This is a genomic window from Stenotrophomonas sepilia, from assembly GCF_003244875.1.
GTDB classification, from domain to species: Bacteria; Pseudomonadota; Gammaproteobacteria; order Xanthomonadales; family Xanthomonadaceae; genus Stenotrophomonas; species Stenotrophomonas sepilia.
This window is the reverse complement of sequence record NZ_LXXZ01000088.1, coordinates 1-48,358: the sequence shown is the minus strand read 5'-3', so window position 1 is coordinate 48,358 and position 48,358 is coordinate 1. Positions and strand designations below refer to the sequence as shown.

Sequence of the window (48,358 nt, the reverse complement as noted above, 5' to 3'; positions counted from 1 at the left end):
GCCGCATCCATGCCGCGTCCCCCCCCGCCCCCCCACCCCGCCCCACCTCTGACAGTTTCCGTGTGCGTCCAACCACGGAAGAAAGAAAGAAAAGCAAAAGCGGGTCGCTTGCTGCGCTCGCTCTGTGTCGACCAAGGTCGACACCTACCAGTAGATCCACGCCATGCGTGGATGATTCATTCGATATCTGACAGATGTGCCGACCAACGATCGGCACCCACCAACAGCCGCGCGAACCTGTCGAAGGTGGGGCACTGTGGGTTTGCGGGGTGTGAGCCGCATGGATGCGGCGACCAAGCCTACAGGGATGTACTTGCGGCGTCCCCGCAAACCCACAGTGCCCCGCCATCCCACGGATAACCCGTTGTTGCTGTTGCTGTTGCTCCAGCTGTTGCCTCTGCGGGTGCAGGGCCGCAAGCCCTGCAGAAAAACACCCTACCCCGCCATCACCGCTTCGATCTCATCGGCGCTGCGCGCCAGGCCTTCGGTCAGCACGCGATGGCCATCATCGGTGATCAGCACATCGTCTTCAGTGCGGATGCCGATACCGCGCCAACGCGGTTCCACCGTCGTGTCGTCCACGCCGATGTACAGCCCCGGCTCGATGGTGAACGCCATGCCAGGCTCCAGCAGACGTGAATCACCGGCGAGGCGGTAATCGCCCACATCGTGCACGTCCAATCCGATCCAGTGGCCGGTCTTGTGCCGGTAGAAGCGCTGGTACAGGCCTTCGGACAGATTCTTTTCCAGCGTGCCCTTCAGCAGGCCCAGGCGCAGCAGGCCCTCGGTCAAGGTCTGCACTGCGGCCAGATGGCCGGCCTCGTAGGGCACGCCCGGCTTGGCCTGGGCCAGCGCCGCCGCCTGCGCTTCACCGACCAGGTCGTGCAGCGCGCGCTGCTCGGCACTGAAGCGGCCGTTCACCGGGAAGGTGCGGGTGATGTCGCTGGCGTAGCCGCGGTACTCGGCACCGGCATCGATCAGCACCAACTCGCCATCGCGCGACCGCGCGTTGTTGTCGCGGTAATGCAGGATGCAGCCGTTGCGGCCGGCACCGACGATGCTGCAATACGCAGGCACCGCATCGCTGGCGCGGAACACGCGTTCCAGCTCGGCCTGCAGTTCATACTCGTGGATGCCGGCCCTGGCGGCCTTCATCGCCGCCAGATGCGCACGCACGCTGATCTGTGCGGCGTGGTGCATCAGTGCCACTTCGGCGCCGGATTTGAACAGGCGCTGCTCGTGCAGCAGGTGGCCCAGCTCCAGGAACTCATGGGGCGGCTGCGCACCGTGGCGTACCTGCGAACGCACGCGGTTGACCCAGCCGATCAGCTTCAGATCGAAGTCGGCGTCGCGGCCGAAGTGGTAGTAGACGCGCGAGCGCCCTTCCAACAGGCCCGGCAGGATGTCGTCCAGATCATCGATCGGGTAGGCATCGTCCATGCCGTACTGCGCTACCGCGCCTTCCTGGCCGGCGCGGCTGCCGTCCCATGCCTCGCGCTCGGCATCGCGCTCGCGGCAGAACAGGATGGCCTCGCCGTGGCGGCGGCCCGGAATCAGCACCAGCACCGCTTCCGGTTCCGGGAAGCCGGTCAGGTACTGGAAATCCGAATCCTGGCGGAACGGATAATGGGTATCGAGGCTGCGCACCTTCTCGGCTGCGGCCGGCAGCACCAGGATCGCGTCCTCGCCAGCCATGTCCATCAGCTGGCGGCGGCGACGCTTGTATTCGCCGGCCGCGATGCCGGTACGCTGCTTGATATCCATCAGTTCAGGCGCTGCCGATGGCGCGCGGCCAGCACCACGTCGCCGTGCAGCAGCAGCACCGCCACGCGGATGAACTCCTCGATCTCCGACAGGGCTTCGTCGTCGTCATCGCCGCCGGCCTCGAAATCCTCACTGGACGCACGCGCCAGGCTGGCCATGTCGGTCAGCGCTTCTTCGCCCTCTTCGGACAGGGCCGGGCGGCGGCCGCCACTGCCCAGGCCGAAGCCGCCCAGGAACGAGCGGGTCCAGCTGAACATGGCATCGGCCTGCGCGGACACGTCGTCGCTGTCGGCGAGCAGCAGTTCGAAGGCGAAGTCACGGTCTTCCAGCTGCTTGATGGTGGCCTGCAGCAGCTGCCCCAGCACGCTGTCGGCGGCCACCGGCGGCAGGGTGTCGTCGGCCAGCACGCGCGCCGGCCAATCGTTGCCGGGGGCGCCGCCGGCGGCCAGCCAGCCGCACAGCGCGCCGTGCAGCTCGGCAGCGGTAGCGCCCAGGCCCAGCGCCTGGCTGGCGCGGGTAACGTCGTCGACGGAGGGAAGTTCGGTCATCGTGCGGCTCGTTCGGAATAAGGAAACCCGGGGTGCGCACGCGCGCGCCCGTGAGACCCCGTAGTGTAGCAACCCTGCGGCATCCTCTCGTGGCCGTCCGGCCTTGCTGCGACAGCGCTTGACCGCCCTCACCCGGCTTGCCTATCGTGCCCGCATGGAACCCGCCGATCCCCTTGCCCAGCTGCAGGACTTTGCCGCCCGCGTGGACGCGTTGCTTGAACGCAACCAGCGTCTGGCCGAGGAGAACCGCAGCCTGCGCCACCAGCAGGAACAGCTGGTGGCCGAGCGCTCGACGCTGTTGGCCAAGAACGAGCAGGCACGCTCGCGGGTGGAAGCGATGATCAGCCGGCTCAAATCCCTGGAGCAGCACACATGAGCGCCGAACCGGTCAGTGTCCGCATCCTCGATCGTGAATACACCGTGGGCGTCGGCGGCGATGAGCGCGACAGCCTGATGGCCGCCGCACGCCTGCTCGATGCGCGCATGCGCGAGATCCGCGGCAGCAACCGCATGGCCGCCGTCGACCGCGTCGCCGTGCTGGCCGCGCTGAACCTGGCCCACGAACTGCAGCTGCTGCGCGACGAGAACGCCCGCCAGGCCGTGGCGCTGCAGCAGACGCTGGCCGACCTGAACCGGCGCCTGGACCGCGCGATCGACGGCGGCGCCTGAAGACCGTGCACAACGCGTCTTCTCATATCTGAATTGGCACGGACTGTTGCCGACGAACGGCCTATCCAGATCCTGCGTGCTGGCTATAATGGCCACGCGTTCTCTGCGGTACTCGACGGCATGTGCAAACATTCGCCTTGTCCCTTAAGAACGACACCGGGAGCGCGACAGCGCCGGGAGTGCAGGTCCGCCTTGTAGCGGGAAGCCCGATGGTTCTCCAGCGTTCCCACTTGAGCCCCCGGGTTCAAGGTCGTTTCGCATGCATCGACATTGCGGAGAATGCAATATTCCAGCAAGGGCGGCGTCTTCGGGCGTCGCCCTTGTTCTTTCCGGCACAATGACGGCTGATCCTTGCCGCTCGCTGCCATGACCGACCCGCGCCAGGCCCTGCGCCACGACCTGCGGCAACGCCGTCGTGACCTTAACGCTGGTGAGCGCATCGCCGCCGCCGAATCGCTTGCCGATGCCCTGCTCGCCCTGCCGTTCGCCCCGCGCGAAGGCGCCGTGGCCGGCTACTGGGCGCTGGATGGCGAAATCGCCCTGCACCGCTGGCAGCTGCAGCTGCCCGAAGGACTCACCTACTGCCTGCCGGTGCTGGCCGGCGACGTGCTGCGCTTCGCACCATGGCGGCCCGGGCAGCCGCTGACCAGCAACCGCTATGGCATCCCCGAGCCGGACGTGGCCGTGGAAGACACCCTGGAACCGGAACGGATGGCGCTGGTCGTGACTCCATTGGTGGGTTTCGACGCACAGTGCCGTCGGCTGGGCATGGGGGGCGGCTGGTATGATCGCAGCTTCGCCTTCCGCCACGACCGGCCGGCGCCGCCCTGGCTGGTCGGTGCTGCGTTCGCGGTGCAGCAGGTCGAGTCCTTGCCGGTGGCGTCGTGGGACGTGCCGGTGGATGCGATCTGCACCGAAGACGGCACCCTGTTCCCCTCCGCTGCCCCCGTGAACGCATGACCGCCCGCAAGCGCTACTGGCTGATGAAGTCCGAACCGGACGCCTTCTCCATCGATGACCTGGCCAAGGTCAAGGTCGAACCCTGGAACGGGGTGCGCAACTACCAGGCGCGCAATTTCATGCGCGATGGCATGCAGGTGGGCGACGGCATCCTGTTCTACCACTCCAACACCAAGGTGCCCGGCATCGTCGGCCTGGCCACCGTCGCCAGCCCAGCCTACCCGGACGACACCCAGTTCGACCCGAAATCCGACTACCACGACCCCAAGAGCACGCGCGAAAACCCGCGCTGGATGCTGGTGGACGTGGCCTTCGACCGCAAGCTCAAGCAGGTGATCGCGCTGGACGAGATCAAGCTGCACGCTGACGAGCTCGGCGAGGGCTTCCCGCTGGTTGCCAAGGGCAATCGCCTGTCGGTGTTCCCGGTGACCGCCGCGCAGTGGAAGCTGCTGCTGTCGCTGGAAAAGAAATCCTGATTCCCCGCCTGAGAGTTCTTCCCATGTCCGAAGCCAAGCGCCTGGCCGCCGAGAAAGCCATCGAGTACGTCGAAGACGGCATGATCGTCGGTGTCGGCACCGGTTCCACCGTGGCCTATTTCATCGATGCCCTGGCCCGCATCCAGCACCGCATCAAGGGAGCCGTGTCCAGCTCCGAGCAGAGCACCGCACGCCTGAAGCAGCACGGCATCGAGGTGATCGAGCTGAACCACAGTGGCAACCTGTCGCTGTACGTCGATGGCGCCGACGAGTGCGACCCGAACAAGTGCCTGATCAAGGGCGGCGGCGCCGCACTGACCCGCGAGAAGATCATTGCCGAGGCCAGCGAGCGCTTCATCTGCATCGTCGACCCGAGCAAGCAGGTACCGGTGCTGGGCAGGTTCCCGCTGCCGGTGGAAGTGATCCCGATGGCGCGCAGCCTGGTCGCCCGCCAGATCCGCGACATGACCGGCGGCCAGCCGACCTGGCGCGAGGGCGTGGTCACCGACAACGGCAACCAGATCCTGGACATCCACAACTTGCAGATCACCGATCCGGAAAAGCTGGAGCGCGAGCTCAACCAGTTGCCGGGCGTGGTCTGCGTCGGCCTGTTCGCGCGCCGTCGCGCCGATGTGGTGATCGTCGGCGGCGAGCCGCCGGTCGTGCTCTGACCCTTCCGAAGGAGCCTGACGATGTCGCTGTTGCGTTCGCTGCTGATGCTTCCGCTGCTGGCCCTGGCCGGCTGCGCCACCGACGCGGCCCGCCATTGGGTCGAGCTGGACGGCGCCCGCTACCAGGTCGAGCTGGCCACCAACGATGAAACCCGCGCGCGCGGGCTGATGTTCCGCGACCAGATGGCGGCCGACCACGGCATGCTGTTCATCCACGACCGCGAGGAAATGCAGGCGTACTGGATGAAGAACACCAGGATCGCGCTGGACATCCTTTACTTCGACAGCCAGCGCAGGCTGGTCAGCCAGCAGCGCGACGTACCGCCGTGCTCGGCCGGCGACATGTGCCCGCCCTATCCCAGCGGCGGTCCGGCGCGTTATGTACTGGAACTCAACGCCGGCCAGGCCGAGAAGCTGCAGCTCAAGGACGGCACGGAGCTGAAATTCGGTCCGGGCATCGAAAAGTAAACGATGCGGCCGGCCAGCGGCCGGCACGCGCGGTAGTGCCGGCCGCTGGCCGGCAACCCTGCAGGGGTCAGATCCCATTCGCTCGCGAAAGGCATCTGACCCCTGAATTTTTCACGCGATACCGCTTGAAACCGCCTGCGAATGACGCCAGTCTGTGGCCATGCAGGACCGGATCACACTCCCCGACTGGGATGCCCTGGCCGACCTCGAAGACGAGGCGCTGCCACTGTTGCCGACCGCGCTGCTGATCGCGCGCGATGAATACCCCGATCTGCAGCCGTCCACCTACGACGCGCTGATCCAGAGCCATGTCGAGCACCTCCGCTCGGAAGTGGAGAGCATCGACAACAGCCCGCTGAAGATGGCGGCGATCAACCGCCACCTGTTCGACGAGCTGGGCTACAGCGGCGACCACGACGAGTACTACGACCCGCGCAACAGCTACCTCAACCAGGTATTCGAGCGCCGCCTGGGCAATCCGATCTCGCTGGCGCTGGTCCAGATGGAAGTCGCGCGCCGGCTGGGTATTCCGCTCGATGGCGTGTCCTTCCCCGGCCACTTCCTGGTGCGCCTGCCGGTGGACGACGGCGTGCTGGTGATGGACCCGTTCAACGGTGGCCGACCGCTGGACGTGGACGAACTGCGCGAGCGGGCCAAGTCACACCTGGGCGGGCAGATGCCCGACGACCAGGTGCTGGCGCAGATCCTCGACCCGGCGCCCGCGCGCGCGATCCTGATGCGCATGCTGCGCAACCTGTACGGCGTGTATGCCGAAGCCGGCGAGTGGGACCGCGCCGCGCGCAGTGCCGACCGCCTGCTGAAGCTGGCCCCGGAGCAGGACGATGCGCTGCGCGACCGCGGCCTGGCCTACCTGCAGCTGGAGTACCTGGCCGGTGCCCGGCACGATCTGGGCCAGTACCTGAAGCGCAACCCGGAAGCCAGCGATGCGCAGTGGCTGCGCGAGAAGCTGATCGACCTCGGCGGGCCGATGCCGCGGCTGCATTGAGGGAGTCGGTGTGTGGACCGGCAGTCCACACCTACCCTCATCAATCGACCTCGACCATCTCGAAATCAGCCTTGGTCACCCCGCAATCCGGGCAGGTCCAGGTCTCGGGAATGTCCTCCCAGCGCGTCCCTGGCGCGATGCCTTCCTCCGGCAAGCCTTCCGCTTCGCTGTACAGGAAGCCGCAGACCACGCACATCCAGGTGCGCAAGGTGGTGGGGGTGGCATCGCTCATCGGATAATCAGGACTGGATTCACGGGCCGCCATTGTCCCATCGCGGTCCACTCACCGGTAGCCATCGATGACTTCTGCTTCCCCGGCGCCCCGCGGCGTCTACCTGATCACCCCGGACGAGCCCGATACCGCACGCCTGCTGGCCCGCACCGCGCCGCTGCTGGCCACGGGCGCCACTTGGCTGCAGTACCGCAACAAGACCGCAAGCGACGCGCTGCGGCGGGAACAGGCCACCGCGCTGCAGGCACTGTGCGCAGACCACGGCGTGCCGCTGATCGTCAACGACGACCCGGCGCTGGCCAAGGCCGTGGGCGCGGCGGGCGTGCACCTGGGCGGTACCGACGGCGACATCCCCAGCGCGCGCGCCCTGCTCGGCCCCGAGGCCATCATCGGCGCCTCCTGCTATGACCAGCTGGCCAATGCCGAGAGGGCCGTCGCCGCCGGCGCCAGCTACGTGGCCTTCGGCGCGTTTTTCCCGACCACCACCAAGATCACCACCAGCCGCGCCCATACCGACCTGCTGCGGCAAAGCGCCGCACTGGGCGTGCCGCGGGTGGCGATTGGTGGCCTGACGCCGGACAATGTCGGTCCCATCATCGACGCCGGCGCCGATCTGGTCGCCGTGGTCAGCAGCGTGTTCGCCGCCGAAGACCCGGTCGCGACCCAGCGCGCCTTCCTCGCCCAGTTCGCGTAACGCCCAGGATATTCCCCCATGAACCACGACCAGTCCCACGCCCTGTTCTCCCGCGCCCAGCAGCTGTTGCCGGGCGGCGTCAATTCGCCGGTGCGCGCGTTCAAGTCGGTCGGCGGCGAACCGTTCTTCGTCGAGCGCGCCGACGGCGCCTACCTGTACGACGTCGACGGCAACCGCTACATCGACTACGTCGGCTCCTGGGGCCCGATGATCGTCGGCCACAACCACCCGGCGGTACGCCAGGCGGTGAAGAAGGCGATCGACAACGGCCTGTCGTTCGGCGCGCCATGCGCGGCTGAAGTCACCATGGCCGAGACCATCACCCGCCTGGTGCCGTCGTGCGAGATGGTGCGCATGGTCAACTCCGGCACCGAGGCCACCCTGTCGGCGATCCGCCTGGCGCGTGGCGCCACCGGCCGCAACCGCATCGTCAAGTTCGAAGGCTGCTACCACGGCCACGGCGACTCGTTCCTGGTCAAGGCCGGCAGCGGCATGCTGACCCTGGGCGTGCCGACCTCGCCGGGCGTCCCGGCCGGGCTGAGCGAACTGACCCTGACCCTGCCCTACAACGACTTCGAAGCGGCCACTGCGCTGTTCGAGCAGCAGGGCGATGACATCGCCGGCCTGATCATCGAACCGGTGGTCGGCAACGCCAACTGCATCCCGCCGCGCGAGGGCTACCTGCAGCACCTGCGCGAACTGTGCACGAACCACGGCGCGCTGCTGATCTTCGACGAAGTGATGACCGGCTTCCGCGTTGCCCTCGGCGGTGCGCAGGCGCACTACGGCATCACCCCGGACCTGACCACCTTCGGCAAGATCATCGGCGGCGGCATGCCGGTGGGCGCCTACGGCGGGCGCCGCGAGCTGATGCAGCAGATCGCCCCGGCCGGCCCGATCTACCAGGCCGGCACGCTGAGCGGCAACCCGGTGGCGATGGCCGCTGGCCTGGCGATGCTGGAACTGATCCAGCAGCCGGGCTTCCACGCCGACCTGGCCGAGCGCACTGCACGCCTGTGCGCCGGCCTGGAAGCGGCCGCCGCCGAAGCCGGCGTGGCTGTGACCACCAACCGCGTGGGTGCGATGTTCGGGCTGTTCTTCACCAGTGAGAAGGTGGAGACCTATGCGCAGGCCACCGCCTGTGACATCCCAGCGTTCAACCGCTTCTTCCACGCGATGCTGGAGCAGGGCGTGTTCCTGGCGCCGTCGGCGTACGAGGCCGGTTTCCTGTCCAGCGCGCACGATGATGCCGTGATCGAGGCCACCCTCGCCGCTGCACGCGTGGCATTCAAGGCCGCCAAGGGCTGATCGCAAAAAAAGGGGACGGAGGGGATTAAGTCGTTTGTGCATAAACGACTTAATCCCCTCCGTCCCCTTTTTTCAACCGAAGACGAACTTGCCCTTCATCATCGCGAAGTGGCCGGGGAACGAGCAGAAGAAGGTGTAGTCACCGCCCTTCTGCAGACCCTGGGTAGAGAAACGCACGCGCGTGATCTCGCCACCGCCGATCACCTTGGTGTGCGCCAGCACGCGCTTGTCGGCCTTCGGCAGGTAGCTGTCGGCCAGGGTCATGCGCATGCCCGCCATCGCCACCGGCTGGTAATCGGCCGTGCGGGTCAGCACCCAGTTGTGGCCCATCGCGGTAGCGGCGAGCTTGCCGGTATGGCGCAGGGTCAGGTCCACGGCAGTGCAGTCGGCGGCAAGCTTGATCTCGCGAGTGCTGAAGCTCATCTGGTCGGTGCTGTCGATGCTCACCGCACACACCCGCGCCATCGCCGACGGCGCCAGCATCAGCGCGCCCAGTCCCACTGCCACCCACCAAGCCTTCATCGTTGCCTCTCCTGCGGATTCAAGCACCATTCTAGGCAGGCCCCTGCGGCCGCGTCTGCGACCGTCTGTCGCATGCCTACTCCAGGGTTTCCCGCGCACTCACTGCAATGGCATGCTCGACCGATGCGGATCGACCTGTTGCTACTGGATGTGGATGGCGTGCTGGTGCAGTACCAGCGCGCGCAGCGCGTGCTGCATCTGGCCCAGGCACTGCAGGTTCCGACGCAGGCCGTACAGGCCGCGCTGTATGACAGCGGACTGGAAGCGGCGCATGACAACGGCACGCTGGATGGCCCGGCCTATCTGGCGCAGCTGGGGGAGTGCCTGGGCAGGACCATCGATGTACCCAGCTGGATCGCCGCACGCCAAGCGGCCAGCCATCCGCAGCACGCGGTGCTGCAGCGGCTGCAGGTTCTGCAGCTGCCGCTGGCGGTACTGACCAACAATGGCGCGCTGATGGTGCAGGCGCTGCCCACCCTGCTGCCGGAACTGTTCCCTGCGCTGCAGGGACGCGTGTTCTGCAGCGCCGATTTCGGCCTGCGCAAACCCGCACCGGAGGTCTTCCTGCGCACGCTTGAGGCCCTCGGCGTGGCGCCTTCGCGCACGCTGTTCGTCGATGACCTGTTCGCCAATGTGCGCGGTGCACGCGCCGCCGGCCTGCACGCGGAAACCGTGCGCGATGGCCGTGGCTTGGGCAAGGTGTTGAAGCGTTACCAGATTGCGTGAACCACTGTGGAGCCGAGCGTAGGCTCGGCTCTACAGATGCCTCTGCCGGCTTCAGCGCGCGGCGATGAACGCCGCAATCGCTGCGCGCAGGCGCTTGAGGCCTTCGGCCACTTCTTCGTCGGTGATGTTCAACGACGGCACGAAGCGCAGCACGTCCGGGCCGGCCTGCAGGGTCAGCAGGCCGTGCTCGGCGGCATGGTCGAGGATCGCCCCGGCCTGGCCGGCGAAGTCCTTGCCCAGCACCGCGCCCAGCATCAGGCCGCGGCCGCGCACTTGGCTGAACACACCGAACTCGTCGTTGATGCGGGCAAAGCCATCGCGCAGTGCCTTCGACTGGCGGCTGACATTGGCGGCGATCTCTGCCGAGGCCAGCTTGCGCAGCGCCACGCGGGCCACCGCAGCAGCCAGCGGGTTGCCGCCGAAGGTGGTGCCGTGCGCGCCGAACTGCATGGTCTCGGCCACCTTCGGGCCGGCCAGCATCGCGCCGATCGGGAAGCCGCCACCGAGTGCCTTGGCCAGGGTGACCATGTCCGGCACCACATCATCCTGCCAGTGCGCGAACAGCGTGCCGGTACGGCCCATGCCGGCCTGGATCTCGTCCAGCACCAGCAGTGCGTTGTGCTGGTCGCACAGTTCACGCACGCGCTTGAGGAAACCGGACTTGGCCGGCATCACGCCGCCCTCGCCCTGGATGGGCTCCAGCATCACCGCCGCCACGTCGCCGGCGGCCATCGCGGTTTCCAGCTGCACCTCATCGTTGAAATCGATGTAGCGGAAGCCGCCAGGCAGCGGCTCGTAGCCTTCCTGGTACTTCGGCTGGGCGGTAGCGGTCACCGCGCCCATCGTGCGGCCGTGGAAGCTGCCACGGAAAGTGATGATCACCCGCTTGTCGGCGGGACGGCCCTGGCTGGAGGCCCACTTGCGGACCATCTTGATCGCCACTTCGTTGGCTTCGGCGCCGGAATTGCACAGGAACACGCGCTCGGCGAAGCGGCTGGCCTTCACCAGCTCCTCGGCCAGATGCAGCGGCGGTGCGCTGTAGAACACATTGCTGGTGTGCCAGAGCTTGCCGGCCTGCTCGACCAGCGCGGCCACCAGGTCCGGATCGTTGTGGCCCAGGCCGCACACGGCGATACCCGCAGCCAGGTCGATGAACTCACGCCCCTGGCTATCCCACACGCGGGCGCCCTGCCCTCGCTCCAGTACCACCTGGCGGGGCTTGTAGACCGGCAGGTAATAGTGCGAAAGGGAGATCAGCGGATCGGTCGCGGTGGTCATGGCAGTCGGCAGGGTTCAGGAACGCCCATTCTCGCGCCGGAGCCCCTGCTGCACAATGCGCCCATGCGACCGTTTTCCGCCCCCCAGCTCAACCCCGCCACCGAGACCGGCTGGCGCCGTCGGTGGTTCGACATCATCTACCGCCATGACTCGCGGCCCTCGCGCAACTTCGACCTGATCCTGGTGGTGGCGATCGTCGCCAGCATCCTGGTGGTGATGATCGACAGCGTGCAGCACCTGCATGCCGAGTGGTCCACCGGCCTGTACATCCTGGAATGGGGCTTCACCATCATCTTCACCGCCGAGTACCTGCTGCGCCTGGCGGTGGTCAAGCGCCCGCTGCGCTACGCGGTGAGCATCTGGGGCATCATCGACCTGCTGTCGATCCTGCCCGCCTACCTGTCGATGTTCATCCCGGGCGCGCAGAGCCTGCTGGTGGTGCGTGCGCTGCGCATCCTGCGCGTGTTCCGCATCCTCAAGCTGACCCGCTACATCGAGGAAAGCGGCGTCCTGATGACGTCGCTGTGGCGCAGCCGGCGCAAGGTGCTGGTGTTCCTGTTCACGGTGATCACCATCACCATCATCGCCGGCGCGCTGATGTACGTGATCGAGGGCCCCGAACACGGCTTCACGAATATCCCGGCCAGCATGTACTGGGCGGTGGTGACCATGGCCACGGTCGGCTTCGGCGACATCGTGCCGCAGACCGTGCTTGGCCGCTTCGTCACCTCGGTGCTGATCCTGATCGGCTACAGCATCATCGCCGTGCCCACCGGCATCTACACCGCCGAACTGGCCAGCACCATGCGCGAAGCCGAACTGGCCGCGCGCCGCGATGCCCGCGGCTGCCCGCATTGCGGGCTGGAGGGGCATGAACCGGATGCGCGCCACTGCCGCAAGTGTGGTGGCCAGCTGCCGGATGCGTTCAGCCATTGAGGCACATGCCGGCCCGCGGCCGGCACTACCGGACCAACAGGGTGCGCGCCGGGCATGGCCCGGCGCTACCGTGAGCAGATCCACGCCCCGCGTGGATCGCCCTCAACGCATGCGGTTGCTGGTGGTTACCAGGTCGTTGTAGGCATCCAGAATCGTCGACTGTGCGCCTTCAGGGTCGGTGGTGAGCCAGCTGCCCGACGCCTTGCGCTCGGCAGCCAGCGCATCGGCGGTGATCGGCTTGCCCTGTTCCAGGCGCTCGACTCCGCGCCCGGCTGTACGCACCAGCTTGTCGGCCGAGCGCTGCACATGGCCCCACATCGGGTCGTCCTTGCCGACACCACCGTTCTGGATTTCCGTCACCAGCGCCTGAAAGTCGGCCAGCTGGCCGCGCAACACCGCAACGTCCGGTGCCTCGCCCTGGAACGTCATTGCCAGCTGCTTGCCATCGCCGACAAGGCGCAGATGGTAGTACGCCAGCGAGCGGCCTTCGCTTTCCTCGATCTGCTTCAGCTGGACGGCGCGGCGATCGTTCTCGTTCTTTTCCAGTGCCGCATCCATCGCCTCGCTGGCCTTGAAGAAATCAGCATAGGCCTGCATCAGCGGGGCATGCTGGCTGCGCATCCCTTCACCACCGTCGCGACGATAGTCCTCGCGGGTGAAATAGCCATCGGCGCGCTCGATCAGGGTGTTCAGCGCCAGGAACGCCTGCTGGTACTGCCGCGCGGCCGCATCCAGCGACGTCGCCGGGGCCTTTGCCAGCGCCTCGCTCAACGGCTGGCCGCAGTACTCGACCCGGTGCGACAACACCTTGCCAGGTGAGCGCGGCTGCGCTTCCTTGCCGGTTGGACCGGCTTCGGGATCCTTCATCCAACCGGTGTAGGTCTGGAAACCCTCGTGGATGGGCTGTTCGACGCCGTTGTAGCACTCGATATAGGCGTTCACCTTTTCCAACCCGGGATCGGCGACAGCCAGCCCGGCCGGGTTGTTGCAGCCGGCCAGCGCGCAGAGCAGGAGAACAGGAATCAGGCGTGTGGATGCATTCAAATCAGTTCCTTGCACAAGTGAAAACTGCAGGCATCGTCATGCATGGCGCGAGCGCGCGCTCCAGCACCTCGGCAAGGTGCTGGCATTCGGGGCTGCAGGGCGTGTCATGCCGCAATCAACCTGCTCAATCGCGACAAAAATGAAGCGTTGAGCTTCCCGCTTACTGGCGGTTGCTCTGGAAAACCAGCGAGTTGTATTCCTGCATCAGCTTGCTGGCCGAGCCGCGTGGCGCCATGGAGGGCGAATCCAGCATGCGCCGTTCGAAATCGCTGTAGGGCGTCTTGCTGCTGACCCGCTGCAGCCGCTCCTTGCCTTCCCGACGGAAGTTCTCGGCTTCGCGCTCGAAGCTGTTCCAGTCCAGCTTGCCCGGCTCCTGATCGGCCACCTTGGCATGCGCCTCGTCGGAAATACGGTTGAAGGCGTCGAGTCGTTCACGGGCTTGGGCCGGATCAAAGTCGTCGTCGCTCATCAGCTCCACGATCGCTTTGGCTTCCAGCATCATCGCCAGACGGTAGTACTCGCGCGTTCGCCCCTCGGCCTGTTCCAATACCTTGAGCTGCTCGCGCTGGGCAGCGTCATTCTGGCGCTCCAGCTCGGCGTTGAACGTTTCGCTGGCAGCCACGAAGTCCTTGAATGCGGCCATCAAGGGCGCGTGCAGTTGCTTGCCCTTGGCAAACTGGTCGTCTTCGTAGTCCTGGCGATCGTAGTAGTCGTGCGCCTCCTTGCTGATCGGCACCAGCGCCTTCAGCGCCTGCTGATAATGGCTGGCAGCAGCATCGAGTTCGGCCAGCGCCGGCTTGGCAGCCATCGCCTCGGTCACCGGGCCATCGCACTGCTTCATGTCGTAATCGCTGATCTCGAACGGGCCGTACACCTGTGTCTCGCGCCCGGTCGGGCCGGTCTCGACGTCCTTGATCCAGCGCGTATAGGACTGGAGACTGTCGTGCGTCTTCGAATCAAGCGCGTTGAAGCAGCCGATGTAGGCGTTGAGCTTCGCCGTCAACTGCTGCTGTGCGTCGGACGGCACCGTGTTGGCCTCCGGCTTGCCCGAGGTGCCGGCGTCGCCAGCGGTTGCAGGGCCCTTGCCACCGCAGGCGGCCAGGACAAGCGACAGCGAAGCGGCCAGCGCCGCGACGGAAAGCGTACGTGACATGTGTTCACATCCCTGTTGAAAACGATTACAGCCCTGCATTCTAGCGCAGCAGGCCGAGGGCCGCAGCCCTCGGCCCTGCGCAACGAAGCACTCAGTCCAGGAACAGATCCGGCAACAACGACCGCGACGGGTCCACGGCATAGCCGGACAGATCGCTGACGCCGGCCTGTGCCAGCACTTCATCGTCGATCAGGAACTGGCCGTGGAAGCCTGCCGCTTCACGCACCAGCACCGCATGCGCGGCGTCGGCCATGATCTGCGGCGTACGGCAGCCCGCTGCATCCACGCCCGGAATCATGTTGATTGCATCGGTGGCGATCACCGTGCGCGGCCATAGCGCGTTCACCGCCACCCCCTGCGGGCCGAATTCCGCGGCCAGGCCGAGCGTGACGAAGCTCATGCCCATCTTCGCCAGCGTGTAGCCGGTATGCGCGCCCCACCACTTTGGTTCCAGGCTCGGCGGCGGCGCCAGGGTCAGGATGTGCGGATTCGGCGCCTGCAGCAGGTACGGCAGGCAGGCCTGCGCGCACAGGAAACTGCCGCGCGAATTGACCTGCTGCATCAGGTCGAAGCGTTTCATCGGCGTATCCAGCGTGCCACGCAGCCAGATCGCGCTGGCGTTGTTGATCAGGATGTCGATGCCCCCAAAGGTGTCGACCGTGGCCGCAACCGCGGCCTGCACCTGCTCTTCCTCGCGGATATCGCACTTCAGCGCCAGCCCTTGGCCACCGGCGGCGGTAACGGCCTCGGCCGCGCTGTGGATGGTGCCCGGCAGCTTCGGATTCGGCACCGCCGACTTGGCCGCAATGGCCACGTTGGCCCCGTCACGCGCAGCGCGCAGTGCGATGGCCAGGCCGATGCCACGCGAGGCACCCGTGATGAAAAGCGTTTTGCCCTGCAGACTGCCCACGTTCCACACTCCAGCGTATGCAATGAGCCGCTAGTATGCCGCGCCGACGTGGAGTTCACCCGGCCTTGACGATACTGGCGCCTCCAGTCAACGCACGAGGTCCACGCCATGCGCCGTTCCCGCCTGTTGCTGCCTGCCCTGGGGCTTGCCCTGCTGACCGCCTGCCAGGGCCGTTCGCCGGAACCCGGCAAGGAACCGTCGGCCGGTGACACGCCCAGCGCAGAAAAAGCCGCCGCGGACGGCAAGCTGCGCTGGAGCGAGGCAGTGGTGTGGGATGGCGACCTCAACGCCTGCCGCCAGGGCGAGAATGCGGCCACGCGTGAGTGCCTGCGCGATGCGATGCGCGCTGGTGGCGCCAGCGCCGATGCGATCATCGCCGCCGAACAGCTGTCCACCGGCGGCGAGCTGGCCTACGTGACGGCCTGGCATGAGAACGAAGGCCTGGGCATTGCCACGGTCGAGTATCCGTTCCGCGCCAACACCAACGAGGGTACCCGCCTGGTCGACGCCACCGGCAAGCGCATCGATGTGGATGCCGTGCAGCTGGACGACACCCTGCGTGCCGACCCCGCCGTGCAGGCCCTGCTGAAGGACCACCCGCAGGCCACGCCGTTCGCACCGGCGCAGTCGGCCGGGGCCACGCCGCTGGAGAACGGCGGCATCCGCCTGCTGTACCGCACGCCGCTGCGCGACTGCCACGCCTGCCCGGATGTGGGCCAGCTGCAGATCGCCTACGACTTCGACGCCAAGCGCAACTTCATCGGCCAGCAGGTAGTGCCGGCAACGCCGTAAGATCACAAGCCTCTGTAGAGCCGAGCCATGCTCGGCTCTACAATACGGTTCTCCCCTGCGCATCCACGCATCGCGTGGATCTACCGGTACACCTGCACCTGCTTCCTCAGCAGATGCGGCACGATCAGCTGATGCACCGGCGCAACCGGCAGCATGTACACGCGGCCGAACGCGTTGTGCGTATGCACCACCGTCACCACCTCCAGCACGTCGCCCTGCCACTGCAGGGCCAGCTGCACACGCAGGTGGCGGTCGTCGTCTTCCAGCACGATGGCATCGTCGCTGAGCGACTGCAGGGTGAAGATGCCCAACCGCTGCCCGGGTTGAGGATCCGCAACATCCTGCACCGCGCGCAACGAGCCCAGGTGCTTCATGCCGAGCAGGCGCATGCCGCGATTGCGCAGCGCCATCAGCCCATCGAACCAGCCGGGAATGGTCGCGGCCATATCGCGATAGGCCCGCAAGGCCGAGCGCCCATCACGATGGGTTGTTGCCTGGCAGGCGTGCACGAAGTCGGCACCGGCCAGCTGTGGGCGAAGGACGCTTCCCGCACTCGGTGGGCCGGTCACTACCTGCAGTGGACTCACGGCTTGGGCCCCTGCCCCTCGTTGTCTTCCCAATGCAGGATGCGACGGGTAACGAAGCGGTAGACCGGCTTGCCCGTGGCGAACCACAGTTCGCGCACCCACGAGGTGCGCTTGAGCACGCGCTTTTCCACTGGGGTGAGCGACTCACGGCAGTACATGCGCTTGTGCTTGAGCAGGTGGCGCAGGTCCTCGCGGGCCAGCAGGCGCATCCAGCGCGAGCGCGGGTTGCCGATCACTGCCAGCTGGAAGTCGATCAATGCCGGGCGGCCGTCTTCGGTCACCAGCCAGTTGGCTTCCTTGGCCAGGTCGTTGTGGGCCACGCCGCGCCGATGCAGCTGCTGCAGCAGCCGACGCGCGGCGCGGAACCAGGCCAGGTCGCCACGCGGTGGGCGCTGGTACATGGCGTCGCCGGCCATGAAACTGCGGTCGAGATGATGTCCATTCCACGCCAGCAGCTGCGGCACGTCGGCCATGCCATGGATATGGCGCAGCGCGCGCGCTTCGCGGCGGGCCAGCCACCAGGCCGGCAGGCGCAACCACAGCGGCGTGGCGCCCAGGTCACGGCGTACGAAGGGGCCGGCAGGCCCTTCCACACGGAGGATGCGACCGAAGCTGTCGGCCTTCAAAGCATGTGGTGGCGTGTCTGGCGTATGCGGCATGGGCCCATTCTAGGCGATGGCGCCGGTTGCAAACGGTCACCAAGCGGCTGGGAACCAGTCACCTTCACGCCCCTATAATCGGGCAATGGACTCTTCATGGATCGACGCCACGCTTGCGTGGATTGCCGCTCACCCCGTGCTGGCGGGTGCCGTTATCTTCCTCATCGCCTTCTGCGATGCGGTGATCATTCTGGGCGCCATCGTGCCGGCGCTGCCGCTGCTGTTTGCGGTGGGCGTGTTCATCGGCCTGGGCCAGATCTCCGGACCATACGCGGTGGCGGCGGCCGCACTGGGCGCATTCGCCGGCGATGGCATCAGTTACTGGATCGGGCGCCGCTGGGGCGACCGCCTGCGTGGCGTGTGGCCGTTCAGCCGTTACCCGCAACTGCTCGACCGCGGCGAGAACCTGTTCCGCCGCAACGCGTTCAAGAGCATTCTGGTGGCACGCTACGTCGGCGCGATCCGGCCGTTCGTGCCCGCCATCGCGGGCATGATGAAGATGCCCGCCAGCCGCTATGTACAGGCCAGTGGTATCGCCAGCATTTCATGGGCGGTACTGTTCCTGGCCCCGGGCTGGATTCTTGGCGAGGCCTATGACGCGGTGGCCGCAGTAGCCGGTCGGCTGGTGGTGGTGGTCGGCCTGCTGGCGGTGATCCTCGGCCTGGTCTGGGCCATCGTGCTGTACGGCTACCGCTGGTCGGCCGCGCGCATGGACAACTGGCTGGCACGCCTGCTTGACTGGTCCAACCGCCATCCGACGCTGGGCCGCTACACCGTCGGTGTGCTGGACCCGAAGCGGCGCGAGTCGGTGCCGCTGGCGATGCTGGCGCTGATGCTGCTGGTGCTGGGCTGGGGCTGGTTCGCGCTGCTGACCGTGGTGGTTGCGCATGGCGAGCCGCTGGCGATCGACCTGCTGGTGCACCAGGCCATGCTGGCGCTGCGCAATCCGTTGGCCGACTACCCGATGGCCGCGCTGGCCTCACTGGGCGCCTGGCAGGTACTGCTGCCGGCCACTGCGGCGGCGATGGGCTACCTGGTCTGGCGCCGGCGCTGGATGGCGGCCGCGCACTGGCTGGCCGCCCTCGCCTTCGGCCTGGCACTGACCATGCTGCTGGGCGCCACCGTGGATGTGGTGCGCCCGGTCGATGCCAGCAGTGGCTTCGGCTTCCCGTCGGTGTCGGTGACGATGGCCACCATCACCTTCGGCTTCTTCGCGGTGCTGATCGCCCGCGAGATGCCCGGCCGTACCCGCGTCTGGCCGTACCTGGTATCGGGCATCGTGGTCAGCCTGATCGGCTTCTCGCGCCTGTACCTGGGCGCGCATTGGCTGAGCGATGTGATCGGCGGCATGCTGTTCGGCACGTTCTGGCTGCTGGTGCTGGGCATCGCCTACCGCCGCCGCTTCAACCGCTCGTTCTGGGTGAAGCCGGTGGCATGGCTGTTCTACGGCGTGTTCGCCGTCGCCGCGATGTGGTACGCACCGCGCAACATCCCGGTGAAGCTGGAACGCTTCGAGCCGACCTTGCCGGCCCCGCAGGCAATGGACACGCAGGCCTGGTGGCAGCACGACTGGGCGACACTGCCGGCGCGCCGCAACGAGTTCGATGACGACCAGCGCTGGCCGTTGGACGTGCAGGTGGCCGGTCCGCTGGCACCGCTGCAGGCGCAACTGGAAGCGCGCGGCTGGAAGCGGCAGGAGCAGGCCGGCTGGCAGCAGGCGCTGCTGATGCTGGACAAGAACACCGGCGCCGATGAACTGCCGGTGCTGCCGGCGACGCTGGAAACCCGCGTGGAAGCGCTGTTGATGGTACGCCCGGGTACACACCGTGATGAGCGCTACGTACTGCGCCTGTGGCCGGCCCCTGCGCAGTTGCAGCCGGGCAACACGCCGCTGTGGCTGGGCAGTGCACAGACCCTGCGCTACGAACGCCATTTCGAGTGGATCGGCATGTGGCACCCGCTGCGTGGCGTCGACCCGGCATTGAATGCCGTGAAGGACGCCGTGCAGGAGCTGCCGCAGCGCGAGGACGTGCACAGCGAAACCGGGTTGCCGGTGCTGCGGCTGAAGACTACAACGCCCTGACCGGTACCGGTGCGCGATCCAACAAGCCGAGCATAGGCTCGGCTCTACAGTAGATCCACGCCATGCGTGGATGCGGATTCCACGGATACCCCAGCGTGTGCCCCAAGGTGCACACCCACCCGAGGATGGCGTCTACGGCATCCAGCCCAGCAGCTGCTGCAGACGCTGGTGCGGGTCATCCAGCTGCAGCAGCTGCAACCGCTGCTGCTCGCTCAGCGGCAGCAGCTCGGCCAGCCGCCAGCCGACCCAGCTGGCCTGGTCCAGCAGCGCCGGATTGGCCGGCGCATAGGCCTCGCCGGCCTGCTCGATGATGTGCCCCAGCACCGTGGCCAGCAGTGCATGCTGCGGCCGCAGTTCGTCATCGGGGTCTTCCTCGCACCAGCGCACATCAGCCACCACCAGGCCGTTGTCGCGCACGCGGGTGCGCTCGACATGGAAGCGACGGGTGCCGCGCAGGCGCAGCTGCAGCACGCCGTCGGCGCCGACATCGAAGTCTTCGATGCGTACCTGCACGCCAAAGGCGGCCGGTGTCGCCGGTGCGCCGACCTCCTCGCCCTCGAGGATCAGGCAGACGCCAAATCCCTCACCACTGCGGCCGCTGTCGCGGACAAGGTCCAGATAGCGCCGCTCGAACACGCGCAGGCCCACCGCTGCACCCGGTACCAGCGCGGTGTGCAGCGGGAACAGCGGCAGCGAGCCGTCGCCGCTCATCGGGCGTGCAGCGCGGCGAGGAAGCGGCGCGGCGCGCCGTCGAAGCCACCGTTGGACATGAATACCACGTGGTCACCGCTGCGCGCGCTGGCCTGCAGCTGCGCCAGCAATGCGTCGGTATCGGGCACCGCGTGGGCTTGGCCACGCACCGCGGCGATCACCGCCGCAGCATCCCAGGCCAGTTCCGGGCGATGCAGGAACACCACTTCATCGGCCAGCGCCAGCGAGGGAGCCAGCGCCTGCGCATGTGCGCCCAGCCGCATCGAGTTGCTGCGCGGCTCCATCGCGACCACGATGCGCGCATCACCCACCTTGGAACGCAGGCCCTCCAGCGTGGTGGCGATCGCAGTCGGATGGTGGGCGAAATCGTCGTAGACGGTGATGCCGTCATGGCTGCCGATCACTTCCATGCGGCGCTTGACGCTGCGGAAGCGCGCCAGCGCTGGAATAACCTGGGCAGGTGCCACGCCCACTGCATGCGCGGCGGCCAGCGCAGCCAGTCCATTGAGCACGTTGTGGCGGCCCAGCAGCGACCACTGCACATCACCCAGCGCCTGCCCACGATGATGCACGCGGAACGCGCTGCCGTCGGCAGCCAGCAGCTCGGCATGCCATTCCAGCGCCGGATCGAAGCCGAAGCGCTCGACCGGGGTCCAGCAGCCCATCGCCAGCACTTCGGCCAGGTACTGATCCTCGCCGTTGACGATCAGCCGGCCACGTGCGGGTACGGTACGCACCAGATGGTGGAACTGGCGCTGGATCGCGGCCACGTCCGGGAAGATGTCGGCGTGGTCGTATTCAAGGTTGTTGAGGATGGCCACCAGCGGCCGGTAGTGCACGAACTTGCTGCGCTTGTCGAAGAAGGCCGTGTCGTACTCATCGGCCTCGACCACGAACTCGCGGCCCCGGCCCACGCGGGCGGAGACACCGAAATCCTCGGCGACACCACCGATCAGGAAGCCCGGCGAGCGGCCTGCACTTTCCAGCAGCCAGGTGAGGATGGTGGTGGTGGTGGTCTTGCCGTGGGTACCGGCCACGGCCAGCGTGTCGCGGCCCGGCAGCACCTGCTCGGACAGCCACTGCGCGCCGGAGATATAGCGCTGGCCGGCATCGAGCACGGCTTCCACGGCGGCATTGCCGCGCGACAGCGCGTTGCCGATCACTACCTCGTCGGTGCCGGCCGGCACGCTGTCGGCGCGGTAGCCCTGGTCCAGGGTGATGCCCAGCTGTTCGAGCTGGGTCGACATCGGCGGATAGATGGCCTGGTCGCTGCCGCTGACGGAATGCCCAAGTTCCCGCGCCAGGGCGGCCACGCCGCCCATGAAGGTGCCGGCAATTGCAAGGATATGTACGCTGCTCATGACCGAGGATTGTGACCGATGACGGCTGTATAGGGCCAATGTCCGCTATCGGGTAAGACAACCCCTACACGGGATGTGAGAAAACTCCAATCAACTGTCAGGGAATTCCCGATAGCGATGTTCTGTGAACCCGGACACAATTCGAACTGCCAGCCGCAGTACCCGAACCGGTCCTACTCCCCAAGAGGCCATCCCCAAGGGAGCTCATGCTGCGGGGCCCTGAGCAAGCCCTTCGCTGGCGCCTATCAAACGACACAGGCCTGATCCTCGCGGACCAGGCCTGTGCTTTTTGCGCCGGAAGGACCGGACGCGTGCCGGCCCCGCCGGATCAGGCCTTGATCGCTGCCAGGATGCGGGCTTCGATCTCGTCCAGCTCACCGACGCCATCGACGCGGGCCAGGGTGCCACGGCCGGCGTAGAAATCGACCACCGGGGCGGTCTGGTCGTTGTAGACCTGCAGGCGCTGGCGCACCGCTTCCGGGTTGTCATCGGCGCGGCCCTGCTCCTTGGCACGACCGGCAATGCGGTCGACCAGCAGCTCGGTGGGCACATCCAGCTGTACCACCGCGTCCAGCGGCTGGCCGATCTTGGCCAGCAGGCCGTCCATCGCATTGGCCTGGGCCACGTTGCGCGGATAACCATCAAGGATGAAGCCCTTGGCGACATCGGCCTGGGTCAGGCGCGACTCCAGCATGCCCAGCAGGATGTCGTCCGACACCAGGTTGCCGGCATCCATCACCGTCTTGGCCTGCTTGCCCAGCTCGGTGCCGGCGGCGATTTCCGCGCGCAGCATGTCACCGGTCGAAATGTGGGCGATCCCCAGCTTTTCCTTCAGGCGCGTCGCCTGTGTCCCCTTGCCCGAACCGGGCGGTCCCAACAGAACCAATCGCATTGACCTGACTCCAACGTGTTGAAAACAAAGAAGGTTCGCGTCCCGGACGGTCCGGTATCGCTGCACCGCAATAGCGCCACTTTACCGCATCCGGGTAATGTCCCTGCAATGTCCCCTCCCCCGAGCAGGTAGAAGCATGCGCAACGGTACTCTCCTTTATGCCCAGTCCGGCGGTGTCACCGCCGTCATCAATGCCACGGCGGCAGCGGTGATCGAGCAGGCCCGGGCCAAGGGCATCAAGGTCCTGGCCGCCCGCAACGGCATCCTCGGCGCGCTGCGCGAGGAGCTGATCGACACCAGCAGGGAGAGTGCCGCCGCGATCCGCGCCCTCGCCCATACCCCGGGCGGCGCCTTCGGCTCGTGCCGGGTCAAGCTGAAATCGCTGGACGCCGACCGCGCCCGCTATGACCGCCTGCTGGAGGTGCTGCAGGCCCACGACGTGCGCTGGTTCCTCTACAACGGCGGCAACGACTCGGCCGACACCGCACTGAAGGTCTCGCAGCTGGCCAAGGCCTCCGGCTACGACCTGACCTGTATCGGCGTGCCCAAGACCATCGACAACGACCTTGCCGTTACCGATACCTGCCCCGGCTTCGGATCAGCGGCCAAGTACACCGCGGTCTCGGTCCGCGAGGCGGCACTGGACGTGGCGGCGATGGCCGAAACCTCCACCCGTGTCTTCATCTACGAAGCGATGGGTCGCCACGCTGGCTGGCTGGCCGCCGCCGCCGGCCTGGCCGGCAACGGTGATGACGAAGCGCCGCACATCATCCTGCTGCCTGAGCGCGCCTACGACGAGGCCACGTTCCTGGCCAAGGTGAAAGCCGTGGTCGAGCGCGTCGGCTACTGCGTGGTGGTGGCGTCGGAAGGCATTGCCACCGCCGATGGCCGCTTCGTTGCCGATGCCGGCGGTGGCAAGGACTCGTTCGGTCATTCGCAGCTCGGCGGCGTGGCGGCGCACCTGGCCGGCCGGGTCAAGGATCAGCTGGGCCTGAAGGTGCACTGGGCACTGCCCGATTACCTGCAGCGCTCGGCCCGCCACCTGGCCAGCAGGACCGACTGGGAGCAGGCGCAGGCGGTGGGCAAGGCCGCGGTGCAGCTGGCCCTGAAGGGTCAGAATGGCGTGATGCCGGTGATCGTGCGCAGCAGCGATTCACCGTATCGCTGGAAGATCGAAGCCGCGCCGCTGTCGAAGATCGCCAATCACGAGAAGAAGATGCCGGCTGGTTTCATCCGCCGCAATGGCTTCGGCATCACGGCCAGGGCACGCGCCTACCTGTCACCACTGATCAAGGGCGAAGCACCGCTTCCCTATGGCACCGATGGCCTGCCGAAGTACGTCACCCTGAAGAACGTGTCGGTGAAGCAGAAACTGCCGGCCTTCGAAGGCTGACCTGAAAAAGGGGACGGAGGGGTTAAGTCGCATACGCCCCTCTGTCATCTCCAACAGCATCAGCAGTGGGTCGGATACGACTTAATCCCCTCCGTCCCCTTTTCATGGAGGTCATAATGGCACTGCGTGTTGTTCGACTCGGTACGCCGCGCCAACCCGGCGAGGGACTGCGCATCGGCACGGTGCGGCGGCCGCCGCGCGGCGTGCCGCGCAGCGAGTTCGCCCGACAGGACTGGTACGACGTCTGGTTTCCGACCCTGTCACCCAGCGCGGAGCTGGTGAAGCGGGCACATGAGGCAACGACGGCGGCCGATTGGACCGCCTTCTTCCGCCATTACAAGGCCGAGATGAAGGCGCCCGATGCCGCCCACGCGCTGGACCTTCTGGCGGCGATGTCACAACACAGCGACATCAGTGTGGGCTGCTACTGCGAGGATGAAGCGCACTGCCACCGCAAGGCATTGCGCGAGCTGCTGGTGGCGCGGGGGGCAATGCTGGCGGATTGATCAGCCGGATGCCGGCCAGCGGCCGGCACTACCACGCGTGGATGACGGCGTGGGCGTAGCGCCCGCGCCACCTCAATTGCAAGCCTTGCCTTCCATCTGCAACTGCGCGGCGAACATCGTCACCTGCGGAATCTGGCCGGCGGCGGCCTGCTTCTTCGCCTCTTCCAGATAAATGCGCGATTGGCCCTGCCCGTCCAGCTCGACCTTGTGGCTCGAAGGCAGGCGCCACACCCGGACCACCGCCTGCTGCGCCGGGCACGCGGCATTGGGCACGCGGATCACATCATTGAGCTTCCAGCCCTTGTCGGCACTCGGCTGCGCCTTGGTGTAATCGACGAAGCGCGCGCGTGGCTGGCATTGCTCGCTGGTCCGGACGGCGGAAAAGCGATATGGCGCGGCGGCGTCACCGGTGAACGCACCTTCCAGCCGCGCGCAGGCCTCGGGGATCTGCCGCAGCGTATGCACCGCGCCCACCGCCTGCGGCGCACCGACCGCACGCTGCAGTTCCGGCGTTTCCGCAGCGAAGGCCGGTGCGGCCAGGACCAGGGCGGCAAGCATCAACAGGGACAGGCGCATGGGGGATCTCCTACGGGGCTGTGCGCAGGCTTGCAGAGGCTGCCTTAACGGGGTGCAAAGGCCGTTGGCTCGCCAATCATGCCCAGGGCCCGACGGCATGCGCCGCGGCTCCCAGGAGCCAGTCGAGCATGGCTCGACTCTACAAGTGGCGGCACGCATACTGCGGGCACCAGGGAATGCTGAACACCGCCATACGTCGGACGACCGCCAAGGTCGGTACGGGTTGGTTCCAGGCTGCAGCCCGTCGTCCCCCTCGTGGTGCCGTTCATCGCCACTGGATGCCTACATCCATTCTGCGGAGGGGTCTAATGCTGGAACGTCACGGGCTGTCACTGGCGCTGGGCTGCGCCATTCTCGCGATCCTGTTCGGAATCGTCTCGGCGCGCTGGATCCTGCGCCAACCCACCGGCAATGCGCGCATGATCGCGATCGCCACCGCGATCCAGGAAGGTGCGCGTGCCTACCTCAACCGCCAGTACCTGACCATCGGCGTGGCCGGCGTGGTGCTGTTCGTGCTGGTCGGTGTGTTCCTCAGCTGGTACACCGCGATCGGCTTCGCGGTCGGCGCGGTGCTGTCCGGCGCGGCCGGCTACATCGGCATGAACGTGTCCGTACGCGCCAACGTTCGTACCGCAGAGGCGGCGCGCAACGGCATCAGCGCGGCGATGGACGTCGCCTTCCGCGGCGGTGCGATCACCGGCATGCTGGTGGTCGGGCTGGGCCTGCTGGGCGTGGCCGGCTACTACGCACTGCTGCTGCGCATGGGCCTGCCGATGGAACAGGCGCTGCACGCGCTGGTCGGCCTGGCCTTCGGCTCTTCGCTGATCTCGATCTTCGCGCGGTTGGGCGGTGGCATCTTCACCAAGGGCGCCGACGTGGGCGCCGACCTGGTCGGCAAGGTCGAAGCCGGCATTCCCGAAGACGATCCGCGCAACCCGGCGGTGATCGCCGACAACGTCGGTGACAACGTCGGCGACTGCGCCGGCATGGCGGCCGACCTCTTTGAAACCTATGCGGTCACCGTCATCGCCACCATGCTGCTGGGCAGCCTGATGCTGGCCGAAGCCGGTGCCAATGCCGTGCTGTATCCGCTGGTATTGGGCGGCGTGTCGATCATCGCGTCGATCATCGGCGCGCTGTTCGTCAAGGTGAAGCCCGGCGGCTCGATCATGGGCGCGCTGTACAAGGGCGTGATCGTTTCCGGCGTGCTGGCCGCCATCGCTTTCTACCCGATCACCTCCGGGCTGATGTCCGACAACGTGCATGGACCGATGGCGCTGTATGGCTGCGCGCTGATCGGCCTGGTCCTGACCGGCCTGATCGTGTGGATCACCGAGTACTACACCGGCACCCAGTACAAGCCGGTGCAGCACGTGGCGCAGGCCTCGACCACCGGCCACGGCACCAACATCATCGCCGGACTCGGCATCTCGATGAAATCCACCGCGCTGCCGGTGGTGGCGGTGTGTGCGGCGATCTGGGGTGCGTTCGCACTGGGCGGCCTGTACGGCATCGCCATCGCCGCAACCGCGATGCTGTCGATGGCAGGGATGATCGTCGCCCTCGATGCCTACGGCCCGATCACCGACAACGCCGGTGGCATCGCCGAAATGGCCGAGCTGCCTTCGGAGATCCGCGACATCACCGATCCGCTGGATGCGGTGGGCAACACCACCAAGGCCGTGACCAAGGGTTATGCGATCGGCTCGGCGGCGCTGGCGGCACTGGTGCTGTTCGCCGACTACACCCACAACCTGCAGGCAGCCAATCCCGGCCAGGAGTTCCGCTTCGATCTCAGCGACCACACGGTGATCATCGGCCTGTTGATCGGCGGCCTGATTCCCTACCTGTTCGGTGCGATGGCGATGGAAGCGGTCGGCCGCGCGGCAGGCGCAGTGGTGGAAGAAGTACGCCGCCAGTTCCGCGAGATCCCCGGCATCATGCAGGGCACCGGCAAGCCGCAGTACGACAAGGCGGTGGACATGCTGACCCGCTCGGCGATCCGCGAAATGATCGTGCCCTCGCTGTTGCCGGTCGCCGTGCCGGTAGTGGTCGGCCTGCTGCTGGGGCCGCGCGCACTGGGCGGCCTGCTGATCGGCACGATCGTCACCGGCCTGTTCGTGGCCATTTCGATGACCACCGGCGGCGGCGCCTGGGACAATGCCAAGAAATACATCGAGGATGGCCACTTCGGTGGCAAGGGCAGCGAAGCGCACAAGGCCGCAGTGACCGGCGACACTGTTGGTGACCCGTACAAGGACACCGCCGGCCCGGCGATCAACCCGCTGATCAAGATCATCAACATCGTGGCGCTGCTGCTGGTGCCGCTGTTGTAGATCCACGCGACGCGTGGATGGCGGGCTCGACGGGGTCAGAACCCTTTCCTGCGGAAAGGGATCCGACCCCGATGCCGGCCACCGCCCGGGCCCGGTCAGCAGGCAGCATCGTCTCGGGTTCCAGCGGTATCGGGGGATGCGGCGCGGCGGCGGGCCGCGCGAGGATCGTTGGCGTCGTCCACTTCCACGACCGGATTGGGCTCCGGTCGCGGTGCCGGCCGGCTGAGCACGTAACCGGCGCTGGCGGCAAAGAACAGGCCCAAGCCAAGCAACAGGCGCCACGACGGATGCGCGCCCCAGCAGAACAGGGCAAAGCCCGCCGCCATGCCTGCGCTGGCAAACGCCTTGCCCTTGCCCGACACGGCGCCCTGCTCGCGCCACAGCCGCAGCGACGGGCCGTAGCGTGGATGCGTCAGCAGGCGCTGCTCGAACTTCGGCGAGCTGCGCGCGAAGCAGCCCACCGCGAGGATCAGGAAGATGGTGGTCGGCATGACTGGCAGCAATGCGCCGATCACCCCGAGGCCGACCATCAGCCAGCCCAGCGCGAACCAGAGCCAGCGCATCAGCGCTGCACCTGTGGGCGCGCGCCGCGCATCAGGCGAATTCCACTTCGACGTGGCGATGCACGCTGCGGAACGCAGCGTCGGCTGCATCGATCACCTGCTGGTCCTGCTCGGCACTCAGCGGCACCGCGTCCAGCGCAGCGGTGAACTCGCGCCAGTGGCGCGCTGCGCCATCGGGATGGGCGGCCAGGTGGCGGGCGCCGAAATCACGGTCCAGGCCGAGCTTGGCCGCCATCTTGTACAGAATGGTGCCGCCCAGATTGGAGCCTTCGGCCACGTACAGCCAACCCAACGCAGTCGGCAGCGCGAGGTCCGAGGGCAGCGCGTCGATGTCCGCGCCCGGGAGCGTCTGCTCCAGATCCTGCAGGTCGCGCGCGACCTGTCTCAGTCGGCGGCGCGCGCCCAGATCGGGCAGCAATGCGTCCAGCGCAGGATTGGCATACAGCGCATCGATGCTGCGGTGGAAGCGATACTGCACGCGCAGGAAACGGGCGAAGTTGCTGCGGTCGGCGAAGATGTCACCGGCCATGATGCGCTTGTCCAGCGCACCGTGGCTGTCGCGGGTGGCGGCCTTGAGCCGCAGGCTGCGGCTGTCTTCGGGAGCGATGTGTGCGTTCATGGGGGAATGCCAGGAGGGTCGTCCTGCTGTAGACGTCCGCCGCAGGGGTTTCCCCAAGCCCATGTGTGCCGATAATGGGCCATCCCCTTCTTCCACCCGGAACCGATAATGATCACCACCGAACCGCGCATGACCAACCTGTTCCTGCAGCTGGGCCTGGACGCCAGCGCCGAGGGCATCGCCCGCTTCATCCGCGAGCACCAGCTGGCCACCGACGTCGAAGTGGTCGAGGCGCCGTACTGGAATGATGCCCAGCGCCAGTTCCTGTCCGAGTCGCTGCAGGCCGATGCGGCATGGACCACCGTGGTGGATGAGCTGAACGAGTCGCTGCACGAAGATGCGGTGAAGGCGTCGAGCGGGCTGTAAGTGCCCTGATGGGGGCGCCGGGCATGGCCCGGCGCTACCGTTGTCTCCCGCTGGGGTCAGAGCCCTTCCGCAGGAAAGGGATCCGACCCCGCAGATCAGTACTTCCAGGTCAACGCCAGCCTTGCGGTGCGACCCGGCGCCGGCATCACGCCCAGAGCCAGCGGGTCCAGGTAATAGCGGTCGGTCAGGTTGTCCACGCCGGCTTCCACCGACAGCTGGTCGTTGAAGCTCCAGCTGGCGAACAGGTCGACCAAGGTGTTCGGCCGGTACAGCTGTTGGATCGCCGACAGGCCCACGTTCCAGTCCTTGTCCAGCCTGCTGATCGGGCCAGCGTTGTGGACCATGCGGGTGCCGAAGGTCAGGCGCTCGTCGAACAGGCGCGAGCCCAGGATCAGGTTGACTGTGTAGCGCGGCGGGTTCTGGGTGTTGGTGTACGAGCCCTCGAAGCCACCGTCCACGCAGTTGGGCGTATTGGCCAGCTCATCATTCCTGCGCTGCGCACCATAGGCACGACGCTCGGCGGCGATGTCCGGCGCGCAGGTCTTGGCCTTGACATAGTAATGCGCGGACAGGTCGGCGAAGACCTTGCCGCTGTCATAGCTGGACTGGAATTCCATGCCCGAGACCTTGAACTGATCGACGTTGCGGATCAGGCCGGCCGAAAGCGTGCGGTAGTCACGGGTGATCAGGTCGTCGATGCGGGTATCGAAGTACGCCAGCTTCAGCGCCAGGCGGTCGCCAGCGGTAAACAGGTCGTAGCGGAGGGTGCTGGCACCGATTTCCCAGCTGCGCGCGCGCTCCGGCTTCAGCTCACCGACCGGCTTGGCAGCGGTGAACAGGCCCAGCGTGGTCTCGAACAGGCTCGGCAGCTTGGTGCCCTCGGCGTACTTCACGTAGACCAGGGTGTCTTCGCTGAAACGGTAGGCCACGCTGGCGGTAGGCGAGAACGCGGTGTCGCGACGGCGGATCGGCTGCGACCAGCTCCAGCTGACCGGCACTTCCAGATCCTGCGGCTTGCCGGCGTCATAGAAGTTCCACCCACCGATGTCGCCCACCGTGCCCTTCTTGTACGGCGAGGCCAGCAGCGATTCCTGGGTGAAATTGCCATTGGCATCCGGATACCAGTTCAGCAGCGCAATGCGCTTTGCACGCCACGACGGCAGTGCCGGGTTTCCGTTGAGCAGCTCGGTGTAGCGGTACTGGCCCTGCACCTCGTAGGCATCGGGCGTGGCCAGCCGGTTGCGGTCGTGCACGTCCACCCGGTTCCAGCGGCCACCGGCCAGCAGCTCCCAGTGTTCGTCGGGCTGCCACTTCAGCGCGGCCACGGCGCTGTATTCCTTGCGCTCGGCATTACGCAGGAAGCGGTTGTTGACCAGGTCATCGTGCATGATCGGGCCCGAGCTGCCCGGGGCGATGTCTTCGTCGCTGTAGGACAGGCCGTAGTCGAGCGTGAACGCACCGGCGCGGGTGCCGAACGTCGAGGTGTTGCTGGCATCAAGGTTGAAGCGCTTCTGCCGCAGCGGGTTCCGGTAGGCATCCTTGTAGCCGGGATCGCCACTGAAACTGGGCGCGTCGTACCACTCGGTGCGGCGATCGAAGTACCACGGCGTGATGCCGGTCAGGCTGTTGTACATCACGCTGTCGGTGTCGGTGTACGCTGCATTGACGCGCAGGTCGATCAGCTCGCTGTCCGGATCGAAGCGATAGCGCAGGGTGTAGCTGTCCATGTCGACGTGGCCCGGGTCCCACTGCGGGATGCGGTCACGGTCGACGCGGATGATCTGCGAGGCCATGATCTCGCCGGCCGTGCCTTCATAGCGGCGGTAGCCGGCTTCCAGGCTCTGCGTGTCATCGATGCGCCAGGTGCCCTTGAGCAGCGCCGACTTCGAACGCGAGGAGGTATTGAACACTTCGGTACGCGGCGGATTCAGCGGCGCCAGCGTACGACGGGTCTGCGGGAAATCATCGTAGCCGTGCTTGCCGGAGAAGTAGTTGCCGTTGTCCCGGTACGCGTAGGCCGCAACCAGGTCGAAGCGGTCCCAGTGACCGGCACCGGCCACGTTGAAGAACTGGCTGCCGGTGGCGCTGCGATCGCTGCGCGGCGTCGCACTGTAGGACGGCAGGTTGTTGGCACTGCCATTGGCCAGGCCACTGCGCACGCGGACGCCGAAGTCGCGCCCTTCGCGCAGCACGTCACCGATCTTCAGCGTCTCCATCTCGACCACACCGCCGATGCCACCGGAGGCATTGGCCTGCAGGCTCGGGCCCTTGGTGATGGTCAGGCTGGAGATCAGGTCGGGGTCGAGGTAGGTGCGCTGTGACTGGCCCGCATAGCCGCGGTAGGTATCCATGCTGGACTGGCCACCGTCGATGATCACCGGTACGCGGCCCTGGCCCTGGATGCCACGGATGTTGACGTCGAAGCCATTGCCGACGCGCGGATCACCGGCGGTGACACCGGCCACACCCTTGACGATGTCACCGTTGGAGGTGCCGCGGAAGCGCTCCAGATGCGCGCGGTCGAGCGTGGTGGTCGAACCCACGCTGCGGTAGCTGTCGAGCAGGCGTGCTTCATCGTTGTTCGCACCGCTGTCGACGCGGTCGCCGGCCACACGCAGCGTGCCGGTGACGATCACACCGCTGTCGGCCCGCACCGGCGTTGCTGCCTCCAGAGTGACCGCATCGGCGCTGACCCGGCGCACCGCCACGCCACTGCCCTGCAGCAGGTGCTGCAACGCCTGGTTGGCCGACAGGCTGCCGCTGACCGCGTGGGAGGTTGCGCCGTGTGCCAGCGATGCGGGGTACACGACCTGCACGCCGGATTGGCGCATGTAGCTGCGCAGCGCCTCATCCAGCGGTTGTGCAGGAATTTCGAAGCGCAGTACAGCCGCGTGGTCGCTGCGGGCGCTCTGCGCCAGTGCGGGTGGCGTCGTGCTGGCCAGCCCGGCGGCAAGCAACGCAATGCACAGACGGGACGGGCGCAGTACGCGGCCCGAGCGGTGGGAGTCGAACATGGAAGAACCTGTCAGGTAATCGGTGCCGCGAACGCGGCGTCATCCGCAACACGGGCGGACACGGCGACGTACGTGGCGACGGCGGGTACGTTCGCCGGGTAAGACGGCTGGGCACGCGACAACCCCAAGAGCGATTTGCGGTCGCGGGGGGATGCCGACGCGGCGCGGGTGGGTGCCGACCGTTCGTCGGCCGGTGGTAGCGGTGGGTGCCGACCGATGGTCGGCACAGGGACGCTCATCCACGCGAGGCGTGGATCTACTGCACGATGGCGACGCCGAATGGAAGACGAGTAACCTGAAGACCTGCCGTTGCCGCCAGTGCATCCAATGCCTGCTCCGGGCGGTCGATGCGCAACGCAGCACTCACTGCAGGCAGACGTGACAGATCACCGCGCACGAAGGTCGGCCCCGCGCGATAGCGCCCCACCCACTGCACGGCATCGGCGACGCTGGCCTGCTCCAGCAGCAGCTCGCCCTGGCGCCAGGCGCCGACGCTGTCGGCGGTCACGTCAGCCCGTCGCATGACCCCGCCACGTTCAGTGTAGACGGCACGCTGCCCCTGCTGCAGGTAGGTCCAGCCACCGTCGGCCGGGCTGGCCACGCGCACCCTGCCCTGCCCAACCTGGGTTTCCACCCCCTCGTCTCCACGCGCCACGGTGAACGCGGTCGAGATGTCCTCGACCAGGCCATTGCCGACGCGCACGCTGAAACGCCGCTGTGCATCCGGGCTTACCTCGAACCAGGCGCGCCCGCGCAGCAGCTCGACCTCGCGGGCGTCCGCATCGAAGCGCACGGCAATCGCACTGTCCGCATCCAGCACCGCCCGACTGCCATCGGGCAGCCGCACGTGCTGCACCTGATGCGTGCTGCGATGATCGGACTGCAGGCGCAGCCACGCCTCCGGCCATGCCACCAGCATCGCCAGCATTGCCGCCACAGCCATCGCCCAGCGCAGTCGATGCGGCCCACGCCGTCCGCTGGCCCCGGCGGCCTGTGGGCGCGGCCCGACACTGCGCCACAACGCGCGCTCGTGTTCGAAGGCCCTGCGGTGCCCCGGCTGTTGCAGCCAGTGCTCGAACGCCTGCATGCGTGCATCGCTGATGTCACCCGAGGCCAGCCACGCGATCCAGTCCCGGGCCTGTTCGGCCAGGGCATCGTCATTGGCGGCGGGCTGCATGTTCGGCGGGCTCATCGGCTGGCGGACAGGCGCATTCAAGCGCAAGCGGGGGAACTGGACCGCATCCACGGTCCAGTGATCAAGACGTCTGCGCGAAGGCCAGCCCCAAGCCGGCGCGCTCATCGACCGCTGCGCGCCCAGGCCAGGCGCTGCAGCGCGGAGCGCACATGATTCTCGACGGTGGTCACCGACACCCCCAGGCGGCGTGCGATCTCGGCCTGGGTGAGGCCCTGCAGGCGGTTGAGCCGGAAGATGGTGCGGGTCGGCTCCGGCAGGTGGCCCGCCGCATCGAGCACCCGCTGCAGCTCATCCTGTGCCATGGCCTGCTCCTCGGTGGAGATCACCTCGTCGCCCCCCCACAGGTAGCGGTCGGCCAGCAGCCGGTTGCGGCGGCTCGATTCGCGGCCGTGGTCAGTGGCAAGGTTGGCGGCCAGCCGATACAGATAGGCCCGCGGATTGTCGATCGCCTGGCTGTCATCGACCCCTCGCGCCTTGAACCACACCGCCTGGATCACGTCCTCGGCGCCGTTGTCGCCCCCGAGGATGCGCTGCACCCGGCGCAGCAGCGCGGGCCGCTCGCGGATCAGCAGCTCAGTGAGGGAGGCAGCATTGGAGGACATGCGCGGAGCCGGGACGACAGACGGGAGGCACCGCGCATGCTACTCCGGTAATGCGAATAAGTCACATTCTTGTCTATGCCGGAACTACAGGCAATCAACCAGTGCGTCGTAGGTATTGGCTTTCGTGCCGGGCAGCGGCGCGTGCAACGCATCGAACCCGTCCCCCGTTTCCCACACCTGCAACAGGGTTTCCAGGCGTGTTCCTGTTGCCAGCGGCAGCACGCAGGCATAGCGTCCGCGGTTGACCGTGATCAGGCCGCTGGGCTTTACCCTGGTGTTGCTACCGGCGAAGGTCCATACACACTGGACAACCACCCCCGTGGCCTGTTCCACGGAACAGCGCAGGCGCATAGCCCACAGATTGATGTACTCGCCCTCGCAGAAGGTATCGCCACATACCTCATCGAAGCCACGCACCAGTTGCCGCTCGGCAGCAAGGAAACGCTCGTTGCCGCCCCCCGGGCCGGCGTAATCCCGCGCATCGACGAACGCAGGCGCAGCCTGCGCGACACCGGCGCACGGCAGGCTGACAGACAGCACGCCACACAACAGCCAGCATCTACGGAAGCTCCCCATCAGCCCACCCTCCCCTGCGTGCGCAGGCATTCAGGCAAGCCATCGAAGATGCCGTGGTCAAGCCCAGGCAAAGGCGCGGTCAGGCCGCCCGGCGCTTCCAGGGAGGCGTAGAACGCGTCGACGGGCACCCCGGGCTGCATTTCGACCGGACAGACCCAGCTCCCGTTGTCGATCCGCACGTGTCCCGTGTCGGGCTCAACCTCCAGCTCGCTGGCGGCCACCACCCAGACACAGCGCTGCACGGTGCCGCGGTGGGCGAGCACGGCGCAGCGGAACTCCATCACCCGGTAGTTGCTGTAATCACCTTCACACAAGGTGTCGGCACACCATGCGGCGAATTCGCCGGCCACCGCGTCCTCCAGCGCAAAGGCCCGGTCCCATCCGGCTTCGTCGGAGGGATAGTCGATCAGGTTGACATGCGCCCCGCGCGCAAGCGCAGGCAACGGCGCCAGCAGCAACAAGGCGCAACAGCCCAAGCGGTTCCAGTTCATGGCAAGTCTCCTTGGCAAGGACGTCCAGCCTGCCGCGGGGACCGGGTGGAACCCATCGGGAAACCCCGCCCCATTCGCTCCGCCAGGGGCGGGCGCGCAGGTCGGTCCAGCCCTACCCTGCACAGCGCCCGGCAAAGGCATAAAATGGTGAGCTATCCGTCTATATCCCCACCTGGAGCACACCATGGGCCTGGAACTCGTCTCGCCCGGCAAGAACCCGCCGGAAGAAATCAACGTCATCATCGAGATCCCGAAGGACTCGGAACCGGTGAAGTACGAAGTGGACAAGGAAACCGGCGCGATCTTCGTCGACCGCATCCTGTCCACCCCGATGCGCTATCCGTGCAACTACGGCTACGTGCCGAGCACCCTGTGTGGCGACGGCGATCCGGCCGACGTGCTGGTGGTGCTGCCGCTGCCGCTGGTGCCGGGCTCGGTCGTGCGCTGCCGTCCGGTCGGCGTGCTGAAGATGAGCGATGAGGCAGGCAGCGACGAGAAGATCCTGGCCGTGCCGGTCTCAAAGATCTTCAGCGGCTACGCCCACGTCGAAGACATCGCCCAGGTCTCGAGCCACTGGCTGGAGCGCATTGGCCACTTCTTCGAGCATTACAAGGACCTGGAGAAGGGCAAGTGGGTCAAGCTGGACGGTTGGGGTGGCGCCGCTGAGGCCAAGCAGATCCTGATCGAGGCGCACCAGCGCCATCTCGACAGCAAGGCCTGAGCCTGAACCGCATCGCTCCGGCGATACCCTGCCGGAGCGATGCGGGTCACGTTTCATGACGACGGCACATCACTCTTGCTGCCGTATTAGGTAAATTGCGTCACTTCACACGTCATCGACATCCATCGTCGAGACAGCCAGGGGAACGTGTCGTGCGTATTCTGCTTGTTGGGGATGCAGCCAGCCTGCCGGCTGAGCTGACCGAATTCATTGCCGATCTTGGGGAAGACTGGCAGCCGCTGACCGCCGCCGATGGCCAGACCGCGATGACCGCGGTGGCCACGCAGGGCGTGGACGCGGTGATCGTCTGCCCGCAGTTGCCCGATCTCAATGCCACCACGCTGCTGGGCCAGATCCGGACACTGCGCCCGGAAACCATCCGCATCGCGCTGGTCGATGCACACCATGGCAACCGCCCGCCGCCGGCGCGCCTGATCGGTGTCGCCCACCGCTTCCTGCCGCTGCCGCTGGCGCCGGAAGTGCTGCTGGAGGCATTGACCAGCCTGGAAGAACTGCGCGAAGTGCTGGACAGCCCGCGCCTGCGCGATGCCATCGGCCGTATCGAGAAACTGCCATCGCCACCGCACCTGTACCTGAGCCTGACCCAGGCCCTGGAACATGACGACGATACCGACAGTGCCGATGTGGCCAAGCTGGTCGCCGCCGATCCGGCCATCGCGGCCAAGGTGCTGCAGCTGTCGAACTCGGCTTTCTTCAGCCAGGGCCGCACCATTGCCGACCTGCGCACTGCGGTCACCCGGCTGGGCCTGGCCACGCTGCGTGACCTGGTGCTGGCCAGCGAAGTGTTCTCCGCGCCGACGCTGTCGGCTGCCGAGCGCAACTCACTGCAGCAGCGCGCCCTGCTCGCCTCCCGGCTGGCCGCACGCCTGCTGCCCGAGTCCAGCGCCGAACTGGGGGCGACCGCCGCACTGCTGGCCGACATCGGCCTGCTGCTGCCCGGCGTGCGCAACGAGCGCAGCGAGCCCGCGCTGGCCGGCGATACCCGCCCAGGCCATGCCGAGGCCGGCGCCTACCTGCTGGGCCTGTGGGGCCTGCCGATGCCGATCATCGAAGCGGTGGCCTTCCACCTGCAGCCGCAGCGCGCCAACACCCGCAGCTTCTGGGTGACCGGCGCGGTGCACGTGGCCCTGGCGCTGGTCAATGGCGATCCAGTGGACGAGGACTACCTGCAGCGTGCAGGCGTGCTGAACAAACTTCCGCAATGGCGCGAGCACGCCAATGCACTGATGGGACTGGTGCCCAGCGACGCCTGAGCGTGCTGGATGATGTCCGGACGACAGAGGGCGCACCCACACGGTGCGCCCTTTCCATGTCAGCGGGTACCGCAGGCATCCTGCACGCAACGCCGGTACTGCGACTCGCAGATGACCGGTGACTTGCCACTGGCCAGGCACTGCTGGCGGAACTCTTCGCAATAGAGCCCGCCACCACAGACACCGAGGCCCTGCGCGAACACCGCGCCCACCAGCGTTGCATAGATCAATGCAGCCGCCGATGCCTGGCGCAGCAACGTGTTCTTCATACCCCTCTCCACATGCGAGCGTCCGGTATTGGACCTCCTGACTGTGTCGATTACGACACGACGGGACCGTGACTGCGCTCACCTTCCAACAGTTTCCGGAATTCCCCTACAAAAAAGAGGGCGGACCTAGCGGTCCGCCCTCCTCGTGTTGCTACCGCACTTCGATGGATCAGAAGCGCTGGGTGTACTTCATGTACAGGAAGCGACCCACATCGAAGCCGCCGTAGTAGGCGAACGCCGAGTTCGGAGCCGAGTACTGCAGCGGACCCTTGTGGTCGAACACATTGTTCGCGCCCAGGGCGATCGTCGCATCCCACGGTGCCTTCCAGCTGACCTGCAGGTCGTGGAAGGTGTTGGAGCCGGTGTGACGCAGCGGATCGGTTTCGCCATTGGCCATGTGGTTCGGCGCATCGCACCAGCCATCAGCCAGCGAGATGCAGCTTTCCTTCATGCCGGAGTAGTAGCGCGCGGTGTAGTTCACACCGAAATCGCCGTACTGCCAGTTGACGCCCAGGTTCGAACGCACGCGGAACAGGCCCGGCTCGCCGACGCGGCCGATCATGATGTTGTCACCCGCGCTGTTCTGGCCCTGCTCGTCGTACTTGGCGGTGTAGCTGGTGGTCCAGTCGATGCTGAACTGACCGATGGCCAGTTCCGGCAGGCGGTACTTGATGCCCAGGTCGTAACCTTCGGTTTCCATCTTGCCGAGGTTGGCGGTGCCGTAGGTGATCGCACTGACGTGGCCGTCAGCCGCACGGGTCACGCTCGAGCAACGCTCGGAGTTGCCCAGCACGTAGCAGTCACGCAGGATGCGGTCGACGCTGTCAGCGATGATCATGTCGCTGATTTCGTACTTGTACCAATCCAGCGAGACGTCCAGGCCCTGCACCCAGCGCGGGCTCCACACCAGGCCGAAAGTGGTGCTCTTGGAGGTTTCCGGCTTCAGGTTCGGGTTGGCACCCGAGACGAACTGGTCACCCGACTGGCACGGCAGGGTCGAGCACGGCAGGTTGCCCTGGCCCAGCTGCACATAGTTGGCCGGAGCGCCAGCGGCGGTGCACGCGGCATTGCCGGCAACGCTGCCCGGGGCGTTCACGCCGCACGGATCGATGTACGACTCGAAGCTCGAGCTCAGGCCACCGTACAGGTCGCTGATGGTCGGAGCGCGGAAGCCCTCGGCGTAGGTGCCGCGGACCAGCAGTTCATCCAGCGGACGCCAGGTCAGGCCGAACTTGCTGTTGGTGGTGCCACCGAAGTTGCTGTAGTCCGAGTAACGGCTGGCAACGTTCAGGGTCAGTTCCTTGGCGAAGGCCATGTCGGCCAGCAGCGGCACGTTCAGTTCGAGGTAGACCTCGTTCAGATCGTACTGGCCGCGGGTCGGCTTCTGGCCCAGGCCGGTGGACTGGCCCGACTGCGCGAAGGCGTCCGGCACGTAATTGCCTTCTTCCTTGCGGTGCTCGACACCCAGCGCGAAGCCCAGGTCGCCGGCCGGCAGGGTCACGATGGAACCGGACAGGTTGGCGGTGAAGCTGGTGGTCTTGGTGACGCCGCGGGTGGTGAAGGTCGGGAACAGGAAGTCCTGCAGCTCCTGGTTCGCCAGCGAACCCTGGCCATCAACGCCGTACGGCAGCAGCGGGTTCCACGGGCGGCAGTCGCCCAGGATCGGCTTGGCCGAGGTGCCGCAGCGTGCAACGCCGCCGGCATCGATGAACGACGGGCCCAGGGCCTGGCCTGCAGCGATCAGGCTCATGTCGCCGCGGTTGCTCTTGATCGACTCGTTGCGGTTCCACAGCGCGCCGACGTCCCAGTCGAAGGTCTTGCCGCCCAGCTCGAAGAAGCCGGTCAGGGTCGGAGCGAAGCGCAGGGTCTTGAGCTGGCTGTCAGTGGTACGCGGTACTTCCCACAGGCGGCGACGGAAGCTGACGTCCTGGCCGACCGGGTTGAAGGCGCTCGAACCCTCCAGCGGGGTGCCGAAGGAGTTGGACTGGAACGGGTAGCCGGCGATCTGCTGGAACGTCTGGCGCTCGTTGTAGAGCACGTCGGTGTTCAGGCTGATCGAATCGGTGAAGTCGTACGTGCCGTTGATGTAGACCGACTTGCGCTTCACACCGGTCAGCAGGGTCATCTGCTCGTTGGAGTTGGCGAATTCGTCCGGCGTAATGACATGGTAGTCATTCGGGTTCTTCGGGTTGCCGCCGGCGTTCAGGGTCTTCCAGACAGCCTGCTTGGAGTCGCCGCAGTTGACCTGGGTCGGGTTGCACCAGCTGCCGTTCTGGCTGATCGGGCTCCAGGTGGCCGAGGTCGAGTTCGGACCCAGCGAGCCGTCGCGGCTGTACCAGCGGTCCTTGGCCCACACCGGATCCTGCTTCGAGTACTCGGCCGACAGGGTCAGGCTGCCGCGTTCGCCGCGGGCACCGAGGGTCATCGAATAGGTTTCGGTGTCGCCGTCGCCCTTGCCGTACTGGCCGACGTAGACGTTGGCTTCGCCGCCGTCGAAGTTCTTGCGGGTGATCACGTTGACCACGCCGGCGATGGCGTCAGAGCCGTAGATCGACGAGGCGCCGTCCTTCAGGATTTCGATGCGCTCAACGGCCGACATCGGGATCTGGCTCAGATCCTGGTAGCCCGCAGTGGTTGCGCCCAGACGCTTGCCGTTCATCAGCACCAGGGTGCGCTGGGCGCCCAGGTTGCGGATGTCGACGTAGTAGCCGCCCACGTTCTCGCCCGAAGCCAGCGACTCCGAACGCGAGATGGCCGGGGAGCCGGCCGAGGTCAGGTTGTTCAGCACGTCGGCGACGCTCGAGAAGCCCTGCTTTTCCAGGGATTCGCGGGTCATCGTCAGGATCGGCTGCTGGGTTTCCACCGAGGCGCCGCGGATGCGCGAGCCGGTGACCGAAATGCGGTCCAGGTCGGTGGTGCCCTTTGCTTCCTGCGCCGAAGCAAAGGCCGGCGCCAGCGCCAGCGCAATGCCGGCCGGCAGCAAGCCGAACCGCACTGCGGGATTACGAACGTTCATCTATCTCTCCAAGGTACGTGTTAGCAGCGTGTTAAAACACCCCAGCACGTTACGATTGCGTTGCAGCGCTGTATTTGCGCGAACCAACCGGAGACTTTGCGGATTGTGGCGGGAGCAAGCCGCCGTTCTCCCTGAAGCGCGATGCGGACTGGCCGTAGCGGGCGCGGAACGCACGCGCGAAGCTGCAGCAGTTGTCGAAACCGCTGGCGGCAGCGACCTCGCCCACCATCATGTCGGTGTCGCGCAGCAGATCAGCGGCGCGTTCGAGGCGCAGTCGTGCCGAAAGCGACTGCGGGCTTTCCTCGTACAGGCTCTGGAAGGTCTTGGACAGGTACCAGCTGGAGAAGTTGGTCAGCTCGGCCAGTTCGCCGATGCGCACCACCCGGTGGCTGTTGCCTTCCAGATAGAGGCGCGCGCGCTGCATGCGGCCGAACACCTGGCGCTTGCGGCTGCGCGAGCGGCCCGGGCAGCGCTGCACGTTGTCGGCCAGGCCACGCTGCAGGCCCGCGAGGTGCAGCAGCAGCGGGCGCAGGGCCTGCGCCGGCTGGCCGCTGGCCAGCGCATCGCGCCACAGGCGCAGCGCCACGCGGGCATCAGTACGGTTCATCCGGCCACGACCTGCATACAGGCCGCAGTCGGCCATCTCGGTCAGCACGCGAAGCGCTTCGATGTTCAGGTTCAGGCCGACGCACAACCCGTTGCGACCGGCCTGCACCAGCGGCCGCGATTCCTTCTCGAAGGCGATCCACTCGCCCTGGCGCAGGCGGAAGCGCCCTTCCTTGGCCTCGACCCACGAGCTGCCACGCACCTGCATCCAGACAGTGAAGCTGGAGCCGGCGGTCTGCAGGCTGCCCAGCCGGGCCACGCCCAGGCAGGTCGGTGCGACGTCGTCGAGCGACCGGTCCAGGGAAACAGTTTGGCCGCGATCGGCCAGCGAGAGTTGACGCATGGGGGCACCACGGATTTGCCTAGTACAGGACTCCGTTTTGCCAAATCAGTCGGCACCGCGTCAGGAAGGTCCGACGAGATCGCCACGAATTCGCGACGAGATCCCGACGAAGAAATTACGAAGGCCCATTTCCCTTGAACAACAACAACTTGGAGAATGCGGGGAACAGTGCAGGCGGGCGTTCGGGCAACCGCATCACGCCGATGTCAGCGCCATCGCTGACCGCCATCGCCACGAACAGGTCCTTTCCGTCGGCGCTGGCACTGAGCCCGTTGCCGGCGCTGAGCCGTTCTGCGTCCAGGCAGCGTTCCGCCTCCTCGCGGCCGGGCTGGATGCGCACGAAGGTGGTGCCACACGTGGTCGAGGTACCGAGGTAGCCGATGCCGTTGTTGCCGGTCACGGTCCAGGCCCGGTATCGCCAGCGGCTGGGCCGGTCATCGCTGATCTGCTGCACACTGGCCGGGGACAACGCGGCATCCGCCGACCACAGGCCTCCGGCGGCCAAGCGGGTGAACAACACGCGGCCACTGCTCCGGTCAAAGCGCGCCTGCGACACCCCATCGATGCTGGCCAAGCGGCGCCAGGGCTGGACGCTGCGATCGAACAGGCTCAACCGCGTGCGCTGGTCGGCATCGCGCTCGACCACAAACAGCTGCTGCGGCGAGGCGCCATACAGTGCCTGCAACGGCTGTTCGGCCGGAACCGGCAAGGGTTGCAGGCGTTCATCGCGTGGCGCGATTTCATAGAGCACCGTGCGCCCATGCGCATCGCGGCCAACCACGAGCAACTGCCGGCTGTCGGCCGACCAGTCCGGCGCCTGCCGCGCCTCCGGCCGCAGCCCTTCGATGGGACGCAGCGAATCCGGTCGCTGCATGTCCGCCCACCACAGGGCGAAGCTGCCGGAACGATCGGAGGTGAAGACCAGCTGGCGGCCATCAGGCGCTGCCATCGGCTGCCCATCGCGGCCACTGGAGGCGAACAGGCGCTCGGGCGTGCCGCTGCCCTGCATCGGCACCTTGAACACGCCGAACTGCGCGCGCCGGTGGACGAACGCCAGCATGCCACCGCGTCGCGACACCGCTGGCCACTGCGCATCATCCAGGCCGGCATCGCGCAACGTGTGCCGCTCGACGTCCAGGTAATAGAGCCGCGCCTCGCTATCGACACGGCGGCCGAACACGATGGTTCGGCCATCGTCCAGCCAGGCCCAGCCGCGCAGCTCTGCCGCTTCATCGGTCAACTGCTCGGGCGTACCGCCCGCGGCTGGCACCCGCCACAGATCACCCAGCTGCGGGTTGCGCACGAACACCAGCCATTGCCCATCAGGCGAATAACGCGGTGCGTAGTCGAAGTCATCCTGATCGACGCTGTAGGCCAGCGCGCGCCACTGGCCACTGGCCAGGTCCAGCACGCGGATGCCACGGTGCGCGTAGCGACCGACCATGCTGCCGAACACCAGGCCACGCCCATCCGGCGTCCAGTCGAAGCTGAGCAGCTCCGTGCCATCGCAGCGTGTGGCCTGGCGCAGCGCGCCACCGGTGGCGCTGGCGATCAGTACCTGGCACCCGCCGTCGGCGGAGAACCGCGCGAAGGCGATTTCGCGGCCATCCGGCGACCAGTTCGGGAAGCGATCGACGGCACCGGCTGGTGGCGCCAGCAACTGGCGCGCCGGCGCGTTGCCGGAGGTCTGCAGCTTGATCGCGCCACCGCCGTTGCCATCCTCGTTGGCGCCCTCATAGGCCACCAGCGAACCGTCCGGTGACAGCGTGGGATAGGTTTCAAAGCCGCTGGTCGCGGTGATCAACCGATACGGCCGCTGCGGGCTGCCGATCACCCGCGTACCGTTCTCCACGGCAGCCTCCACCGGCGAACTGCCGGCCGGTGCACGGCGCAGCAGCAGCGTGGTCAACACCAGCAGCGTGGCCAGCATCAACACGCCCAGCGCCAGCAGCACGCGCCGACGGATATGGCGCCAGCGGCGGCGCGCTGCCTGTGGATGCGCAGGCAACGCAGCAGTGGTCACCGGCTGCGCGGTCATGCCTTCGTCGTCGCGGACGCCTGCGGCCACGGGCTCGGCATCGTCCAGCACCTGCACCGGGACCAGAAGCCGATAGCCTGTCTTGGCGATGGTTTCGATGTAGGCCTGGCCGTTGTCGTCGTCGTTGCTGAACGCCTTGCGCAGCTGGGTGACGGCCTGGGTCAGCACATCGTTGGTCGGCAGCGTGTCCGGCCATACCTCGGCGAACAACTCGTCGCGGGTGACAACGCGGCCCGGCTGCCGCAGCAGCACGCGCAGCACGCCCAGCGCCTTCGGCGTCAGCCGGCGCGGGCGACGCGCACCGACGACCTCGACTTCGCGCGAGGACAGAGTGACGGTGCACTCTCCTATCCGTATCCGATCGGATACCGGGGGCTGGATTTCGCTGCTGTTCATTTTCTGCTACACAGTAGAGACAGGTCCCGGGCAGTGTTTGCCTTCGATACCGCCCCGTCCTGGGAACAGCGAAAAGCCAGACTCCGCACAAAGCATCGGCGCATACCGCAAAAACAATCGAGCGCGCGAATACTAGCCTATGCAAGTTACCTCGCCTATCGCGTGGTCGACATCAGGCTCTCTCTCGCCGACGCATTCACATAATTTGCGACATCATTCGCGCCCTTTCGGGCGCGAAATTTTTATCTGGCGTTCATTTTCACATGCGCCGCAACATGGTCAATCCGACCAGCCGCGAAACCACCAAAGCCACGTACATCACGCCGGAAAACTGCTCCAGCATGACCAGTGCGCGTGCCTGTGGATGCAACGGCACGACGTCACTCAAGCCGACGCCAGACAGCAAGCTGAAGCTGAGATAAAGCAGCTCCATCCAACTGCGCTGCGCGCCTCCGCCGGTGCCCTGGAAGCTGCCCGGGTACCACTGCTGGCATACCGCGAATGCGAACGCAAATGCCCATGCAAGCAAGGTGAATGTCGCGCCTGCGGCGAACAGTTCGTCGCGGGTGACCTTGTGGTCCTGGAGCATGTAGGCGATCAGCGCGCCGGCCGTGTAGAAGTACAGCAGGCTCTCCAGCAACTGCGCGGTGGTCAGCAATGCGCTGCGGTCGAGCAATGCACCGGCCAGCGAGAACACCACCGACGGGATGGCCAGCACCAGTGCCAGCCAGGTGCCCAGCGGGCTGCGCTGCACCACCCACAGCGCCAGGCCCAGTACCGCCATGCCGAACATGCCCAGCGCCGCGCGGCCGGCAGCGGTGTCATCCAGCGCGGGGTACAGCAGCACCGCGATCAACTGGGCACCCAGCAGCCAAGCCGAAGGATGACGGCGGGCGATGGCCAGCCAACGGGTGGTCATGGCAACAGGCATGGTGTCCTTTCCCCAGGGTGATGCGCGGAGCATAGCCGGGAGAGGCGTGATGAGCGGTGGTGCCGGCCGCTGGCCAGCACGCTTCCCGGCCCCTGCACAACCGGCTGCTGGGCAGCGGCCGGCACCCGGCTACTCGTCATCCCTGGTGGTAGACCTCTGCGCCAGCCGCGCGGAACTCCTCCGACTTCTCCTTCATGCCGGCCTCGGCGTAGTCACGCACGTCCTGGGTGATCTTCATCGAACAGAAGTGCGGGCCGCACATCGAGCAGAAGTGGGCCAGCTTGTGCGCATCCTTCGGCAGCGTCTCGTCATGGAACTCCTTGGCCTTCTCCGGGTCCAGGCCAAGGTGGAACTGGTCCTCCCAGCGGAACTCGAAGCGCGCCTTGCTCAATGCGTTGTCGCGAACCTGCGCGCCCGGATGGCCCTTGGCCAGGTCGGCTGCATGCGCGGCAATGCGATAGGCCATGATGCCGTCGCGCACGTCCTGGCGATTGGGCAGGCCGAGATGCTCCTTCGGCGTCACGTAGCAGAGCATGGCCGTGCCGAACCAGCCGATCATCGCCGCGCCGATCGCGCTGGTGATGTGGTCGTAGCCCGGTGCGATATCGGTGGTCAACGGCCCCAGCGTATAGAACGGCGCCTCGCCGCACTCACGCAGCTGCTTGTCCATGTTCTCCTTGATCAGCTGCATCGGCACGTGGCCGGGGCCCTCGATCATGGTCTGCACGTCGTGCTTCCAGGCGATCTTCGTCAGCTCGCCCAGCGTTTCCAGCTCACCGAACTGCGCGGCGTCGTTGGCATCGGCGATGCAACCCGGGCGCAGGCCATCGCCCAGCGAGAAGGTCACGTCGTAGGCCTTCATGATTTCGCAGATCTCTTCGAAATGCGTGTAGAGGAAATTCTCCTTGTGATGCGCCAGGCACCACTTGGCCATGATCGAGCCCCCGCGGCTGACGATGCCGGTCACCCGCTTGGCGGTGAGCGGCACGTAGCGCAGCAGTACGCCGGCGTGGATGGTGAAGTAGTCCACGCCCTGCTCGGCCTGCTCGATCAGGGTGTCGCGGAAGATTTCCCAGGTCAGTGCCTCGGCGCGGCCATCAACCTTTTCCAGCGCCTGGTAGATCGGCACGGTACCAATGGCCACCGGCGAGTTGCGGATGATCCATTCACGGGTCTCATGGATGTGCTTGCCGGTGGACAGATCCATCACCGTGTCGCCGCCCCAACGGATCGCCCACACCAGCTTTTCCACTTCCTCGGCGATGCCGGAAGATACGGCGCTGTTGCCGATGTTGGCGTTGATCTTGGTAAGGAAGTTGCGGCCGATGATCATCGGCTCGCTTTCCGGATGGTTGATGTTGTTGGGCAGCACCGCGCGGCCGCGCGCGATTTCATCCCGCACGAACTCCGGGGTGATGATCTTCTGGATCGAGGCGCCGAACGCCTCGCCCGGATGCTGCTGCAGCAGGCCCGCATCGCGGATCGCTTCCAGCCGCTGGTTCTCGCGGATGGCAACGAACTCCATTTCCGGGGTGATGATGCCGCGGCGCGCGTAGTGCATCTGGGTGACGTTCGCGCCTGCCCGTGCACGACGCGGCAGGCTGCGCGCGGGGAAGCGCACGGCATCAAGCTTCGGGTCATGCTCGCGATCACGCCCGAACGACGAACTCAGGCCTTCGAGCTGCTCGGTATCGCCACGTTCCTCCACCCAGCCGCGACGCAGTGCCGGCAGGCCGGCGGACAGATCGATACGCACGCCCGGATCGGTGTAGGGGCCGGACGTGTCGTAGACCGTGACCGGTGCATTCTCTTCGCCGCCGAACAGCGTCGGGGTGCGGGTCAACGCGATCTCCCGCATCGGCACCTGCAGATCCGGGCGCGAACCGGGCACGTGGATCTTGCGCGAGCCGGGAATGGGCCGGGTCACGGATTCGGAGAGTTGCTGGGCCTGTTGCTGCAGGGCGGAGAGCTGTGCGTTCATCGGGCATCGTCCAGGAAGGTCAGGGACGAAGCGGCGGCGCACTGCGACCGCGCCCGGACGGTCCTTGGGCGGAGTCCGGGAATGGCTGCATTGCAAAGCTTCCCTACGCCGGTATGAGCCGGATCAGGTTCCAAGGGACTGTCTCAACCGTGGCCACATGGCCGCGGTACCCCCGCTTCTTGGCGTGCATTAGAGCATAGACCGCCCGCCTCCGGAGTTGCCCCCAATCGCCGTTCGTTAACGGAATCATGACGTCCCGTTCAGTAACGTGCACGCGCATCGTGTCGCTGCGACCGGTGCTTCCCTTGCCGCCCCTGCGGCCCCTGCCCGGTTCCGCTGTATACCGCCGGCCCTTCGCTGCAAGCTCTGCTCGCTCCCCTCAATCCCTTGATCGGAGAAGCTCCTTCATGGTGTTTCGTGTTTCCATCGCACTGGTTCTGATGCTGGTGCTGCTTGCCGGTATTGCACCCGGCCCCTTCAATACCGTGGTGCAGAGCATCCTCGGCGAGCTCATCCGCGGCATCGGCTGGCTGTACCTGCTGGTCGTGTTCCTGGCCCTGGTATTCCTGATGTACCTGGCCTTCGGTCGCTTCGGCAACCTGCGCATCGGCGGCGAAGACGCCGAGCCGGAGTTCTCGCGGGCCAGCTGGATGTCGATGCTGTTCGCCGCCGGCATGGGCATCGGCCTGGTGTTCTGGGGCGCAGCCGAGCCCATTTCGCACTTCAGCAAGCCACCGGAAGGGCTTGCTCCGCAAAGCCTGGACGCGGCACGCGCCTCGATGCGCTATGCATTCTTCCACTGGGGCCTGCACCCGTGGGCCATCTACGCGCTGATCGGGCTGGCAATGGCCTGGTTCCAGTTCAACCGCAACGGCCGTGGCCTGGTCAGCGACATGCTGCAGCCGATCATCGGCCGCCACCATCGCGGCTGGATCGGTCGGGTGGTCAACATCGCTGCAGTGGTCGCCACCGCGATCGGTGTCGCGACGACGCTGGGCTTCGGCACCATCCAGATCGCCGCCGGCATCGAGCGCGTGTTCGGCGTGCAGGCTACCGTCCCAGTGCAGATGACCATCATTGCCGTCGCGTTCGTGCTGTATATGGCGTCCACCGCCAGTGGCGTGGAGCGGGGTGTGAAGTGGCTGTCCAATTTCAACCTGGCGTTGGCTGCCCTGCTGGCAGCCATCCTGCTCGTGCTGGGGCCGACCGGCTTCATCTTCGATACATTCACCACCACGCTGGGCTCCTACCTCAACCAGCTGGTGACAATGAGCCTGCGCATGTCACCGTTCTCGGGCAGCACCTGGGTGGCGGACTGGACAATCTTCTACTGGGCCTGGTGGATCTCGTGGGCACCGTTCGTAGGCTCGTTCATCGCACGCATCTCGCGCGGCCGCAGCGTGCGCGAGTTCGTGATCGGCGTAGTGCTCGCGCCGACGCTGCTGGGCTTCTTCTGGTTCGCGGTGTTCGGCGGCACCGCGCTGTGGGCACAGATCTTCGGCCATGCCGACCTGGTGCAGGCGCTGGGCAATGGCTACGAGACGGTGCTGTTCACGCTGTTCGACAGCATGCCGCTGCCGCTGCTGCTGTCGTGCGTCGCACTGGTACTGCTGATGATCTTCTTCGTAACCTCGGCCGACTCGGCGGTACTGGTTCTGGCCAGCATGTCCACTGACGAAGCAGGCGATCCTCCGTTGAAGCGCAAGCTGGCCTGGGGCATCGCGGTGGCGTTGATCGCAGCGGCGTTGCTGCTGGCCGGTGGCCTGGATGCACTGCAGGGCATGATCACGATTGCGGCGTTGCCATTCGCGCTGCTGATGGTGCTGGTGATGGTGTCGCTGTACCGCGTGCTCGACCAGGAGTACACGCGTGAGCGACGGCAGGCGCAGCGCCAGCGGCACATGATCGATGCGTGGATCGCACGCGAGATGGCGGCGCAGGAGGAGACGCAGGCCGAGGCCGCACGCGCGCACGATCAGGATTGAGGGTGTTTTGCAGCCTGCGGCTGCACCGCTTTTTCAAGCAACGGCAACAGCAACATCAACTTCAAGAGCGGCTCTGGTTTTCTGCGGGTTGGGTGGGGCGGTATGGGGGGC

The 48,358-nt window shown here is 66.6% G+C and carries 47 protein-coding genes, 1 other RNA gene and 1 riboswitch; of the genes, 21 read left to right on the top strand and 27 right to left on the bottom strand.

Annotated features, from left to right (window positions below):
* Positions 1 to 435: 435 nt before the first annotated feature.
* Both A7X97_RS18450 and A7X97_RS18445 read right to left on the bottom strand, forming a co-directional pair.
* On the bottom strand, positions 436 to 1,758 hold the full coding sequence (locus A7X97_RS18450) for an aminopeptidase P N-terminal domain-containing protein (protein WP_088123875.1): 1,323 nt from the start codon (positions 1,756 to 1,758) through the stop codon (positions 436 to 438).
* A 5-nt stretch (positions 1,759 to 1,763) separates the two neighbouring features.
* On the bottom strand, positions 1,764 to 2,312 hold the full coding sequence (locus A7X97_RS18445; RefSeq protein WP_005418994.1) for a UPF0149 family protein: 549 nt from the start codon (positions 2,310 to 2,312) through the stop codon (positions 1,764 to 1,766).
* Between the two features lie 154 nt (positions 2,313 to 2,466).
* On the opposite strand from A7X97_RS18445, the gene A7X97_RS18440 reads away from it, so the two are divergent.
* From A7X97_RS18440 to A7X97_RS18405, 8 genes are all read left to right on the top strand, one after another.
* Positions 2,467 to 2,688 (top strand): TIGR02449 family protein, encoded by a 222-nt coding sequence (locus A7X97_RS18440; protein ID WP_005418996.1) that lies wholly within the window; start codon positions 2,467 to 2,469, stop codon positions 2,686 to 2,688.
* Positions 2,685 to 2,981, top strand: a complete 297-nt coding sequence (locus A7X97_RS18435; protein ID WP_006467013.1) for a cell division protein ZapA — start codon at positions 2,685 to 2,687, stop codon at positions 2,979 to 2,981. The genes A7X97_RS18440 and A7X97_RS18435 overlap by 4 nt, the downstream gene beginning before the upstream one ends.
* Positions 2,982 to 3,078: 97 nt before the next feature.
* Positions 3,079 to 3,264, top strand: a non-coding RNA gene (gene ssrS / locus A7X97_RS18430) — 6S RNA.
* 83 nt (positions 3,265 to 3,347) lie between these two features.
* Entirely contained in the window at positions 3,348 to 3,941 is a 594-nt protein-coding gene (locus A7X97_RS18425; protein WP_032954483.1) for a 5-formyltetrahydrofolate cyclo-ligase, read from the top strand.
* A complete protein-coding gene (locus tag A7X97_RS18420; RefSeq protein ID WP_005419001.1) occupies positions 3,938 to 4,417 on the top strand; it encodes an EVE domain-containing protein in 480 nt (159 codons plus the stop codon). The genes A7X97_RS18425 and A7X97_RS18420 overlap by 4 nt, the downstream gene beginning before the upstream one ends.
* Positions 4,418 to 4,440: 23 nt before the next feature.
* Positions 4,441 to 5,088, top strand: coding sequence for a ribose-5-phosphate isomerase RpiA (rpiA, locus tag A7X97_RS18415; RefSeq protein WP_014648291.1), 648 nt, complete (start codon positions 4,441 to 4,443; stop codon positions 5,086 to 5,088).
* Positions 5,089 to 5,109: 21 nt separating this feature from the next.
* Positions 5,110 to 5,556 carry a DUF192 domain-containing protein gene (locus A7X97_RS18410; RefSeq protein ID WP_014648292.1) on the top strand — a complete coding sequence of 149 codons (447 nt, stop codon included), beginning with the start codon at positions 5,110 to 5,112 and terminating at the stop codon, positions 5,554 to 5,556.
* Positions 5,557 to 5,716: 160 nt separating this feature from the next.
* Positions 5,717 to 6,562, top strand: coding sequence for a SirB1 family protein (locus tag A7X97_RS18405; protein WP_111008269.1), 846 nt, complete (start codon positions 5,717 to 5,719; stop codon positions 6,560 to 6,562).
* Positions 6,563 to 6,602: 40 nt separating this feature from the next.
* On the opposite strand, the gene A7X97_RS18400 is transcribed toward A7X97_RS18405, so the two are convergent.
* Entirely contained in the window at positions 6,603 to 6,827 is a 225-nt protein-coding gene (locus tag A7X97_RS18400) for a rubredoxin (protein WP_014038358.1), read from the bottom strand.
* 34 nt (positions 6,828 to 6,861) lie between these two features.
* Between A7X97_RS18400 and thiE the strand changes: the two genes are divergently transcribed.
* The gene (gene thiE, locus A7X97_RS18395; RefSeq protein ID WP_072168443.1) at positions 6,862 to 7,488 is read left to right on the top strand and encodes a thiamine phosphate synthase; all 627 of its coding nucleotides are present in this window, start codon (positions 6,862 to 6,864) and stop codon (positions 7,486 to 7,488) included.
* 18 nt (positions 7,489 to 7,506) lie between these two features.
* Positions 7,507 to 8,796 (top strand): glutamate-1-semialdehyde 2,1-aminomutase, encoded by a 1,290-nt coding sequence (gene hemL, locus A7X97_RS18390; protein WP_088497614.1) that lies wholly within the window; start codon positions 7,507 to 7,509, stop codon positions 8,794 to 8,796.
* 72 nt (positions 8,797 to 8,868) lie between these two features.
* Here hemL and azu read toward each other — a convergent pair whose 3' ends face one another.
* Positions 8,869 to 9,318 carry an azurin gene (azu, locus tag A7X97_RS18385; protein ID WP_088497615.1) on the bottom strand — a complete coding sequence of 150 codons (450 nt, stop codon included), beginning with the start codon at positions 9,316 to 9,318 and terminating at the stop codon, positions 8,869 to 8,871.
* Between the two features lie 123 nt (positions 9,319 to 9,441).
* On the opposite strand from azu, the gene A7X97_RS18380 reads away from it, so the two are divergent.
* A complete protein-coding gene (locus tag A7X97_RS18380) occupies positions 9,442 to 10,044 on the top strand; it encodes an HAD-IA family hydrolase (RefSeq protein WP_072168440.1) in 603 nt (200 codons plus the stop codon).
* A 51-nt stretch (positions 10,045 to 10,095) separates the two neighbouring features.
* Here A7X97_RS18380 and A7X97_RS18375 read toward each other — a convergent pair whose 3' ends face one another.
* Complete coding sequence (locus A7X97_RS18375) at positions 10,096 to 11,322, bottom strand: acetylornithine transaminase (RefSeq protein ID WP_072168439.1); 1,227 nt, start codon at positions 11,320 to 11,322, stop codon at positions 10,096 to 10,098.
* A gap of 63 nt (positions 11,323 to 11,385) precedes the next feature.
* Here A7X97_RS18375 and A7X97_RS18370 point away from each other — a divergent pair, with 63 nt between their 5' ends.
* A complete protein-coding gene (locus tag A7X97_RS18370) occupies positions 11,386 to 12,258 on the top strand; it encodes an ion transporter (protein WP_069139259.1) in 873 nt (290 codons plus the stop codon).
* A gap of 102 nt (positions 12,259 to 12,360) precedes the next feature.
* Here A7X97_RS18370 and A7X97_RS18365 read toward each other — a convergent pair whose 3' ends face one another.
* From A7X97_RS18365 to A7X97_RS18355, 3 genes are all read right to left on the bottom strand, one after another.
* Entirely contained in the window at positions 12,361 to 13,302 is a 942-nt protein-coding gene (locus A7X97_RS18365) for a YiiG family protein (RefSeq protein WP_111008268.1), read from the bottom strand.
* Positions 13,303 to 13,462: 160 nt separating this feature from the next.
* Complete coding sequence (locus A7X97_RS18360; RefSeq protein WP_111008267.1) at positions 13,463 to 14,455, bottom strand: YiiG family protein; 993 nt, start codon at positions 14,453 to 14,455, stop codon at positions 13,463 to 13,465.
* 91 nt (positions 14,456 to 14,546) lie between these two features.
* Positions 14,547 to 15,365: an SDR family oxidoreductase gene (locus A7X97_RS18355; RefSeq protein WP_088497633.1), complete on the bottom strand. Its 819-nt coding sequence runs from the start codon at positions 15,363 to 15,365 to the stop codon at positions 14,547 to 14,549.
* Between the two features lie 108 nt (positions 15,366 to 15,473).
* On the opposite strand from A7X97_RS18355, the gene A7X97_RS18350 reads away from it, so the two are divergent.
* On the top strand, positions 15,474 to 16,157 hold the full coding sequence (locus tag A7X97_RS18350; RefSeq protein ID WP_088497619.1) for a hypothetical protein: 684 nt from the start codon (positions 15,474 to 15,476) through the stop codon (positions 16,155 to 16,157).
* 80 nt (positions 16,158 to 16,237) lie between these two features.
* Here A7X97_RS18350 and A7X97_RS18345 read toward each other — a convergent pair whose 3' ends face one another.
* Positions 16,238 to 16,744, bottom strand: a complete 507-nt coding sequence (locus A7X97_RS18345; RefSeq protein WP_088497620.1) for a DUF2867 domain-containing protein — start codon at positions 16,742 to 16,744, stop codon at positions 16,238 to 16,240.
* Positions 16,741 to 17,403, bottom strand: a complete 663-nt coding sequence (locus A7X97_RS18340; protein WP_049413709.1) for a serine/threonine-protein kinase — start codon at positions 17,401 to 17,403, stop codon at positions 16,741 to 16,743. The genes A7X97_RS18345 and A7X97_RS18340 overlap by 4 nt, the downstream gene beginning before the upstream one ends.
* Positions 17,404 to 17,488: 85 nt before the next feature.
* On the opposite strand from A7X97_RS18340, the gene A7X97_RS18335 reads away from it, so the two are divergent.
* Positions 17,489 to 19,486 (top strand): bifunctional DedA family/phosphatase PAP2 family protein, encoded by a 1,998-nt coding sequence (locus A7X97_RS18335; protein ID WP_111008266.1) that lies wholly within the window; start codon positions 17,489 to 17,491, stop codon positions 19,484 to 19,486.
* Positions 19,487 to 19,618: 132 nt separating this feature from the next.
* On the opposite strand, the gene A7X97_RS18330 is transcribed toward A7X97_RS18335, so the two are convergent.
* The 3 genes from A7X97_RS18330 to A7X97_RS18320 form a co-directional block, all read right to left on the bottom strand.
* Positions 19,619 to 20,197, bottom strand: coding sequence for an LON peptidase substrate-binding domain-containing protein (locus A7X97_RS18330; RefSeq protein WP_072168432.1), 579 nt, complete (start codon positions 20,195 to 20,197; stop codon positions 19,619 to 19,621).
* Positions 20,194 to 21,558 (bottom strand): UDP-N-acetylmuramate:L-alanyl-gamma-D-glutamyl-meso-diaminopimelate ligase, encoded by a 1,365-nt coding sequence (gene mpl / locus A7X97_RS18325; RefSeq protein ID WP_072168431.1) that lies wholly within the window; start codon positions 21,556 to 21,558, stop codon positions 20,194 to 20,196. Before mpl ends, A7X97_RS18330 begins: the two co-directional genes overlap by 4 nt.
* Positions 21,559 to 21,886: 328 nt before the next feature.
* Complete coding sequence (locus A7X97_RS18320; protein ID WP_005419045.1) at positions 21,887 to 22,450, bottom strand: adenylate kinase; 564 nt, start codon at positions 22,448 to 22,450, stop codon at positions 21,887 to 21,889.
* 136 nt (positions 22,451 to 22,586) lie between these two features.
* Here A7X97_RS18320 and A7X97_RS18315 point away from each other — a divergent pair, with 136 nt between their 5' ends.
* Positions 22,587 to 23,843 carry a 6-phosphofructokinase gene (locus A7X97_RS18315; protein ID WP_111008265.1) on the top strand — a complete coding sequence of 419 codons (1,257 nt, stop codon included), beginning with the start codon at positions 22,587 to 22,589 and terminating at the stop codon, positions 23,841 to 23,843.
* Between the two features lie 116 nt (positions 23,844 to 23,959).
* Positions 23,960 to 24,349 carry a DUF488 domain-containing protein gene (locus tag A7X97_RS18310; RefSeq protein WP_088497623.1) on the top strand — a complete coding sequence of 130 codons (390 nt, stop codon included), beginning with the start codon at positions 23,960 to 23,962 and terminating at the stop codon, positions 24,347 to 24,349.
* A gap of 72 nt (positions 24,350 to 24,421) precedes the next feature.
* Here A7X97_RS18310 and A7X97_RS18305 read toward each other — a convergent pair whose 3' ends face one another.
* Entirely contained in the window at positions 24,422 to 24,925 is a 504-nt protein-coding gene (locus A7X97_RS18305) for a hypothetical protein (protein WP_072168428.1), read from the bottom strand.
* A 308-nt stretch (positions 24,926 to 25,233) separates the two neighbouring features.
* Between A7X97_RS18305 and A7X97_RS18300 the strand changes: the two genes are divergently transcribed.
* Entirely contained in the window at positions 25,234 to 27,261 is a 2,028-nt protein-coding gene (locus A7X97_RS18300) for a sodium-translocating pyrophosphatase (protein WP_072168427.1), read from the top strand.
* A gap of 95 nt (positions 27,262 to 27,356) precedes the next feature.
* On the opposite strand, the gene A7X97_RS18295 is transcribed toward A7X97_RS18300, so the two are convergent.
* Positions 27,357 to 27,824, bottom strand: coding sequence for a YbaN family protein (locus A7X97_RS18295; protein ID WP_111008264.1), 468 nt, complete (start codon positions 27,822 to 27,824; stop codon positions 27,357 to 27,359).
* 31 nt (positions 27,825 to 27,855) lie between these two features.
* A complete protein-coding gene (locus tag A7X97_RS18290; protein WP_072168425.1) occupies positions 27,856 to 28,443 on the bottom strand; it encodes a biliverdin-producing heme oxygenase in 588 nt (195 codons plus the stop codon).
* 108 nt (positions 28,444 to 28,551) lie between these two features.
* Between A7X97_RS18290 and A7X97_RS18285 the strand changes: the two genes are divergently transcribed.
* Positions 28,552 to 28,809 (top strand): DUF2789 domain-containing protein, encoded by a 258-nt coding sequence (locus tag A7X97_RS18285; protein ID WP_005410930.1) that lies wholly within the window; start codon positions 28,552 to 28,554, stop codon positions 28,807 to 28,809.
* A gap of 95 nt (positions 28,810 to 28,904) precedes the next feature.
* Here the strand turns inward: A7X97_RS18285 and A7X97_RS18280 are convergent, their stop codons facing one another.
* The 5 genes from A7X97_RS18280 to A7X97_RS18260 all read right to left on the bottom strand — a co-directional run bounded on the left by A7X97_RS18280 (position 28,905) and on the right by A7X97_RS18260 (position 34,687).
* Positions 28,905 to 31,823 carry a TonB-dependent receptor gene (locus A7X97_RS18280; protein ID WP_111008263.1) on the bottom strand — a complete coding sequence of 973 codons (2,919 nt, stop codon included), beginning with the start codon at positions 31,821 to 31,823 and terminating at the stop codon, positions 28,905 to 28,907.
* A gap of 256 nt (positions 31,824 to 32,079) precedes the next feature.
* Positions 32,080 to 33,015 carry a FecR family protein gene (locus tag A7X97_RS18275; protein ID WP_111008262.1) on the bottom strand — a complete coding sequence of 312 codons (936 nt, stop codon included), beginning with the start codon at positions 33,013 to 33,015 and terminating at the stop codon, positions 32,080 to 32,082.
* Positions 33,016 to 33,119: 104 nt separating this feature from the next.
* Positions 33,120 to 33,620, bottom strand: coding sequence for an RNA polymerase sigma factor (locus A7X97_RS18270; RefSeq protein ID WP_088497628.1), 501 nt, complete (start codon positions 33,618 to 33,620; stop codon positions 33,120 to 33,122).
* 84 nt (positions 33,621 to 33,704) lie between these two features.
* Complete coding sequence (locus A7X97_RS18265; protein ID WP_080376950.1) at positions 33,705 to 34,160, bottom strand: hypothetical protein; 456 nt, start codon at positions 34,158 to 34,160, stop codon at positions 33,705 to 33,707.
* Between the two features lie 35 nt (positions 34,161 to 34,195).
* Positions 34,196 to 34,687 (bottom strand): hypothetical protein, encoded by a 492-nt coding sequence (locus tag A7X97_RS18260; RefSeq protein ID WP_088497630.1) that lies wholly within the window; start codon positions 34,685 to 34,687, stop codon positions 34,196 to 34,198.
* 184 nt (positions 34,688 to 34,871) lie between these two features.
* On the opposite strand from A7X97_RS18260, the gene ppa reads away from it, so the two are divergent.
* Both ppa and A7X97_RS18250 read left to right on the top strand, forming a co-directional pair.
* Positions 34,872 to 35,408, top strand: coding sequence for an inorganic diphosphatase (ppa, locus tag A7X97_RS18255; protein ID WP_005410935.1), 537 nt, complete (start codon positions 34,872 to 34,874; stop codon positions 35,406 to 35,408).
* A 152-nt stretch (positions 35,409 to 35,560) separates the two neighbouring features.
* Complete coding sequence (locus tag A7X97_RS18250; protein ID WP_049413685.1) at positions 35,561 to 36,682, top strand: HDOD domain-containing protein; 1,122 nt, start codon at positions 35,561 to 35,563, stop codon at positions 36,680 to 36,682.
* A gap of 59 nt (positions 36,683 to 36,741) precedes the next feature.
* Here A7X97_RS18250 and A7X97_RS18245 read toward each other — a convergent pair whose 3' ends face one another.
* The 6 genes from A7X97_RS18245 to thiC all read right to left on the bottom strand — a co-directional run bounded on the left by A7X97_RS18245 (position 36,742) and on the right by thiC (position 46,262).
* Entirely contained in the window at positions 36,742 to 36,951 is a 210-nt protein-coding gene (locus A7X97_RS18245; protein WP_014648325.1) for a hypothetical protein, read from the bottom strand.
* A 169-nt stretch (positions 36,952 to 37,120) separates the two neighbouring features.
* A complete protein-coding gene (locus tag A7X97_RS18240; protein ID WP_061479548.1) occupies positions 37,121 to 39,967 on the bottom strand; it encodes a TonB-dependent receptor in 2,847 nt (948 codons plus the stop codon).
* Positions 39,968 to 40,016: 49 nt separating this feature from the next.
* Positions 40,017 to 40,916, bottom strand: a complete 900-nt coding sequence (locus A7X97_RS18235; protein WP_053497516.1) for a helix-turn-helix transcriptional regulator — start codon at positions 40,914 to 40,916, stop codon at positions 40,017 to 40,019.
* Positions 40,917 to 41,031: 115 nt separating this feature from the next.
* Complete coding sequence (locus tag A7X97_RS18230) at positions 41,032 to 43,350, bottom strand: winged helix-turn-helix domain-containing protein (protein WP_111008261.1); 2,319 nt, start codon at positions 43,348 to 43,350, stop codon at positions 41,032 to 41,034.
* 259 nt (positions 43,351 to 43,609) lie between these two features.
* Positions 43,610 to 44,281 carry an ion channel gene (locus A7X97_RS18225; RefSeq protein ID WP_065196438.1) on the bottom strand — a complete coding sequence of 224 codons (672 nt, stop codon included), beginning with the start codon at positions 44,279 to 44,281 and terminating at the stop codon, positions 43,610 to 43,612.
* Between the two features lie 136 nt (positions 44,282 to 44,417).
* Positions 44,418 to 46,262, bottom strand: a complete 1,845-nt coding sequence (gene thiC, locus A7X97_RS18220) for a phosphomethylpyrimidine synthase ThiC (RefSeq protein WP_072168417.1) — start codon at positions 46,260 to 46,262, stop codon at positions 44,418 to 44,420.
* 82 nt (positions 46,263 to 46,344) lie between these two features.
* Positions 46,345 to 46,446: riboswitch (TPP riboswitch) on the bottom strand.
* Positions 46,447 to 46,669: 223 nt separating this feature from the next.
* On the opposite strand from thiC, the gene A7X97_RS18215 reads away from it, so the two are divergent.
* Positions 46,670 to 48,247, top strand: coding sequence for a BCCT family transporter (locus tag A7X97_RS18215; protein ID WP_088497632.1), 1,578 nt, complete (start codon positions 46,670 to 46,672; stop codon positions 48,245 to 48,247).
* Positions 48,248 to 48,358 lie beyond the last annotated feature (111 nt).

What these genes read in the sequence shown, in the direction of transcription:
- A7X97_RS18445 (WP_005418994.1), bottom strand. Translation starts at nt 2,312, where the DNA reads ATGACCGAACTTCCCTCCGTCGACGACGTTACCCGCGCCAGCCAGGCG.
- A7X97_RS18420 (WP_005419001.1), top strand. Translation starts at nt 3,938, where the DNA reads ATGACCGCCCGCAAGCGCTACTGGCTGATGAAGTCCGAACCGGACGCC.
- A7X97_RS18435 (WP_006467013.1), top strand. Translation starts at nt 2,685, where the DNA reads ATGAGCGCCGAACCGGTCAGTGTCCGCATCCTCGATCGTGAATACACC.
- A7X97_RS18330 (WP_072168432.1), bottom strand. Translation starts at nt 20,197, where the DNA reads ATGAGCGGCGACGGCTCGCTGCCGCTGTTCCCGCTGCACACCGCGCTG.
- mpl (WP_072168431.1), bottom strand. Translation starts at nt 21,558, where the DNA reads ATGAGCAGCGTACATATCCTTGCAATTGCCGGCACCTTCATGGGCGGC.
- A7X97_RS18410 (WP_014648292.1), top strand. Translation starts at nt 5,110, where the DNA reads ATGTCGCTGTTGCGTTCGCTGCTGATGCTTCCGCTGCTGGCCCTGGCC.
- A7X97_RS18405 (WP_111008269.1), top strand. Translation starts at nt 5,717, where the DNA reads ATGCAGGACCGGATCACACTCCCCGACTGGGATGCCCTGGCCGACCTC.
- A7X97_RS18380 (WP_072168440.1), top strand. Translation starts at nt 9,442, where the DNA reads ATGCGGATCGACCTGTTGCTACTGGATGTGGATGGCGTGCTGGTGCAG.
- A7X97_RS18295 (WP_111008264.1), bottom strand. Translation starts at nt 27,824, where the DNA reads ATGCGCTGGCTCTGGTTCGCGCTGGGCTGGCTGATGGTCGGCCTCGGG.
- A7X97_RS18225 (WP_065196438.1), bottom strand. Translation starts at nt 44,281, where the DNA reads ATGCCTGTTGCCATGACCACCCGTTGGCTGGCCATCGCCCGCCGTCAT.
- A7X97_RS18290 (WP_072168425.1), bottom strand. Translation starts at nt 28,443, where the DNA reads ATGAACGCACACATCGCTCCCGAAGACAGCCGCAGCCTGCGGCTCAAG.
- A7X97_RS18270 (WP_088497628.1), bottom strand. Translation starts at nt 33,620, where the DNA reads ATGTCCTCCAATGCTGCCTCCCTCACTGAGCTGCTGATCCGCGAGCGG.
- azu (WP_088497615.1), bottom strand. Translation starts at nt 9,318, where the DNA reads ATGAAGGCTTGGTGGGTGGCAGTGGGACTGGGCGCGCTGATGCTGGCG.
- A7X97_RS18240 (WP_061479548.1), bottom strand. Translation starts at nt 39,967, where the DNA reads ATGAACGTTCGTAATCCCGCAGTGCGGTTCGGCTTGCTGCCGGCCGGC.
- hemL (WP_088497614.1), top strand. Translation starts at nt 7,507, where the DNA reads ATGAACCACGACCAGTCCCACGCCCTGTTCTCCCGCGCCCAGCAGCTG.
- A7X97_RS18275 (WP_111008262.1), bottom strand. Translation starts at nt 33,015, where the DNA reads ATGAGCCCGCCGAACATGCAGCCCGCCGCCAATGACGATGCCCTGGCC.
- A7X97_RS18370 (WP_069139259.1), top strand. Translation starts at nt 11,386, where the DNA reads ATGCGACCGTTTTCCGCCCCCCAGCTCAACCCCGCCACCGAGACCGGC.
- A7X97_RS18320 (WP_005419045.1), bottom strand. Translation starts at nt 22,450, where the DNA reads ATGCGATTGGTTCTGTTGGGACCGCCCGGTTCGGGCAAGGGGACACAG.
- A7X97_RS18315 (WP_111008265.1), top strand. Translation starts at nt 22,587, where the DNA reads ATGCGCAACGGTACTCTCCTTTATGCCCAGTCCGGCGGTGTCACCGCC.
- A7X97_RS18335 (WP_111008266.1), top strand. Translation starts at nt 17,489, where the DNA reads ATGGACTCTTCATGGATCGACGCCACGCTTGCGTGGATTGCCGCTCAC.
- A7X97_RS18300 (WP_072168427.1), top strand. Translation starts at nt 25,234, where the DNA reads ATGCTGGAACGTCACGGGCTGTCACTGGCGCTGGGCTGCGCCATTCTC.
- A7X97_RS18280 (WP_111008263.1), bottom strand. Translation starts at nt 31,823, where the DNA reads ATGTTCGACTCCCACCGCTCGGGCCGCGTACTGCGCCCGTCCCGTCTG.
- A7X97_RS18245 (WP_014648325.1), bottom strand. Translation starts at nt 36,951, where the DNA reads ATGAAGAACACGTTGCTGCGCCAGGCATCGGCGGCTGCATTGATCTAT.
- A7X97_RS18400 (WP_014038358.1), bottom strand. Translation starts at nt 6,827, where the DNA reads ATGGCGGCCCGTGAATCCAGTCCTGATTATCCGATGAGCGATGCCACC.
- A7X97_RS18310 (WP_088497623.1), top strand. Translation starts at nt 23,960, where the DNA reads ATGGCACTGCGTGTTGTTCGACTCGGTACGCCGCGCCAACCCGGCGAG.
- A7X97_RS18425 (WP_032954483.1), top strand. Translation starts at nt 3,348, where the DNA reads ATGACCGACCCGCGCCAGGCCCTGCGCCACGACCTGCGGCAACGCCGT.
- A7X97_RS18350 (WP_088497619.1), top strand. Translation starts at nt 15,474, where the DNA reads ATGCGCCGTTCCCGCCTGTTGCTGCCTGCCCTGGGGCTTGCCCTGCTG.
- thiE (WP_072168443.1), top strand. Translation starts at nt 6,862, where the DNA reads ATGACTTCTGCTTCCCCGGCGCCCCGCGGCGTCTACCTGATCACCCCG.
- A7X97_RS18285 (WP_005410930.1), top strand. Translation starts at nt 28,552, where the DNA reads ATGATCACCACCGAACCGCGCATGACCAACCTGTTCCTGCAGCTGGGC.
- rpiA (WP_014648291.1), top strand. Translation starts at nt 4,441, where the DNA reads ATGTCCGAAGCCAAGCGCCTGGCCGCCGAGAAAGCCATCGAGTACGTC.
- A7X97_RS18235 (WP_053497516.1), bottom strand. Translation starts at nt 40,916, where the DNA reads ATGCGTCAACTCTCGCTGGCCGATCGCGGCCAAACTGTTTCCCTGGAC.
- A7X97_RS18340 (WP_049413709.1), bottom strand. Translation starts at nt 17,403, where the DNA reads ATGCCGCATACGCCAGACACGCCACCACATGCTTTGAAGGCCGACAGC.
- A7X97_RS18215 (WP_088497632.1), top strand. Translation starts at nt 46,670, where the DNA reads ATGGTGTTTCGTGTTTCCATCGCACTGGTTCTGATGCTGGTGCTGCTT.
- ppa (WP_005410935.1), top strand. Translation starts at nt 34,872, where the DNA reads ATGGGCCTGGAACTCGTCTCGCCCGGCAAGAACCCGCCGGAAGAAATC.
- A7X97_RS18375 (WP_072168439.1), bottom strand. Translation starts at nt 11,322, where the DNA reads ATGACCACCGCGACCGATCCGCTGATCTCCCTTTCGCACTATTACCTG.
- A7X97_RS18360 (WP_111008267.1), bottom strand. Translation starts at nt 14,455, where the DNA reads ATGTCACGTACGCTTTCCGTCGCGGCGCTGGCCGCTTCGCTGTCGCTT.
- A7X97_RS18260 (WP_088497630.1), bottom strand. Translation starts at nt 34,687, where the DNA reads ATGAACTGGAACCGCTTGGGCTGTTGCGCCTTGTTGCTGCTGGCGCCG.
- A7X97_RS18305 (WP_072168428.1), bottom strand. Translation starts at nt 24,925, where the DNA reads ATGCGCCTGTCCCTGTTGATGCTTGCCGCCCTGGTCCTGGCCGCACCG.
- thiC (WP_072168417.1), bottom strand. Translation starts at nt 46,262, where the DNA reads ATGAACGCACAGCTCTCCGCCCTGCAGCAACAGGCCCAGCAACTCTCC.
- A7X97_RS18230 (WP_111008261.1), bottom strand. Translation starts at nt 43,350, where the DNA reads ATGAACAGCAGCGAAATCCAGCCCCCGGTATCCGATCGGATACGGATA.
- A7X97_RS18440 (WP_005418996.1), top strand. Translation starts at nt 2,467, where the DNA reads ATGGAACCCGCCGATCCCCTTGCCCAGCTGCAGGACTTTGCCGCCCGC.